At 56.6% G+C, this 55,142-nt stretch carries 64 protein-coding genes, 1 tRNA gene and 1 pseudogene (1 of these 66 running past the window's edge); 51 read left to right on the forward strand and 15 right to left on the reverse strand.

The window, feature by feature from the left end; genetic code table 11:
• Positions 1–100 precede the first annotated feature (100 nt).
• The 30 genes from rpsJ to E1180_RS04095 all read left to right on the forward strand — a co-directional run bounded on the left by rpsJ (position 101) and on the right by E1180_RS04095 (position 19,430).
• Complete coding sequence (gene rpsJ / locus E1180_RS03950; RefSeq protein WP_006936455.1) at positions 101–409, forward strand: 30S ribosomal protein S10; 309 nt, start codon at positions 101–103, stop codon at positions 407–409.
• A gap of 22 nt (positions 410–431) precedes the next feature.
• Positions 432–1,142: a 50S ribosomal protein L3 gene (gene rplC / locus E1180_RS03955; protein WP_155189786.1), complete on the forward strand. Its 711-nt coding sequence runs from the start codon at positions 432–434 to the stop codon at positions 1,140–1,142.
• Positions 1,142–1,762 (forward strand): 50S ribosomal protein L4, encoded by a 621-nt coding sequence (rplD, locus tag E1180_RS03960; RefSeq protein WP_155189787.1) that lies wholly within the window; start codon positions 1,142–1,144, stop codon positions 1,760–1,762. The genes rplC and rplD overlap by 1 nt, the downstream gene beginning before the upstream one ends.
• On the forward strand, positions 1,759–2,052 hold the full coding sequence (locus tag E1180_RS03965; protein ID WP_155189788.1) for a 50S ribosomal protein L23: 294 nt from the start codon (positions 1,759–1,761) through the stop codon (positions 2,050–2,052). Before rplD ends, E1180_RS03965 begins: the two co-directional genes overlap by 4 nt.
• Positions 2,053–2,070: 18 nt before the next feature.
• Positions 2,071–2,904 (forward strand): 50S ribosomal protein L2, encoded by an 834-nt coding sequence (gene rplB, locus E1180_RS03970; protein ID WP_155189789.1) that lies wholly within the window; start codon positions 2,071–2,073, stop codon positions 2,902–2,904.
• Between the two features lie 11 nt (positions 2,905–2,915).
• Positions 2,916–3,194, forward strand: coding sequence for a 30S ribosomal protein S19 (gene rpsS / locus E1180_RS03975; RefSeq protein WP_022998243.1), 279 nt, complete (start codon positions 2,916–2,918; stop codon positions 3,192–3,194).
• Positions 3,195–3,196: 2 nt separating this feature from the next.
• Positions 3,197–3,577, forward strand: a complete 381-nt coding sequence (gene rplV, locus E1180_RS03980) for a 50S ribosomal protein L22 (RefSeq protein WP_155189790.1) — start codon at positions 3,197–3,199, stop codon at positions 3,575–3,577.
• Positions 3,577–4,308, forward strand: coding sequence for a 30S ribosomal protein S3 (gene rpsC / locus E1180_RS03985; protein ID WP_155189791.1), 732 nt, complete (start codon positions 3,577–3,579; stop codon positions 4,306–4,308). The genes rplV and rpsC overlap by 1 nt, the downstream gene beginning before the upstream one ends.
• A 48-nt stretch (positions 4,309–4,356) precedes the next feature.
• Complete coding sequence (gene rplP, locus E1180_RS03990) at positions 4,357–4,770, forward strand: 50S ribosomal protein L16 (RefSeq protein ID WP_155189792.1); 414 nt, start codon at positions 4,357–4,359, stop codon at positions 4,768–4,770.
• A gap of 21 nt (positions 4,771–4,791) precedes the next feature.
• Positions 4,792–4,992, forward strand: coding sequence for a 50S ribosomal protein L29 (rpmC, locus tag E1180_RS03995; protein WP_155189793.1), 201 nt, complete (start codon positions 4,792–4,794; stop codon positions 4,990–4,992).
• Between the two features lie 10 nt (positions 4,993–5,002).
• Positions 5,003–5,233 carry a 30S ribosomal protein S17 gene (gene rpsQ, locus E1180_RS04000; protein WP_155189794.1) on the forward strand — a complete coding sequence of 77 codons (231 nt, stop codon included), beginning with the start codon at positions 5,003–5,005 and terminating at the stop codon, positions 5,231–5,233.
• 70 nt (positions 5,234–5,303) lie between these two features.
• Positions 5,304–5,672 (forward strand): 50S ribosomal protein L14, encoded by a 369-nt coding sequence (gene rplN / locus E1180_RS04005; protein WP_008191626.1) that lies wholly within the window; start codon positions 5,304–5,306, stop codon positions 5,670–5,672.
• On the forward strand, positions 5,672–5,989 hold the full coding sequence (gene rplX / locus E1180_RS04010; RefSeq protein ID WP_155189795.1) for a 50S ribosomal protein L24: 318 nt from the start codon (positions 5,672–5,674) through the stop codon (positions 5,987–5,989). Before rplN ends, rplX begins: the two co-directional genes overlap by 1 nt.
• The gene (rplE, locus tag E1180_RS04015) at positions 5,982–6,539 is read left to right on the forward strand and encodes a 50S ribosomal protein L5 (protein ID WP_155189796.1); all 558 of its coding nucleotides are present in this window, start codon (positions 5,982–5,984) and stop codon (positions 6,537–6,539) included. Before rplX ends, rplE begins: the two co-directional genes overlap by 8 nt.
• 21 nt (positions 6,540–6,560) lie before the next feature.
• Complete coding sequence (rpsN, locus tag E1180_RS04020; RefSeq protein WP_155189797.1) at positions 6,561–6,866, forward strand: 30S ribosomal protein S14; 306 nt, start codon at positions 6,561–6,563, stop codon at positions 6,864–6,866.
• Between the two features lie 12 nt (positions 6,867–6,878).
• Complete coding sequence (gene rpsH, locus E1180_RS04025; protein WP_155189798.1) at positions 6,879–7,277, forward strand: 30S ribosomal protein S8; 399 nt, start codon at positions 6,879–6,881, stop codon at positions 7,275–7,277.
• A gap of 40 nt (positions 7,278–7,317) precedes the next feature.
• Complete coding sequence (gene rplF, locus E1180_RS04030) at positions 7,318–7,851, forward strand: 50S ribosomal protein L6 (RefSeq protein WP_155189799.1); 534 nt, start codon at positions 7,318–7,320, stop codon at positions 7,849–7,851.
• A gap of 12 nt (positions 7,852–7,863) precedes the next feature.
• The gene (rplR, locus tag E1180_RS04035; protein WP_155189800.1) at positions 7,864–8,226 is read left to right on the forward strand and encodes a 50S ribosomal protein L18; all 363 of its coding nucleotides are present in this window, start codon (positions 7,864–7,866) and stop codon (positions 8,224–8,226) included.
• Between the two features lie 41 nt (positions 8,227–8,267).
• On the forward strand, positions 8,268–8,834 hold the full coding sequence (gene rpsE / locus E1180_RS04040; protein WP_155189801.1) for a 30S ribosomal protein S5: 567 nt from the start codon (positions 8,268–8,270) through the stop codon (positions 8,832–8,834).
• Between the two features lie 41 nt (positions 8,835–8,875).
• Positions 8,876–9,073 carry a 50S ribosomal protein L30 gene (gene rpmD, locus E1180_RS04045; protein WP_155189802.1) on the forward strand — a complete coding sequence of 66 codons (198 nt, stop codon included), beginning with the start codon at positions 8,876–8,878 and terminating at the stop codon, positions 9,071–9,073.
• 22 nt (positions 9,074–9,095) lie between these two features.
• Positions 9,096–9,563 (forward strand): 50S ribosomal protein L15, encoded by a 468-nt coding sequence (rplO, locus tag E1180_RS04050; protein WP_155189803.1) that lies wholly within the window; start codon positions 9,096–9,098, stop codon positions 9,561–9,563.
• Between the two features lie 49 nt (positions 9,564–9,612).
• Positions 9,613–10,944, forward strand: a complete 1,332-nt coding sequence (secY, locus tag E1180_RS04055; RefSeq protein WP_155189804.1) for a preprotein translocase subunit SecY — start codon at positions 9,613–9,615, stop codon at positions 10,942–10,944.
• Positions 10,941–11,537: an adenylate kinase gene (locus tag E1180_RS04060; RefSeq protein ID WP_155189805.1), complete on the forward strand. Its 597-nt coding sequence runs from the start codon at positions 10,941–10,943 to the stop codon at positions 11,535–11,537. Before secY ends, E1180_RS04060 begins: the two co-directional genes overlap by 4 nt.
• Positions 11,538–11,721: 184 nt before the next feature.
• Positions 11,722–12,090, forward strand: a complete 369-nt coding sequence (rpsM, locus tag E1180_RS04065; protein ID WP_116699726.1) for a 30S ribosomal protein S13 — start codon at positions 11,722–11,724, stop codon at positions 12,088–12,090.
• Between the two features lie 70 nt (positions 12,091–12,160).
• Positions 12,161–12,550, forward strand: coding sequence for a 30S ribosomal protein S11 (rpsK, locus tag E1180_RS04070; protein WP_006936427.1), 390 nt, complete (start codon positions 12,161–12,163; stop codon positions 12,548–12,550).
• Positions 12,551–12,637: 87 nt separating this feature from the next.
• On the forward strand, positions 12,638–13,660 hold the full coding sequence (locus E1180_RS04075; protein ID WP_283404617.1) for a DNA-directed RNA polymerase subunit alpha: 1,023 nt from the start codon (positions 12,638–12,640) through the stop codon (positions 13,658–13,660).
• A gap of 84 nt (positions 13,661–13,744) precedes the next feature.
• Entirely contained in the window at positions 13,745–14,170 is a 426-nt protein-coding gene (gene rplQ / locus E1180_RS04080) for a 50S ribosomal protein L17 (protein WP_155189807.1), read from the forward strand.
• 164 nt (positions 14,171–14,334) lie between these two features.
• Entirely contained in the window at positions 14,335–16,515 is a 2,181-nt protein-coding gene (locus E1180_RS04085) for a methyl-accepting chemotaxis protein (protein WP_208996924.1), read from the forward strand.
• A gap of 135 nt (positions 16,516–16,650) precedes the next feature.
• Positions 16,651–18,108, forward strand: a complete 1,458-nt coding sequence (locus tag E1180_RS04090; RefSeq protein WP_155189808.1) for a Do family serine endopeptidase — start codon at positions 16,651–16,653, stop codon at positions 18,106–18,108.
• A gap of 14 nt (positions 18,109–18,122) precedes the next feature.
• On the forward strand, positions 18,123–19,430 hold the full coding sequence (locus E1180_RS04095; RefSeq protein WP_482822444.1) for a replication-associated recombination protein A: 1,308 nt from the start codon (positions 18,123–18,125) through the stop codon (positions 19,428–19,430).
• 75 nt (positions 19,431–19,505) lie between these two features.
• Here E1180_RS04095 and E1180_RS04100 read toward each other — a convergent pair whose 3' ends face one another.
• Entirely contained in the window at positions 19,506–20,522 is a 1,017-nt protein-coding gene (locus tag E1180_RS04100; RefSeq protein ID WP_155189810.1) for an adenylate/guanylate cyclase domain-containing protein, read from the reverse strand.
• A 205-nt stretch (positions 20,523–20,727) separates the two neighbouring features.
• Here E1180_RS04100 and E1180_RS04105 point away from each other — a divergent pair, with 205 nt between their 5' ends.
• The 7 genes from E1180_RS04105 (at position 20,728) to E1180_RS04135 (ending at position 27,959) form a co-directional block, all read left to right on the forward strand.
• Positions 20,728–23,121: a patatin-like protein gene (locus E1180_RS04105; protein ID WP_155189811.1), complete on the forward strand. Its 2,394-nt coding sequence runs from the start codon at positions 20,728–20,730 to the stop codon at positions 23,119–23,121.
• A 94-nt stretch (positions 23,122–23,215) separates the two neighbouring features.
• Positions 23,216–24,004, forward strand: a complete 789-nt coding sequence (locus E1180_RS04110; protein ID WP_155189812.1) for a sterol desaturase family protein — start codon at positions 23,216–23,218, stop codon at positions 24,002–24,004.
• Positions 24,001–24,780, forward strand: a complete 780-nt coding sequence (locus tag E1180_RS04115) for a sterol desaturase family protein (RefSeq protein ID WP_155189813.1) — start codon at positions 24,001–24,003, stop codon at positions 24,778–24,780. The genes E1180_RS04110 and E1180_RS04115 overlap by 4 nt, the downstream gene beginning before the upstream one ends.
• A gap of 49 nt (positions 24,781–24,829) precedes the next feature.
• On the forward strand, positions 24,830–25,618 hold the full coding sequence (locus E1180_RS04120) for a sterol desaturase family protein (RefSeq protein WP_155189814.1): 789 nt from the start codon (positions 24,830–24,832) through the stop codon (positions 25,616–25,618).
• Positions 25,615–25,998, forward strand: a complete 384-nt coding sequence (gene crcB, locus E1180_RS04125; protein WP_155189815.1) for a fluoride efflux transporter CrcB — start codon at positions 25,615–25,617, stop codon at positions 25,996–25,998. The genes E1180_RS04120 and crcB overlap by 4 nt, the downstream gene beginning before the upstream one ends.
• A gap of 123 nt (positions 25,999–26,121) precedes the next feature.
• Positions 26,122–27,144, forward strand: coding sequence for an RluA family pseudouridine synthase (locus E1180_RS04130; protein WP_155189816.1), 1,023 nt, complete (start codon positions 26,122–26,124; stop codon positions 27,142–27,144).
• Positions 27,145–27,173: 29 nt separating this feature from the next.
• Positions 27,174–27,959, forward strand: a complete 786-nt coding sequence (locus E1180_RS04135) for an inositol monophosphatase family protein (protein ID WP_155189817.1) — start codon at positions 27,174–27,176, stop codon at positions 27,957–27,959.
• Here the strand turns inward: E1180_RS04135 and E1180_RS22030 are convergent.
• Both E1180_RS22030 and E1180_RS04140 read right to left on the reverse strand, forming a co-directional pair.
• A complete protein-coding gene (locus tag E1180_RS22030) occupies positions 27,956–28,126 on the reverse strand; it encodes a hypothetical protein (RefSeq protein WP_196220519.1) in 171 nt (56 codons plus the stop codon). The genes E1180_RS04135 and E1180_RS22030 overlap by 4 nt on opposite strands.
• Positions 28,127–28,260: 134 nt before the next feature.
• Positions 28,261–29,622, reverse strand: coding sequence for a DUF2778 domain-containing protein (locus E1180_RS04140; protein WP_208996925.1), 1,362 nt, complete (start codon positions 29,620–29,622; stop codon positions 28,261–28,263).
• 408 nt (positions 29,623–30,030) lie between these two features.
• Between E1180_RS04140 and E1180_RS04145 the strand changes: the two genes are divergently transcribed.
• From E1180_RS04145 to E1180_RS04155, 3 genes are all read left to right on the forward strand, one after another.
• The gene (locus tag E1180_RS04145; RefSeq protein WP_155189818.1) at positions 30,031–30,711 is read left to right on the forward strand and encodes an HAD-IA family hydrolase; all 681 of its coding nucleotides are present in this window, start codon (positions 30,031–30,033) and stop codon (positions 30,709–30,711) included.
• Positions 30,711–31,484, forward strand: a complete 774-nt coding sequence (locus E1180_RS04150) for an ATP12 family chaperone protein (RefSeq protein WP_155189819.1) — start codon at positions 30,711–30,713, stop codon at positions 31,482–31,484. Before E1180_RS04145 ends, E1180_RS04150 begins: the two co-directional genes overlap by 1 nt.
• 126 nt (positions 31,485–31,610) lie before the next feature.
• Positions 31,611–32,525, forward strand: a complete 915-nt coding sequence (locus E1180_RS04155; RefSeq protein WP_155189820.1) for a hypothetical protein — start codon at positions 31,611–31,613, stop codon at positions 32,523–32,525.
• A gap of 8 nt (positions 32,526–32,533) precedes the next feature.
• On the opposite strand, the gene mgtE (E1180_RS04160) is transcribed toward E1180_RS04155, so the two are convergent.
• From mgtE (E1180_RS04160) to E1180_RS04180, 5 genes are all read right to left on the reverse strand, one after another.
• Complete coding sequence (mgtE, locus tag E1180_RS04160) at positions 32,534–33,958, reverse strand: magnesium transporter (RefSeq protein ID WP_155189821.1); 1,425 nt, start codon at positions 33,956–33,958, stop codon at positions 32,534–32,536.
• A gap of 200 nt (positions 33,959–34,158) precedes the next feature.
• Entirely contained in the window at positions 34,159–34,890 is a 732-nt protein-coding gene (locus E1180_RS04165) for a proteasome-type protease (protein WP_155189822.1), read from the reverse strand.
• Positions 34,891–34,968: 78 nt separating this feature from the next.
• A complete protein-coding gene (locus tag E1180_RS04170) occupies positions 34,969–35,799 on the reverse strand; it encodes a transglutaminase family protein (RefSeq protein WP_155189823.1) in 831 nt (276 codons plus the stop codon).
• A 13-nt stretch (positions 35,800–35,812) separates the two neighbouring features.
• Positions 35,813–36,763: an alpha-E domain-containing protein gene (locus E1180_RS04175; protein ID WP_155189824.1), complete on the reverse strand. Its 951-nt coding sequence runs from the start codon at positions 36,761–36,763 to the stop codon at positions 35,813–35,815.
• A gap of 8 nt (positions 36,764–36,771) precedes the next feature.
• Positions 36,772–38,136, reverse strand: a complete 1,365-nt coding sequence (locus tag E1180_RS04180) for a circularly permuted type 2 ATP-grasp protein (protein ID WP_425280891.1) — start codon at positions 38,134–38,136, stop codon at positions 36,772–36,774.
• A 431-nt stretch (positions 38,137–38,567) separates the two neighbouring features.
• Here E1180_RS04180 and E1180_RS04185 point away from each other — a divergent pair, with 431 nt between their 5' ends.
• Positions 38,568–40,100, forward strand: coding sequence for an acyl-CoA carboxylase subunit beta (locus E1180_RS04185; RefSeq protein ID WP_155189826.1), 1,533 nt, complete (start codon positions 38,568–38,570; stop codon positions 40,098–40,100).
• An 18-nt stretch (positions 40,101–40,118) separates the two neighbouring features.
• Here E1180_RS04185 and E1180_RS04190 read toward each other — a convergent pair whose 3' ends face one another.
• Together E1180_RS04190 and E1180_RS04195 are read right to left on the reverse strand one after the other, a co-directional pair.
• Positions 40,119–40,430, reverse strand: coding sequence for a hypothetical protein (locus E1180_RS04190; RefSeq protein WP_155189827.1), 312 nt, complete (start codon positions 40,428–40,430; stop codon positions 40,119–40,121).
• A gap of 115 nt (positions 40,431–40,545) precedes the next feature.
• Positions 40,546–41,019, reverse strand: a complete 474-nt coding sequence (locus tag E1180_RS04195) for a hypothetical protein (RefSeq protein WP_155189828.1) — start codon at positions 41,017–41,019, stop codon at positions 40,546–40,548.
• Positions 41,020–41,225: 206 nt separating this feature from the next.
• On the opposite strand from E1180_RS04195, the gene E1180_RS04200 reads away from it, so the two are divergent.
• Complete coding sequence (locus E1180_RS04200) at positions 41,226–43,238, forward strand: acetyl-CoA carboxylase biotin carboxylase subunit (RefSeq protein ID WP_155189829.1); 2,013 nt, start codon at positions 41,226–41,228, stop codon at positions 43,236–43,238.
• 70 nt (positions 43,239–43,308) lie between these two features.
• Positions 43,309–44,871 (forward strand): ArnT family glycosyltransferase, encoded by a 1,563-nt coding sequence (locus E1180_RS04205; protein WP_155189830.1) that lies wholly within the window; start codon positions 43,309–43,311, stop codon positions 44,869–44,871.
• A 98-nt stretch (positions 44,872–44,969) separates the two neighbouring features.
• Here E1180_RS04205 and E1180_RS04210 read toward each other — a convergent pair whose 3' ends face one another.
• A complete protein-coding gene (locus E1180_RS04210; protein ID WP_196220520.1) occupies positions 44,970–45,851 on the reverse strand; it encodes an alpha/beta fold hydrolase in 882 nt (293 codons plus the stop codon).
• A 209-nt stretch (positions 45,852–46,060) separates the two neighbouring features.
• Between E1180_RS04210 and E1180_RS04215 the strand changes: the two genes are divergently transcribed.
• From E1180_RS04215 to E1180_RS04235, 5 genes and pseudogenes are all read left to right on the forward strand, one after another.
• On the forward strand, positions 46,061–46,708 hold the full coding sequence (locus E1180_RS04215; protein ID WP_155189832.1) for an HAD family hydrolase: 648 nt from the start codon (positions 46,061–46,063) through the stop codon (positions 46,706–46,708).
• 104 nt (positions 46,709–46,812) lie between these two features.
• Positions 46,813–47,100: an acylphosphatase gene (locus E1180_RS04220; protein ID WP_155189833.1), complete on the forward strand. Its 288-nt coding sequence runs from the start codon at positions 46,813–46,815 to the stop codon at positions 47,098–47,100.
• A gap of 165 nt (positions 47,101–47,265) precedes the next feature.
• Positions 47,266–48,485, forward strand: a pseudogene (locus E1180_RS04225) (NAD-dependent epimerase/dehydratase family protein).
• Between the two features lie 10 nt (positions 48,486–48,495).
• The gene (locus tag E1180_RS04230; RefSeq protein ID WP_155189834.1) at positions 48,496–49,380 is read left to right on the forward strand and encodes a glycosyltransferase; all 885 of its coding nucleotides are present in this window, start codon (positions 48,496–48,498) and stop codon (positions 49,378–49,380) included.
• A 51-nt stretch (positions 49,381–49,431) separates the two neighbouring features.
• Positions 49,432–50,328 carry an NAD-dependent epimerase/dehydratase family protein gene (locus E1180_RS04235; protein ID WP_155189835.1) on the forward strand — a complete coding sequence of 299 codons (897 nt, stop codon included), beginning with the start codon at positions 49,432–49,434 and terminating at the stop codon, positions 50,326–50,328.
• Positions 50,329–50,350: 22 nt separating this feature from the next.
• Here E1180_RS04235 and lipB read toward each other — a convergent pair whose 3' ends face one another.
• Positions 50,351–51,058, reverse strand: coding sequence for a lipoyl(octanoyl) transferase LipB (lipB, locus tag E1180_RS04240; RefSeq protein ID WP_155189836.1), 708 nt, complete (start codon positions 51,056–51,058; stop codon positions 50,351–50,353).
• A gap of 98 nt (positions 51,059–51,156) precedes the next feature.
• Between lipB and E1180_RS04245 the strand changes: the two genes are divergently transcribed.
• Both E1180_RS04245 and E1180_RS04250 read left to right on the forward strand, forming a co-directional pair.
• A complete protein-coding gene (locus tag E1180_RS04245) occupies positions 51,157–51,423 on the forward strand; it encodes a FliM/FliN family flagellar motor switch protein (protein ID WP_155189837.1) in 267 nt (88 codons plus the stop codon).
• Positions 51,424–51,565: 142 nt separating this feature from the next.
• Positions 51,566–51,652, forward strand: a tRNA-Leu gene (locus E1180_RS04250).
• Positions 51,653–51,874: 222 nt separating this feature from the next.
• On the opposite strand, the gene E1180_RS04255 is transcribed toward E1180_RS04250, so the two are convergent.
• The 3 genes from E1180_RS04255 to E1180_RS04265 all read right to left on the reverse strand — a co-directional run bounded on the left by E1180_RS04255 (position 51,875) and on the right by E1180_RS04265 (position 53,798).
• Complete coding sequence (locus E1180_RS04255) at positions 51,875–52,600, reverse strand: MOSC domain-containing protein (RefSeq protein ID WP_155189838.1); 726 nt, start codon at positions 52,598–52,600, stop codon at positions 51,875–51,877.
• Positions 52,601–52,776: 176 nt separating this feature from the next.
• Complete coding sequence (locus E1180_RS04260) at positions 52,777–53,535, reverse strand: hypothetical protein (RefSeq protein WP_155189839.1); 759 nt, start codon at positions 53,533–53,535, stop codon at positions 52,777–52,779.
• A 35-nt stretch (positions 53,536–53,570) separates the two neighbouring features.
• The gene (locus E1180_RS04265) at positions 53,571–53,798 is read right to left on the reverse strand and encodes a hypothetical protein (RefSeq protein ID WP_155189840.1); all 228 of its coding nucleotides are present in this window, start codon (positions 53,796–53,798) and stop codon (positions 53,571–53,573) included.
• A gap of 1,191 nt (positions 53,799–54,989) precedes the next feature.
• Here E1180_RS04265 and mgtE (E1180_RS04270) point away from each other — a divergent pair.
• Positions 54,990–55,142, forward strand: the 5' end (the start) of a protein-coding gene (mgtE, locus tag E1180_RS04270; RefSeq protein WP_155189841.1) for a magnesium transporter. The gene runs 1,263 nt beyond the window's last position; 153 of the gene's 1,416 nt are visible here — the first part of the coding sequence; its start codon is at positions 54,990–54,992; its stop codon lies off the right edge, out of view.

The following is a 55,142-nucleotide window of genomic DNA, read 5'->3' on the forward strand; positions in this document are numbered from 1 at the left end:
GGCGTCGTCGCATCCATCATCGAGTAATCGACAGCCGGGCCTGCCGGCACTTGAATAGGGTTTCGCGGGCAGGCCCGCAGTCAATTTGGGAACAATAACAATGAACGGTCAGAATATCCGGATCCGCCTTAAGGCGTTCGACCACCGTATTCTGGACGCCTCCACTAAGGAGATCGTCAATACGGCCAAGCGGACCGGTGCACAGGTACGGGGTCCCGTGCCGCTGCCGACGCGGATCGAGAAGTACACGGTACTTCGCGGACCGCATATCGATAAGAAAAGCCGCGATCAGTTCGAGATGCGGACGCACAAGCGTCTTCTCGACATCGTTGATCCGACGCCCCAGACGGTTGACGCGCTCATGAAGCTCGACCTGGCCGCTGGTGTCGACGTCGAGATCAAGCTCTAAGCCGGGTCGAAGGGGACACATCATGCGTTCTGGAGTGATCGCTCAGAAAGTGGGCATGACCCGCATCTACAACGATGCAGGCGAACATGTTCCGGTCACTGTACTGCGGCTGGAAAACTGCCAGGTGGTAGCCCACCGGACTGAAGAAAAGAACGGTTACACTGCGCTGCAGCTCGGCGTCGGTACCCGTAAAGTGAAAAACACGCCGAAGGCGCTGCGCGGCCATTTTGCCGTTGCGCAGGTTGAGCCGAAGCGCACTGTTGCCGAATTCCGCGTCTCTGCGGACAACCTGATCGACGTTGGCGCGGAAATCACCGCCGACCATTACGTCGAAGGCCAGTTTGTCGACGTGACCGGCACATCCATCGGTAAAGGTTTTGCCGGTGTCATGAAGCGCCACAACTTCGGTGGTGGCCGTGCATCGCACGGTAACTCGATCTCGCACCGTTCACACGGTTCTACCGGTCAATGTCAGGATCCGGGCCGCGTGTTCAAGGGCAAGAAAATGGCCGGTCACATGGGCGATACCCGCGTGACCACGCAGAACCTCAAGGTTGTGCGCACTGATGTTGAGCGTGGCCTGATCATGGTCGAGGGCTCTGTTCCAGGTGCCAAGGGCGGCTGGATCATGGTTCGCGACGCGATCAAAAAGGCGCTGCCGGAAAACGTTCCGGTTCCAGGTGCATTCAAGGCATCTGAAGCGACTGCGGCCGCCGGGAAGGAGAGTGAGTGATGGAACTCCAGGTCAAGACCCTCGAAGGCGGGGCGGCCGGTTCGATCACGGTGTCTGACGAGATCTTTGGTCTCGAGCCGCGCACCGATTTGATCCACCGTGTGGTGCGTTGGCAGCTTGCCAAGCGCCAGGCGGGTACACATAAGACGCTTGGCCGTTCGGAAATCACTGGCACCACGAAGAAATTCGTCCGCCAGAAGGGTTCCGGCGGTGCCCGTCACGGCAACAAGAAGGCTCCGCAGTTCCGCGGCGGTGGCCGTGCGTTTGGTCCGGTTGTCCGTGACCATAGCCACGACCTGCCGAAAAAGGTTCGCGTTCTCGGTCTGAAGCACGCTTTGTCTGCAAAGGCGAAGGCTGACAGCATTGTTGTTGTCGAAGATGCTAAGGCTGCCGAGGCAAAAACCAAGGCGCTCAAGGCACAGCTGACAAAGCTCGGCCTGACCAGTGCTCTGGTGATTGATGGTGCCGAAGTTGACAACAACTTCGCTCTGGCATCGCGCAACATTCCGCATCTGGACGTTCTGCCGGTTCAGGGCATCAATGTTTACGACATCCTGCAGGCCAACACGCTTGTGTTGACCAAGGCTGCGGTGTCCGCACTCGAGGAGCGCTTCAAATGAGCAACCTTCCTCACTACGACAAAATCGTTGGCCCGGTAATCACCGAAAAGTCGACGATGGCTTCAGAAGAGAACAAGGTTGTCTTCAAGGTTGCCAACGATGCAACCAAGCCGGAAATCAAGGCCGCAGTCGAAGCACTGTTTGGCGTCAAGGTAACCGCGGTGAACACGCTCGTCCGCAAGGGCAAAGTGAAGCGTTTCCGGGGCCGCCTCGGCCGCCAGTCAGACTTCAAGAAGGCCGTCGTAACGCTGCAGGAAGGTCACGGCATCGACGTGACCACCGGGCTCTAAGACGGGGACTTAAGAACAATGGCACTTAAGACATTCAATCCGACGTCCCCAGGCCGCCGTCAGCTGGTACAAGTTGACCGCTCCGGTCTGTGGAAGGGCAAGCCGGTCAAGACTTTGACCGAAGGCCTGTCCAAGTCTGGCGGCCGGAACAACACGGGCCGCCTGACGTCTCCGAACCGCGGTGGCGGTCACAAGCGGACTTACCGTCTTGTCGACTTCAAGCGTCGCAAGTGGGACGTTCCGGCGACCGTAGAACGCCTTGAATACGATCCGAACCGGACCGCATTCATTGCTCTGATCCGTTATGAAGACGGTGAGCTGAGCTACATTCTGGCGCCTCAGCGCCTTGCCGTTGGCGACACTGTCGTTGCCGGTGAGAACGTCGACGTCAAACCAGGCAACGCTGCTCCGCTGGCACGCATTCCAGTGGGCACGATCGTGCACAACATCGAGTTGAAGCCGGGCAAAGGCGCCCAGATCGCTCGCTCTGCTGGCGCGTTCGTCCAGATCGTTGGCCGCGACCAAGGCTACACCACGCTGCGCCTGATGTCTGGCGAGCAGCGCCGGGTCCTTGGTACCTGCATGGCCACTGTTGGCGCCGTATCCAACCCGGATCACGGCAACGTCAACCTCGGTAAAGCAGGCCGTTCCCGCTGGCTTGGCATCCGTCCGCATACACGCGGTGTTGCCATGAACCCGATCGACCACCCGCACGGTGGTGGTGAAGGCCGGACCTCCGGCGGTCGTCATCCGGTTACTCCTTGGGGTAAACCGACCAAAGGTAAGCGCACGCGGCGCAATAAGCAGACTGATAAGTATATCGTCCGCAGCCGCCACGCGCGTAAGAAGTAAGGGACAGGATCGTGGCACGTTCGATCTGGAAAGGTCCGTTTGTCGACGGGTATCTGCTGAAGAAGGCGGACAAGGTCCGTGAGTCTGGCCGGAACGAGGTTATCAAAACCTGGAGCCGCCGCTCTACGATCCTCCCGCAGTTCGTTGGTCTAACCTTCGGCGTCTACAACGGTCAAAAGCACGTTCCGGTGCTGGTGTCTGAAGAGATGATTGGTCACAAGTTCGGTGAGTTCTCACCGTCCCGGACCTATTACGGACACGGCGCCGACAAGAAGGCGAAGAGGAAGTAACGATGGGCAAGCCGAAGCGTGAGCGGACGCTCGCTGACAACGAGGCTCGGGCAATGACACGGATGATCCGTGTCTCCCCGCGCAAGCTTAACCTCGTTGCCGCTGCTATCCGTGGTAAAAAAGTCGGTTCCGCGATTGCGGACCTGACATTCTCCCGCAAGCGCATTGCGCAAGACGTCAAGAAGACCCTGATGTCTGCCGTTGCGAATGCGGAAAACAACCATGACCTGGATATCGACAACCTCGTGGTTGCCGAAGCTCATGTTGGCAAGGCTTTTGTCATCAAGCGGTTCCAGGCCCGCGCACGTGGCCGTGTTGGCCGGATCGAGAAGCCATTCTCGAACCTGACCATCGTCGTGCGTGAAGTTGAGGAGACTGCCTGATGGGACATAAAGTAAACCCGATCGGCATGCGCCTCGGGATCAACCGCACCTGGGACTCGCGCTGGTTTGCGAGCAAGAACGAGTACGGCAACCTTCTTCATGAAGACTTCCGCATTCGTGAGTTCCTCCTGAAGGAACTGAAGCAGGCAGCTGTTTCCAAGGTGGTTATCGAGCGCCCGCATAAAAAATGCCGCGTGTCCATTCACTCCGGCCGTCCGGGTGTGGTCATCGGTAAAAAGGGTGCTGACATCGAGCGGCTTCGCAAGAAGATCGCCGATATCACGAATTCGGAAGTGCACCTCAACATCGTTGAAGTGCGCAAGCCGGAAATCGATGCGACCCTGGTTGCCGCTTCGATCGCTCAGCAGCTGGAACGCCGTGTTGCCTTCCGCCGCGCCATGAAGCGGGCTGTTCAGTCCGCCATGCGTCTCGGCGCCCAGGGCATCCGGATCAACTGCGGCGGCCGTCTCGGTGGTGCTGAGATCGCACGTATCGAATGGTACCGCGAAGGCCGTGTGCCTCTCCACACCCTGCGGGCTGACATCGACTACGGTGTTGCCAGCGCTCACACGGCTTACGGCGTGTGTGGTGTGAAGGTCTGGATCTTCAAAGGTGAAATCCTTGAGCACGACCCAATGGCGTCTGAAAAGCGCGCCACTGCCGGCGGCGAAGGTGGAAACCAGGGTGATCGCGGCGGACGCCGGGATCGGGGCCGCGAGCGCGCAGCTTGATTTCAAGCTGCCAGCCGCTCGTAAGATAAGAAAGACGAGAGAAGAACGATGCTGCAACCGAAGCGCACAAAGTTCCGCAAGCAGCACAAGGGCCGCATCCACGGTCTGTCGAAGGGGGGCACTGACCTCAACTTCGGCGCGTTCGGTCTGAAGGCTGTTGAGCCAGAGCGCGTTACCGCGCGTCAGATCGAAGCTGCCCGCCGTGCTATGACCCGTCACATGAAACGTGCGGGCCGTGTTTGGATCCGTATCTTCCCGGACGTCCCGGTTTCCTCAAAACCGGCCGAGGTTCGCATGGGTAAAGGTAAGGGTTCTCCGGATTACTGGGCTTGCCGCGTCAAGCCGGGCCGGATCATGTTCGAAATCGATGGTGTTCCGGAAGACGTTGCTCGTGAAGCCATGCGTCTTGCCGCCGCCAAGCTGCCGATCAAATGCCGCTTCGTTCAGCGTATCGGCGAGTAGGGCAGGCGAGGAGTTAGAGCCATGAAGGCTACCGATGTACGGGCTAAGACCCTCGACGAGCTCCGCACAGAGCTCGAAGGTTTGAAGAAGGAGCAGTTCAATCTGCGTTTTCAGAAAGCCACGGGTCAGCTTGAAAACACTGCGCGTGTCCGGCAAATCCGCCGGGACATTGCGCGTATCCAGACGATCATGCGTGAAAAACGCGTGACGGCGACCGCATAAGGAAACGGACATGCCAAAGCGTATCCTGCAGGGCACTGTTGTCGGCGACGCCAATGACAAGACTGTGACGGTTAACGTGGAGCGCCGCTTCACGCACCCGCTTTTGAAGAAGACCGTGCGCCGGACCAAAAAGTACCGTGCACACGATGAAACCAACCAATACAAGGTTGGCGACACTGTTCAGATCGAAGAGTGCGCGCCAATCTCGAAAAACAAACGGTGGACTGTGGTCACTCAGTGATCACGCTTCACTTGTGTGAGCATCCGGCGCCCTCAGATGGAGCGCCGCTAGAAGAACAAGGCAGCCAGTCATGATTCAGATGCAAACAAACCTCGACGTCGCGGATAACTCCGGCGCTCGTCGTGTCATGTGCATCAAAGTGCTCGGCGGCTCCAAGCGCAAATACGCCCAGGTAGGCGACATCATTGTCGTTTCCGTTAAAGAGGCTATTCCGCGGGGCCGCGTTAAGAAGGGCGACGTGATGAAGGCTGTCGTCGTGCGCACGGCAAAGGATATCCGCCGTCCCGATGGCAGCGTGATCCGGTTCGACCGCAATGCGGCCGTGCTGGTCAATAACAACAAGGAGCCAGTCGGCACCCGTATCTTTGGTCCGGTCCCGCGTGAACTCCGTGCAAAGAACCATATGAAAATCATTTCGCTCGCGCCGGAGGTGCTCTGATGGCTGCGAAAATTAAAAAAGGCGACACGGTGGTCGTACTGACTGGCCGTGACAAGGGTAAGTCCGGCGAAGTGCTCAAGGTTCTTCGCGAAGACAACAAGGCTCTGGTTCGTGGCATCAACATGGTGCGCCGTCATCAGAAGCAGACCCAGACGCAGGAAGCTGGCATCGTGTCCAAAGAGGCTGCGATCCACATGTCCAACATCGCGCTTGCCGATCCGAAGGACGGTAAGGCGACGCGCGTCGGCTTCAAGACCCAGGACGACGGCACCAAGGTCCGTGTGGCCAAGCGCTCGGGAGATCTGATCGATGGCTGAGACCACTTACGTGCCGCGTCTTAAGACGCATTACAATGAAGTCGTGCGCAAGCAGCTTCAGGAAAAATTCCAGTACGCGAACGTCATGCAGGTTCCGCAGCTGGAAAAAATCGTCCTGAACATCGGCGTTGGCGAAGCAGTTGGCGATTCCAAGAAAGCCAAGACTGCTGCTGCTGATCTCGCTGCGATTGCTGGTCAAAAGCCGGTGATCACCACAGCCAAGAAATCCATCGCGACCTTTAAGGTCCGCGAGGGAATGCCGCTTGGTGTCAAGGTGACCCTTCGCCGCCAGCAGATGTACGAATTCATGGACCGTCTCATCACTATCGCGCTGCCGCGCGTTCGTGACTTCCGCGGGTTGAACCCGAAGAGCTTCGACGGTCGTGGCAACTACGCCATGGGCATTAAAGAACACATCGTGTTCCCGGAGATCGAGTACGACAAAGTCGACCAGATCTGGGGTATGGACGTGATCGTTTGCACCACGGCGCCGACGGATGACGAAGCGCGCGAGCTTCTGCGCGCGTTCAACTTCCCGTTCACGAAGTAACGGGCAAGGAAGGGAACGACGATGGCGAAGAAAAGCGCAATCGAGAAAAACAAGCGCCGTGAGAAGCTTGTCAAGAAATACGCTGAGAAGCGCGCTGCTCTGAAGGCAATGGCTAAAGACGACAGCCTGTCCCTGGAAGAGCGTTACAACGCACGTTTGAAGCTTGCAAAACTGCCGCGGAACTCCGCGCCGAACCGTGTTCGCAACCGCTGCGAAGTGTCCGGCCGTCCGCGTGGTTTTTACCGCAAGCTGAAAATGTCCCGTATTGCGCTTCGTGAACTGGGCTCCCTGGGTAAGATCCCGGGCCTGGTCAAGTCGAGCTGGTAAGGAGAAACTCCCATGGCACTTTCAGATCCGTTGGGGGATATGCTGACCCGGATCCGCAACGCCCAGTTGCGCCGGAAAAACAAAGTCAGCTCACCTAACTCCAAATTGCGTGCACACGTACTTGATGTGCTTGCAAAAGAAGGGTACATCCGTGGCTACACCGCGGTTGAATACGAGGGCGGTAAGTCCGAGTTGGAAATCGAACTGAAGTATTTCGACGGTGAGCCGGTCATCCGCACAATCGAGCGGGTTTCCAAGCCGGGCCGCCGCGTTTACTCGTCGGTGAAAAACATCCCGCATGTCTCCAATGGCCTGGGCGTGTCGATCATTTCGACCCCGCGCGGCGTCATGAGCGACCATCAGGCGCGGGAAGAAAACGTAGGTGGCGAGGTTCTGTGTCGCGTCTTCTGATGCGGCACTCTCGCTTTTAAACAACGACAAGGTTGGTCATATGTCTCGTATTGGCAAAAAGCCAGTCCCCGTGCCAAGCGGGGTAACGGCATCGATCGACGGTCAGATGGTTACGATCAAGGGCCCGAAAGGCGAAAAGTCTTTCGCGCTCAATGATCTTGTTCTGGCCGAAATGACAGACGATGGGATCAAGATCGATCCGCGCAACAACACCAAGCCGGCCCGCTCCATGTGGGGCATGAGCCGGACCATGGTTCAGAACCTGATCACCGGTGTGACAGAGGGCTTCAAGAAAGACCTCGCCATCACGGGTGTTGGTTACCGCGCGCAGGTCCAGGGTAAGAATCTTCAGCTGGCGCTGGGTTTCTCGCACGACGTCGTCTATCCGATCCCGGATGGCATCGATATCGCGTGCCCGAAACCAACGGAAATCAGCATTTCCGGTACCGACAAGCAACGTGTCGGTCAGGTTGCTGCTGAAATCCGCGAATTCCGCCCGCCGGAGCCCTACAAGGGCAAAGGCGTACGTTATGCAGACGAGTTCATCGTCCGCAAAGAAGGCAAGAAGAAGTAACGGACCTGGATCATGGCGAACAGCAAACAAGCTTTCGAGCGCCGCCGCGATCGCGTGCGCCGTTCGGTCAAGAAAGCCGCAGGCGGTCGTCCGCGCCTTTCTATCTTCCGCTCGTCGAAGCAGATCTACGCCCAGATCATCGACGACGCGCAGGGGCATACAATTGCCGCTGCTTCCACGATCGAAAAAGATCTCAAGGGCAGCCTGAAAACGGGCGCCGACGTGTCTGCAGCAGCAGCCGTTGGCAAGCTTGTTGCCGAGCGTGCGGTAGCCGCCGGTGTCAAGCAGGTCGTGTTCGACCGGGGCGGATACATGTATCATGGGCGCGTCAAAGCGCTTGCTGATGCAGCCCGCGAAGGTGGACTTGAATTCTGACCAGCGCCCGTTGGCGCTCTTAAGAACGGAAGACGTATAAAATGGCGAGACAAGAAAATCGCGAGCGCGAAGAGCGCGACAGCGAATTCGTCGACAAGCTCGTTCACATCAACCGCGTGGCCAAAGTGGTCAAGGGTGGCCGCCGTTTCGGTTTTGCAGCCCTCGTTGTTGTTGGTGACCAGAAGGGCCGTGTCGGCTTCGGTCATGGCAAGGCACGTGAAGTGCCGGAAGCCATCCGGAAAGCAACTGAAGCTGCAAAGCGCACGATGATCCGTGTGCCGCTTCGCGAAGGCCGGACCCTCCACCACGATGTGGAAGGCCGTCACGGCGCTGGTAAGGTTCTGCTGCGCGCAGCGCCTGCCGGTACCGGTATCATCGCGGGTGGTCCGATGCGTGCCGTCTTTGAAACGCTCGGCGTTCAAGACGTTGTGGCAAAGTCTCTCGGGACTTCCAACCCGTACAACATGGTTCGTGCAACATTCGATGCGCTGACCAGAGAAGACAGCCCGCGCTCCGTCGCTGCCCGCCGTGGCCTTAAGGTCTCAGTGCTGCAGTCCCGGCGTCGCGATAACACGGACGAGGCGGCTCCGGCTGCCGCTGAGGCTTGACCTCGGCGGCGCCAGCCACCAGCTGAATAAGGGTACGTTCCATGGCGAACACCGAAAAGACTGTTACGGTCGAACAGATCGGCAGCCCGCTGCGCCGTCCTCAGGACCAGCGCGCGACGCTCATCGGTCTCGGCCTGAACAAGATGCACCGCCGTTCCACACTGAAGGACACTCCGGAAGTGCGCGGCATGATCAATAAGGTCCAGCATCTCGTTCGTGTCGTCGAAGACGGCGCATAAGGACGGGGTGAGGAGAAAAGACATGAAGCTCAACGAACTTCGTGACAACGAAGGTGCCGTCAAGGACCGCACCCGTGTTGGCCGCGGTATCGGGTCTGGCAAGGGCAAGACCGGTGGCCGTGGTGTGAAGGGTCAGAAGTCCCGTTCCGGTGTGGCGATCAAGGGTTTTGAAGGCGGTCAAATGCCGCTTCACCGCCGCCTGCCGAAGCGTGGTTTCACGAACATCTTTGCCAACGACTACAACACTGTGTCTGTCGGCCGTGTTCAAAAAGCCATTGATGCCGGCAAGCTGAACGCTTCTGAAACCGTGACGGTTGAAGCGCTGAAAGCAGCAGGTGTGGTCAAGCGGGTCCGCGACGGTGTGCGCATCGTTGCCAACGGTGAAATCACCGCTGCAGTGACCTTTGAAGTTGCCGGTGCCTCCAAGGGCGCTGTTGCGGCTATCGAAAAAGCGGGCGGCAAGGTTGCCGTTCTGGGAGCTCAGGCTTAACAGCCTGGGCTTTACCCATTTTTTGGGCATTATCTGACCGGAGTAGGGCATGGCATCGGCCGCCGAGCAACTGGCGTCAAATCTAAATTTCTCAGCTTTCGCCAAGGCTGAAGAGCTCAAAAAGCGCATCTGGTTCACACTGGGGGCGCTTTTGGTTTATCGACTGGGCACATATATTCCGATGCCCGGTATCAACCCGGAAGCCTTCGCGCAGGCCTTCAATCAGGCACAGTCCGGTATCATCGGCATGTTCAACATGTTTGCCGGTGGTGCGGTCGAGCGCATGGCAATCTTCGCCCTCGGCATCATGCCGTACATTTCCGCTTCCATCATCATGCAGCTTATGACGACGGTTGTCCCGTCGCTTGAGCAGCTGAAGAAGGAAGGCGAGCAGGGCCGCAAGGTTATCAATCAGTACACCCGGTACGGCACCGTTGTGCTTGCCGCGTTCCAGGCGTACGGCATTGCCGTTGGTCTTGAAGGCGCCACCAATGTCGTCACCGATCCGGGCTGGTTCTTCCGGGCCTCCACGGTCATCACCCTCGTTGGCGGGACCATGTTCCTGATGTGGCTTGGTGAGCAGATCACCTCCCGCGGCATTGGTAACGGTATCTCCCTGATTATCTTTGCAGGTATTGTTGCGGGTCTCCCGGCTGCGATCGTGCAGACGCTCGAGCTTGGCCGCCAGGGAACGCTGGCAACCGGCATCATCCTCGGCATTATCTTGCTCGCGATTGTCGTGATCGGCTTTATCGTTTTCATGGAGCGTGCGCAGCGCCGGCTCTTGATCCAGTATCCGAAGCGCCAGATGGGCAACCGCATGTTCGAGGGCAACACCTCGTTCCTGCCGCTCAAGCTGAATACTGCTGGTGTTATTCCGCCGATCTTCGCATCATCCCTGCTGCTGGTTCCGGCGACGATTTCCGGTTTCAATTCCGGGGGCGGGAATGAATGGCTGACGACGATTACTGCGCTCTTGGGCCACGGCCAGCCGCTGTTCATGGTGTTCTATGCCGCCATGATCATCTTCTTCTGCTTTTTCTACACCGCGATTGTCTTCAATCCGAGTGACACTGCGGACAACTTGAAAAAGCATGGCGGTTTCATACCTGGGATTCGTCCGGGCGAGCGAACCGCGCAGTACATTGACTTTGTCCTGACCCGGATTACGGTGGTTGGTGCGCTGTATATAACCATCGTTTGTCTATTACCCGAATTCCTCATTTCGGCGACAGGCGTTCCGTTCTATTTCGGAGGGACCTCGTTGTTGATTGTCGTAAGCGTGACAATGGATACCGTTTCTCAGATCCAGGGACACTTGCTTGCGCACCAATACGAGGGACTGGTGAAAAAAGCGAAACTCAGGGGGAAACGTCGATGAGGCTTATACTGGTAGGACCGCCGGGGGCGGGGAAGGGGACACAAGCCGCACGTCTTGTCGAGAAGTACGGTATCCCTCAGCTCTCCACCGGTGACATGTTGCGCGCAGCGGTCGCTGCGAAAACGCCAGTTGGCCTTAAGGCAAAAGAAGTGATGGATTCCGGCGGGCTTGTGTCGGATGAGATTGTTGTCGGGATTATCCGGGACCGGATCGCAGAAGCGGACGCCAAGAACGGCTTTATCCTTGACGGGTTCCCGCGGACGATCGCCCAGGCGGATGCGCTTGCGGCGATGCTTGACGAGGCAAACCAGAAGGTTGATGCGGTGCTGGAGCTGCGCGTTGATCAGACAAAGCTGGTTGACCGCATCATCAAGCGCGCCAGCGATGCCAAGGCAGCCGGTCAGCAGGTCCGTAAAGACGATGACCCGGAAGTCTTCAAGCAGCGGCTCGATGCTTACAACCGCGATACGGCCGTTGTTGCGCCTTACTATGAGAAGGCAGGCCTCTTGTCAGTTATCGATGGTATGCAGGCCATTGATGACGTAACGGATTCTATCGAATCCGTGCTGCAAGGACTTGACGAGAAAGTCTAGAGCCGTTACAGGACGCGCTCTACCTGAAAGTTTGGCCGGTTCCACTCCCGTGGGACCGGCTTACTCTGTGCGGGCAGCCTTTCCGCGCATTCGTATCCGCAAGGGCCGGAACTCCACCGGACGCGGGTTATTTTAACTGCGGAAAGACCCTGATGAAGGGGCCCCGCTTAACATGGAGACCAACGTGGCACGTATTGCTGGCGTTAACATCCCGACGAACAAGCGTGTTGTCATCGCGCTTCAGTATATCCACGGCATTGGCAAGAAATTTGCCCAGGAAATCATCGAAAAGAACAACATCGATGCTGCCCGCCGTGTGAATGAGCTTTCCGACGCAGAAGTTTTGTCCATCCGCGAAACCATCGACCGCGACTACATGGTGGAAGGTGATCTTCGCCGTGACACTGCTATGAACATCAAGCGTCTCATGGACCTTGGCTGCTACCGCGGCCTGCGTCACCGCCGCGGCCTTCCGGTCCGTGGTCAGCGGACGCATACAAACGCACGTACCCGCAAGGGTCCGGCGAAACCGATCGCAGGTAAGAAGAAGTAAGATCACACCTGGATTGGTGGTGGAGCTGCCGGCACTACGGCAGTGACGAGATCAAAACAAGGATTACAGAATGGCTAAAGATACGACGCGCGTGCGTCGCCGCGAGCGCAAGAACATCTCTTCTGGCGTTGCGCATGTGAACTCCACGTTCAACAACACAATGATCACGATCACCGATGCACAAGGGAATGCGATTTCCTGGTCTTCGGCTGGCGCTCTTGGCTTTAAAGGTTCCCGGAAATCCACGCCGTATGCGGCGCAGGTTGCTGCGGAAGATGCTGCAAAGAAAGCCGCTGAACACGGCATGCGTACCCTGGAAGTGGAAGTACGCGGCCCTGGTTCAGGACGTGAATCTGCACTGCGTGCTCTGCAGGCCGCCGGTTTCCTCATCACGTCTATCCGTGACGTGACGCCGATTCCGCACAACGGCTGCCGTCCGCGCAAGCGCCGCCGCGTCTAAGGCTCTCCAGCTTTAGGTACTTGTTTCTCCAAATGGCAAGAATAGCCCAGCCTTTGAGCCGGGCGGGATAGCCGAAGGGACGAAAACGTGACCATTCAGAAAAACTGGCAAGAACTGATCAAGCCGACCAAACTCGAGATCAAGCACGGTGATGATCCGCGCTTCTTGGCAACTGTTGTTGCCGAGCCTCTTGAGCGTGGCTACGGGTTGACCCTGGGCAATGCACTGCGCCGCATCCTGCTGTCTTCCCTGCAAGGTGCTGCCGTGACCGCGGTCCAGATCGACGGCGTGCTTCATGAGTTTTCTTCCATCCCGGGCGTCCGGGAAGATGTCACCGACATCGTACTCAACATCAAGGAAATCGCCATCCGTATGGAAGGTGAAGGTCCCAAGCGCATGGTTGTGCGCAAGCAGGGCCCGGGTGTTGTGACGGCTGGCGACATTCAGACCGTAGGCGATGTGGAAGTTCTGAACCCCGACCTCGTGCTCTGCACGTTGGATGAGGGCGCAGAGATCCGCATGGAATTCACTGTCAACACTGGCAAGGGCTATCATTCGTCGGACCGGAACCGTCCGGAAGACGCGCCGATCGGCCTGATCCCGGTCGACAGCCTGTATTCCCCGGTCAAGAAAGTCTCCTACAAGGTGGAAAACACCCGTGAAGGACAGGTTCTTGATTACGACAAGCTGACCCTGACCGTCGAAACAGATGGTTCCGTCAAGCCGGATGATGCCGTGGCTTTTGCTGCTCGCATTCTGCAGGATCAGCTTTCCATCTTCGTCAATTTCGAAGAGCCGCAGCGCGAAGTCGCCGAGGACACTGTTCCGGAACTCGCGTTCAATCCGGCTCTCTTGAAGAAAGTCGACGAGTTGGAATTGTCTGTCCGGTCTGCAAACTGCCTGAAGAACGACAATATCGTGTATATTGGCGATCTCATTCAGAAGACCGAAGCGGAAATGCTGCGGACACCGAATTTCGGCCGCAAGTCGCTCAACGAGATCAAGGAAGTTCTCGCCCAGATGGGTCTCCATCTCGGCATGGAAGTCGCCAACTGGCCGCCTGAGAACATCGACGATCTCGCAAAGCGCTACGAAGACCATCAGTATTAAGGGGCGTACGCGTCCCTATCGGACCAACCGGGCAAGTGCTGACCAAACTGTACACACTGCCTGATTATTGAAAAGGAGAGGGCCATGCGCCACGGTAAATCCGGCCGCAAGCTCAATCGGACCTCTAGCCACCGTAAGGCTATGTTCGCAAACATGGCAGCGTCGCTGATCAAGCATGAGCAGATCGTGACAACCCTGCCTAAGGCTAAAGAAATGAAGCCGATCATCGACAAGCTCATCACCCTGGGCAAACGCGGTGATCTGCATGCGCGCCGTCAGGCGATCTCGCAGATCCGCGATGCGGCCATGGTGGCGAAACTGTTCGAGACCCTCGGCGAACGCTACAAAGACCGTGATGGCGGTTACTCACGCGTGCTGAAAGCCGGTTTCCGGTATGGCGACAACGCTCCGATGGCTGTCATCGAGCTGGTCGACCGGGATCCGGATGCGCGCGGTGCCGAAGACCGTGCACGCACGGAAGCAGAAGAAGCTGCTGAAGACGCAGCGTAAGTTTCTGGCTTTATCAGAAGTGATGAAGGCGGGCCTTGGGCCCGCCTTTTTCAATTTCGCCTTACGTTCGGTACGTTTCGTTTATTGCGCAAATTATCAATGATTTAACAGTCATGGGTTTAGGCTCTCTGAGGTTTCTCGCGGGGGACTTCAGGAGAATAGCTTTGACCTACCGACAATCGACACCGGCCGCCCGTAAGTGGCCGACGATCAGACTTTCCTTTTTTATTCCAGCACTTATGGTTTTTGTTACCCTGGCAGCGTGTACCGCGGTCGGGATTATCGGGTTCATTAATGGCCGCGACGGATTGCGTCAGGCAGCTGAAGCCGAGTTGGGGATGGTGATTTCGGCGCGCTCGGCGCTCCTGGATGCCCGCCTTGATGCCCTCGGGAATGATCTGGTCAACGTGTCGACTGGTGCCGGCATCAAGGAAGCCATGGTCAACCTTGCAAATGCGACCATGAACCTCGGCAATGTGCGTGAGGAGCTTCTGGAGTATTATGCGGTCTCGGAAGATCCGAGCGAGCGCGCACTGCTGACGGGTGAAGACCACAAGTCGATGTATTCCTGGCGGCATTCGGAGATTCACGGCTCGTTCCTGTCCATGTGGCGCAACGGCGGGTATGGCGATCTCTATCTGATCGATCCGAATGGTCTGATCATGTACTCGGTCACTAAAGGCGGGGAGTTTCTCTACAATGTGGATGAGATTGCCGGCGGCGAAACCGGATTGAAAACCGTCTTTGAAACTGCAAAGTCCATTGAAGAAGGTAACTTTGCGGTCAGCGAATTCGAAACCTATGCGCTTGCTGACGGTTCCCCGGCCATGTTTGCCGCAGCACCTATGTACATCAATACGTTTGGTGAGGTCTTGTTTGGCGGCGTTATCGCGGTCCGCGTGGATGCCGCCACCCTTGATGCGGTTCTGGCGGATCGTGAAAATCTGGGTGAGACCGGACAGGTTTATGCAGTCTCGGCCGACGGGCGTTTGTTGAGTAACAAGCCGCTGGCTGAGACCGAGACCGCATTGACTGAAACCAGCGAGGCCGATGTTGTTCAGGAAGCCTTGGCGGGCCGGGCTGCCGCAGCCATTGAGGCCGGACAAGACGGCGAGGCGCGTTTGATGGTCGCCGAGCCGTTTCCGTTCCAGGGGCAGAACTGGGCAATCGTTGCAGAGCGGACCGAAGCCGAGACATTTGCAAGCGTTACGGCAATGCGGAATTCGATGGTGCTCTGGTCACTGATTGCGGTCGCCGTTGCAACCGTCATCGCCATTTTCTTTTCCCGCCACATCACAAAACCACTCACCAAGCTCGTTGGGGCATTGAATGCGATCGCAGATGGGGATCTCAACGCGGAAATCCGGGCTGCGCGCCGAAACGATGAAATTGGCGATATCGGGCGTGCGGTTCTGAAGATCCGGCAAAACGCTGCAGACGATAACGACCGCCGCGCCCGGGAACAGGCAGATGAAGCCCAGCACCAGGCGTCACAGCGGCAGGATATGCTGGCAAGCCTTGCCGGTGATTTTGAAGCGACTGTCGGAACCGTTGTCGACAAGGTGGCAAAATCCGCAGCCGCACTGCGGGATTCTGCCAACAAGATGCAGACGATGACCGACACCGCCGGGACCACATCGGCAAACGCTGCGTCCATGTCCCAGGAGACATTGGCGGAAGTGGAGTCAATTGCGGCGGCTTCCGATCAGTTGTCGAGCTCCATTCAGGAAATCTCAACATTGATCGAGCGGTCGTCCGCAGTGGCTTCTGCTGCCACGAAACGCGCGGAAACCACCAACACCACCGTCAAGTCGCTTGCCGAGGCGGCAAACCGGATCGGTGAGGTCGTCACCTTGATCAGTGATATCGCGGACCAAACCAATTTGCTGGCGCTCAATGCGACCATCGAAGCCGCGCGCGCCGGGGAAGCGGGCAAAGGCTTTGCGGTTGTGGCGTCGGAGGTCAAGGATCTGGCTGCGCAGACCGGGAAGGCAACCGGGGAAATCCAGCAGCAGATCGACGCGATCCGCGGGGCCACCGATGACGCGGTCAAGGCTATCGGCGACATTCAGGATACGATTGGTGAAATCACCAATTCTGTGAGTGATGTTGCCGCTGCGGTTACGGAGCAAAGCTATGCGACACAAGGCATTGCCGAAAACACCCAGCGGGCCGCAGGCGGAACATCGAAAGTGACCGAGGATATCCGGAACGTGTCGTCCTTGTCGGATGATGCCAACCGGGCTGCTTCGAGCTTCTCCGAGGAAGCCTCCCGCATGGCGGCGGATGCCGATCATCTTGATGAAGAGGTGCGGAACTTCCTGCGCCAGGTGCGCTCCGCCTAATCGCGCTTACAGTGCAAGCCATTCAGGAGCCGCTGGTCCGCCAGCGGCTCTTTTCATTTTGCATTTGCCACGTTTCTTCCCTATCTCCGGTGTAACGCTCGGAACGCAATGAGAAACAAACAAGAGGGCTAAGGGATGCGCCGAACACACGCCGCGCTGCTGACACGTTTGAAGTGGATCGGGCTGGCCGGGCTCCTGGCGTTCGGCATCGGACCTGCTACCGCGCAGGACACACAGCCGACACCTGCGGATCTGCGTTTGGTCCCGCAATCGGATGCGCAGGTCAAATTGTCGTTCGCGCCCATCGTCAAAGATGTGGCACCGGCAGTCGTCAATGTTTACGCAAGCCGCAAGGTCGTCCGCCGGCAGCGTGTGTCCCCCTTCTTCGATGATCCCTTTTTCCGCCGGTTTTTCGGGCAGCCGGGCGGCAATATGGGCCGGCCTCAGGAGCGGGTACAATCCTCCCTCGGATCCGGGGTTATCATCTCGGAAAGCGGAACTGTGATCACCAACCACCATGTGATCAAGGATGCCGATGAGGTTCGGGTTGCGCTGAACGACCGGCGCGAGTTTGACGCGGACATTGTGCTGCTGGACGAACGCACTGATCTTGCCGTTCTGCAGATCCGTGAAGACGGGCCATTCGAGCATGTCGCATTCGCGGACTCCGACAGTCTTGCCGTTGGGGATATTGTTCTAGCCATCGGGAATCCGTTCGGGGTCGGACAGACAGTCACGCAGGGTATTGTTTCCGCACTCGCGCGCACACAGGTCGGTGTGACGGATTATCAATTCTTCATTCAAACCGATGCGGCGATCAATCCGGGCAATTCCGGCGGAGCGCTGGTGGATATGACCGGCAAGCTTGTTGGCATCAACACCGCGATTTTCTCGCGATCTGGTGGTTCCAACGGCATCGGTTTTGCCATTCCGGCTCACATGGCACGGTTTGTCGCCAGTGCGGCAGCCCAGGGCGGCAAGGTGCAGCGCCCTTGGTTGGGGGCGACCGTCCAGGCCGTGACCGCCGAGATTGCGGAGGCGCTGTCGCTTGACCGTCCGCGCGGGGTATTGATCGCGGCAGTTCACGAAGGATCTCCGGCAAAGGCAGCCGGCCTTGCGGTGAGCGATCTTGTCGTTGCAGTGGACGGAAAGGAAGTGCTCGACCCGGATTCCTTCGGCTACAGGTTCGCCACCAAGATGATTGGCGAGCGCTCCGAATTCACGGTCTACCGGGGTGGCCGACAGCAGACCATCTCCATCAACTTGCAACCAGCGCCCGAAACTGTGCCGCGGGATACGCGTGAATTGACCGATTACTCTCCTTTCGAGGGCAGCACGGTCATGAACCTGTCTCCGGCCGTATCGGAGGAAATTGGTCTTGAGGGCGTCTTTGAAGGTGTTGTGATATCCGACGTTGCACGTGGGAGCACCGCCGACCGGGTCGGGCTGCGCGAACGTGATGTTATCAGGGCGATCAATGACCGGGCTGTGGAAACGACCCGCATGCTGGAAACCATGATCCGGACCCCGCCGCGTGTCTGGCGGCTTGATATCGAGCGTGACGGCAGGATTTCCCAGATCATTTTGCGCTGAGGGGCGAGGGGAGCGTGAGCGACCTTTTTGAAGCATCGGGACTGGCTGCGTCCGCACCAAGGCCGCTGGCAGACCGAATGCGTCCGGCAAGGCTGGAGGATGTTGTCGGGCAGGACCATCTGCTCGGCCCTGAAGGCACGCTCTCACGCATGCTCAAGACCCGGACACTCGGCTCCCTGATCTTCTGGGGGCCACCGGGAACAGGCAAGACCACGATTGCCCGGCTGCTGGCAAACGAGACGGATCTCGCATTTGAACAGATTTCGGCGATTTTCTCTGGTGTTGCGGACTTGAAGAAAGTGTTCGAGGCCGCGCGTGCCCGCCGGATGGGGGGCCGCGCCACTTTGTTGTTTGTTGATGAGATCCACCGATTCAACCGGGCTCAGCAGGACAGTTTTCTTCCCGTTATGGAAGACGGTACGATCACACTGGTCGGGGCGACAACGGAAAACCCCTCTTTCGAACTGAATGCTGCCTTGTTGTCGCGGTCTCACGTAATGACGTTCCAGTCCCTGCCGCTGGAGGCAATTGGTTTGTTGCTCAAACGGGCAGAAGAAACCGAGGACCGGAAACTCCCGCTGGACGACGAAGCACGGGCCGTGCTGATGCGCATGGCAGACGGCGATGGCCGGTCGGCGCTGACCCTTGCGGAAGATGTCTGGCGTGCTTCGTTGGACGATGAAGTGTTTGATGCGGACCGTTTGCAGGAAATTGTTCAGCGCCGGGCGCCGATCTACGACAAGAGCGCGGATGGTCATTACAATCTGATTTCCGCTCTGCATAAGTCTGTGCGCGGGTCCGATCCGGATGCCGCGCTCTACTGGTTCTGCCGCATGCTGGATGGCGGAGAAGACCCGATGTATCTGGCGCGCCGGTTGATCCGCATGGCGGTCGAAGATATCGGGCTGGCCGACCCGAATGCACTGGTTCAGGCAAACGCGGCGCGCGACGCTTATCAAATGCTTGGCTCACCCGAAGGCGAACTCGCGCTGGCCCAATGCGTGATTTATCTAGCGACCGCGCCAAAATCCAACGGGGCCTATGTCGCCTACAAAGCGGCGATGCGCGATGCCAAAACCAGTGGCTCCCTGCTGCCGCCAAAGCATATCCTGAATGCGCCTACCAAATTGATGAAGCAGGAAGGGTATGGAGACGGCTACCAGTACGACCATGATGCCCCGGATGGCTTTTCCGGTCAGGATTACTTCCCGGACACTATGGGGCGGAAGACCTATTACAAGCCGCCGCAACGGGGGTTTGAACGCGAATTGCGCAAACGTCTCGAGTATTGGACGAAGCTCCGCACGGACCGGTCTTCGTGAGACGACTGATGTTATCGGAGGCGGTCCCCATATGCGCTGAAAGCCTTCTTTCGCTAGCTATGATTTTAGATGCCGTTATAGATCGGAAAATGCCGACTTGAGCGCGGAGAGCAGTTTGGTGCGCTCATCCTTGCTGAGATCTTCGGCGAGATCGGATGCAACGTCTTCCAACTGCCGCGACACCTCCAAAAGCCGTCCGTCCAGATTTCCGCCTATCACTGCCTTTTCGCGCAAGACCTCGAAGGTCGTCACCGGGTACGCAATGCCTTTGACGGTGATATCACCGTTTTCCCTGCAGACAATGTGGTTCTTGACCTGAGAATAGGTCTCGAACGAAATCAGGATAGACCCTGGATTAGAGAGCGCTTCGAGACGGGAGGCGGTGTTCACGCCGCGCCCAATGATCGTGTAGTCCAGCCGGTCCTCGCTTCCGAAGTTTCCGACCGTGCAATAATCGGTATGGATCCCCATCCGGCATTTGAGCGGCTTGGAAATGCCGGCCTCCATCCACACCATTTGCAATTCAGACATGCGCTTCTGCATCTCGATCGCCATGCGGACACAGGCAAGGGCATCCTCAGTAACACCGCGGGTGTCCGGATCGCCGAAAAAGATGAGAATGGCATCGCCAACATATTTGTCGATTGTGGCGCCATGCTTCAGCGCAATCCGCGACATCTCCGTGAGATATTGATTGAGGATCGCCGTGAGTTCCTCAGATTCAAGCCGGTCTGCTGTTTCCGTGAAATCGGCAATGTCCGAAAAGAAGACGGTCAGTTTCTTGCGGGTGGCTGTAATTTTGACCTCTTGCCGCCCCTCGAAAATGGATTGGTAGACCTGCGGAGACAGATACTTTGCCAATTGTTTCGACAGCGCTTCGAGATGAGCCGATTGGTCTGCAAGCTGGTCTTCAACGGCCTCGCCATGCTCAATCGTGGCCTCGTAAAGAAGCTTCAAGTCGTCGAGCTCCGCCCGCAAGGCTTGAATTTCATCTTCCTGTCCGGCCGGGCCGGGATCAGGCGCCTTGCTGATGCCATCGCGTGGCTGCGACGGGTCGGATTTTTTGTGTTTCTTGGCCGCGTTGTTTCCCATTTTGTCCAACAGGCTTGAGGACGTGCGCGCCTCTCCGGAATCGTTAGGCTGACGCCAGCATAGTAGCTGATTATTCCGCTGCGCTTACGGAAAAGTGTAACAAATTGTGCAAACTTCTTGGCCACGACAGCAAAAATCGTAGCTACATCATGAAGATGCGGTGGTTAAATGTCTCAGGCGCGAAGGAACGGGGTCATCGGACGCAATGAAGGAAATTGAACTGCGCTTGGCCCTGGTTCTTTATGGCGGCGTTTCGTTGGCCATCTACATGCATGGCGTGAGCCGCGAAGTCTTGAACCTTGTCCGGGCGTCCAAGGTGCGGCTTGAGCGCAAGTCGCGTGCCGGCTCCGCTCCCACCCAGCAGACTGCACAGCCTCCGGCGCAGCGCGCGTTCCAGGATCTTCTAGATTTGATGTCCAGTGCCGCGGATATTCGCGTCGTCGTGGATGCGATTGCGGGGGCCTCAGCGGGCGGTGTGAACGGCATTATGCTTGCTCGCGCGCTTGCTCATGACCTTCCATTGGACAGCCACTCCCGCATGTGGCTGGAAAATGCGGACGTTACGCGGCTTGCAAGACCGCAAAACGGCTTGTCGCGTTATCTGAAGATGTCGGTGTCGCCCGTGCTGGACCGGTTGGTGTCTTCGCGCCTCAGCAAAAAGATCGAGAGCACGGAAACGCGGGAAAAGCTCAGGCAGTTCATGCAGGCGCGCTGGTTCTCGCCTCCCTTTTCCGGCGAGCGGTTTACCGGCTGGATGCTGGATGCGTGTGAGAAGATGGACGGGGCCGGTCGCCACGGAGCGACCTTGATCCCGCGCGGCCAGACGCTCGACCTGTTTGTGACCTTGACCGATTATAATGGCATCAAGCGCAGGATTCATTTGGATGATCCGGACTATGTGGAGGAATGGGATCATCGCCGGATCCTCAACTTCCATGCCGTTCACCGGACCCAAGGGTATCTGGACAGTCAGTTCGAGCGGGAAAACATCCCGGAACTCGTCTTTGCGGCCAGAGCCACATCCTCATTTCCAGGCGCTTTTCCTCCCTCGACTGTCCCGGAAATGGAGCGCGTGCTGGCGCGGCGCAAACAAGCCTGGAAGCAGCGCGACGCGTTTTTAAGCCGTGCACTCGGGTTGAATGCTGAGACGTCCGGCACGCACTGCTTCGTCGACGGCAGCGTCGTCATGAACAAGCCATTTGCGCCTGTGATCGATGTCATCCAGGGCCGGCCCGCCGCCCGTAAGGTCGAAAGGCGCCTCATCTATGTTGATCCCGCGCCGGTAGAGCGCACGGAAAACACCCGGAATCCAACGGAGGTTCCAGGCTTTTTCCGGGTCATTCTAGCCTCGCTTGCACATATCCCGCGCAACGAGCCGATTGGCGATGATCTGAAAGAGCTTGAAGCCAACAACCGCCGCAGCCGCTGGCTTTCAAGGTTGATTGATGCTGCCGCGCCTATGGTGGATCAGGCAGTTGGCGGCTTGCTTCCAAAACGCAAGACAATCACAACTGACGTGGTTTCAGAGTGCCGCCATAAAGCCACGGTCGCAGCTTTCGAGCAGGCTGGATTCGCCTTTCTCAATTACCAGTCGCTCAAGCTCCATGCGCTTGCCGAACGCCTTGCCCGTCTTGCCTGTGATATCGGTCCGGGGGAAGACGACCGGAACAGGGAAGACAGCTACCTGAGTGCGTTTTCGGAGCATCTGACTGGACTTGCAACAGCGGGCGCCGATGTCTTGGGGCGGACCGATCCCAATGTGGTGAACGCGCTGCGCAGCCTCGACGTTGATTACCGGATCCGCCGCCTGCGGTTTGCCGTCCGGAAGTTGAATGGGTTCTATGACCATTACCGCGGCTCCGGCCTGACACCCGCTGATCCGGATGCGTTGGACCAGCTCAAAGGACTTATCTACGAACAGATCGATCACCTGAGCTGGCGCTGGAACCGCCAGTTTTACGGGTCGCGATGCCGGGCTTTGACCGAAATGCTCCGGGAGAACGGCCAAACTGAAGATGGTCAGACCGGGCCCCATATTGAGCGGTTCCTGGACGGATTGTCGAAAATGATGGGCCTTCGGGACCTTGACCGCTTGCAAGACGAGCTGTTTGCCCAGACGGCCCGTGAGCTTTTGGATAAGGACCGTCATGCCTCCCTGCTACAGTCGTATGTGGGCTTCGGGTTTTATGATCTGATCACGTTCCCCGTTCTTCAGCGAAACGACTTTGCCGAGGTCACCGAGATTCTTGTCGACCGGATCAGCCCGCGGGACGCAGAGAGCCTTTACACCGACGATTTCGATCTGAAGGGCAAGTCGCTCAACACCTTCGGTGCGTTTTTTAACAGGGCGTGGCGGGAGCATGATTACCTCTGGGGGCGGCTGAATGCGGCTGACCGGCTGGTCAGCATCGTTCTGTCCACCGCGAAGGGCGACACTCTGCCGCTGGCCAGTTTGAACCAGGCGCGGGCACGTATCTTTTTGGCCATTCTGGAAGAGGAACGGCCGCATCTTAAAGAAATCCCTGACGAAATTGAGCGTGTCGATCAATTGATCCGAAGCGTTTACCCGGACTTTGCCCATGTTCTTGAAGACGTCTGATCCGGGCCCTGCAACTTTTTGCACCGCCGAACCTTGACGCTGCGTTGCCCGGCTGGTTAGGCATTCCTGTGCTATTAAAACTCAGGCGATGCGAATGCTAGACTGGCTGTCACACTATACCGGTACCGGGATCTGGGCTTTTGCCGCCCTGTTCTGCATGCTGTATGCGGTGAGTATCACGGTGTTGTTTGCCACCGGTCTCACCATGACAGCCCTCAACAAACGCCACCCCGACCGCAAGATCCAGAAACGGGCGCCGACCCATGATGCTCTCAGGGACATCAAGTCGTCGATGGTTCAGCTCTCCATCACCAGCACCTGTCTAGCAATCGGGCTCTACGCGCAAATGCGCGGCTGGACCTTGTTTGATCCCTTTGGGTTGAGCTGGTGGTCTGTTCCGGTGTTTTTTGTGCTGTCGCTGGTGCTCCATGACACGTGGTTCTATTGGGGGCACCGGATCCTTCACACCAAGATGTTCTACAGGTTCCACAAGCCGCATCACATGACGATCACGCCGACGGTTTGGTCGAACGATGCCGGGTCCAGTGTCGACACGCTATTTGCCCATTCCTACTACGCCTTGGTTCTGTTCGTCGTGCCGATGCCGCCGCTGGTTTTCCTCGGGCACCGTTTGTTCGACCAGGTGTCCGCGGCGATCGGTCATTGCGGATACGAGCATTTTGCGGCCCCGTCCGCCAGAAAGCCATGGCCGCTGTTGTGCACGCTCTATCACGATCAGCACCACCAGTATTTCGTCTATAACTACGCCAATTACTTTTCCTTCTGGGACCGGCTATGCGGCACGATCCACCCGACCTACGATGGCAAGGTCGAGGGCTTTGAGCAGCTTTATGCCGGCCAGAAGCAGGATGCGGCCGAATGACCCTGGTCCTCGATTATCTTCTTGTTCTCGGCGCCATTTATGCAGCCATGCTGGCTGTTTACTTCGGCACAGGCTTTACTCTGATTGCGATCAACCGGCGGCACCCGGAGCGGCGCATCCAGAAACACCGGGATGGCATGAAACGCCAGCGCGAGGAGATCCTGGCGTCGCTGAAGGCCCTCTTCACGTCCTCTGTGCTGCTGTCCGGCGGGTATTTCGCGCAGACCCAAGGATGGGTACTGTTCCCGCCGGTGGACTTGAGCTGGTGGTCCTTCCCGCTGATGTTTGCGGTGTGCTTTGTGCTGTTTGATGCCTGGTTTTACTGGGGGCACCGAATTCTGCATTTGCCGGCACTTTATAAGTTCCATGTGCCGCATCACCGGTCAATCGCACCGACTGTCTGGAGCAATGACAGTTCGACAACGGTTGATACCCTGATCGAGCACTCCTTTTATTTCGTGGTCTGGTTCGTCCTTCCAGTGCCTGCGCTCAGCGTGTTCGCCCTGCGGCTGTTCGACCAGATTTCAGGGATGGTCGGTCATTCGGGGTTTGAGTATTTCGCGTCCAAGTCGTCGCGCTATCCATCGCCGCTGATTTGCACGACGTTCCATGATCTGCATCATTCGCAGTTTCACTATAATTACGGTAACTTCTTTTCGTTCTGGGACCGGGTTTGCGGAACCGTTCATCCAAAATACGATCAATTGGTGCGTTCCATGGAAGAAACCGGAGAAGTTCCGGACACGGAAGATACCAAAGTGAAAGCAACCGGGTGAGCCCGCACGCTCCGTGTCAGCCAACCGACAAACTGGACATTCTTAGCTCATGCTCGAACAGGCGCTGACAGTCTTCTTGGAGTTTCTGCCGATCTACGCGGCAGTCTACGCGGTCAATGTATTCCTGTATTTCGCGACGGGGTGGGTGCTGGTAAAAATTCAAAACCGCCATCCGGAGCGCCGCATCCAGCCGCACCGGCGCGGTGAAAAACGCATGTGGAAGGAAATCCGGGCGAGCGTCTGGTCCTTGACCGTGACAGCAGGTTGCCTTGCCGGGGGCATACTCTTGTCCCTAAAGGGCTGGACCTTTGTTGCACCACTCGAACTCTCCTGGTGGTCGGTGATCCTGATGTTCGTCATCTCGATCATTGCATTCGACACATGGTTTTACTGGGCGCACCGCTTCATGCATACGAAGCTGATGTACCGGTTTCATGCCGAACATCACAGATCGGTTGCCCCAACCGTGTGGAGCACCTATTCGGACGATCTGGTCGATGCTTTCGTGATGCAGAGCTACTATCTATGGGCGGTCCTGATCCTGCCGATCCCGGTCGAAGTCTTGATCCTTCACCGGCTTTGGGACCACTTCAACGGGACCATCGGGCATTCCGGTTTCGAGTTTTACGCATCGCCGCTCTCCCGGATGCCATCACCGATGGTTTGCGTGACCTTTCACGACCAGCATCACTCGCGTTTCAGATATAATTTCGCAAACTTCTTTTCCTTCTGGGACCGGGTGTGCGGGACGATTGATCCGAAATACGATGGTCAGGTAAAAGTGTTTGAAACGATGGGGCAGGAGCAAGGCGCCAAGAAAACGGCCCCGGGCGAATGAAGCACCTGCTTCTGGTCATGGTGGGGGGCGGCCTTGGAGCCGGTGCGCGTCACCTGGTCTCGCTCATGACGTTGCGGATGTTCGGTCCCGGTTTTCCCGCCGGCACGCTCTCGGTCAATGTCATCGGCTCACTTGTTATGGGGCTGTTCATTGGCTGGCTTGTTAAGCACGAGGCGGCGGGCCTGCAGGACGTCCGGTATTTTTTCGCAACCGGTGTGCTTGGCGGCTTCACCACTTTTTCGGCTTTTTCACTGGACACGTCCGTATTGTGGGAACGCGGTGACACACATCTCGCCCTGATTTACGTGCTGGCGTCGGTGTGCCTGTCGATCGCGGCCGTGTTTGCGGGTCTCGCCCTTATGCGGCATGCCTATTCTTAACGGTGCCTCTTTCTTTTCGGCCGGATACAGCCTATACGCAGCGGAACTATTTTGGGGGCCGCAATGAGTATCCGGTTCCCGGCACGCGCAGTCGTTTCATACTGCAGCTGAACGAGATCAGACATGTCCGCGATTGAACAAAAAACAGTGGCCGCCGATGAGGCGGGCATGCGCCTCGACCGTTGGTTCAAGGCACATTATCCAGGCCTTGGCTTCGGCCGCCTGCAAAAACTCCTGCGCACCGGGCAGGTGCGGGTGGATGGCAAGCGCGCGGAAAGCAACACACGGATCGCAAAAGGGCAGGTGATCCGCATTCCGCCCTTGGGTGTCGAGCTGCCTGCGGACGACAAGAAGAACGCAAAACCGAAATCGACCAAGCTCATCGCCGATGACCGCAAGGCCATCGAAGACATGATGCTGTATGAAGACAATCAGGTCATGGTGCTGAACAAGCCGGCTGGCCTTGCGGTTCAAGGCGGCTCCGGGCTCAAGCGCCATCTCGATGGCATGCTGGAGGCATTCGCCGACAAGAAAGGCCAGAAACCGCGCCTTGTTCACCGGCTTGACCGTGAAACATCGGGGATCATCCTGGTTGCCCGGACCCGGCAGGCGGCGCAGGAGCTCACCAAGGCCTTCCGCCATCGCAACACGCGCAAGATCTACTGGACAATCCTTGCAGGTGTTCCCAAACCGCATCAGGGCCGGATTTCAACGTTCCTGGCACGGGATGAAGGCGAAGAGCGCATGCAAATCGTCCGGCAGGGCGGGGCGGATGATGCCCAACATGCGGTGTCGCTTTACTCGGTCTTTGAAAAATCCGGCCAGAAGCTGTCCTGGGTGACCATGAAGCCGGTTACCGGACGGACGCACCAGCTCCGCGCGCACGCAGCCCATATCGGACATCCGATCATTGGCGACGACAAATACTTCAATATCGAGAACTGGGAATTGCCGGGCGGCATACAAAACCGCTTGCACCTCCTGGCCCGGCGGATTGTCATTCCGCATCCGTCCGGGAACGGCATGATTGATGTGTCGGCGCCTCTCCCGCCGCACATGCAGCAGACCTGGAACCTTCTGGGTTTCGATGCATCCGACTATGACCCTGAGGCTGATGATCCGGATGAAAACATCATCAAGCGGTAAGCGATCTCCGCATCTATTTGAGCTTGGAAATGATTGAACGGTTGACCAAGTTCGCTCAGACGGCAAACCTGCTGGCCGATGCGGCTGGCGAGATCGTGCGGGCGGCCTGGTTTGGTCAGGGAGCCGTTTCGTACAAGGAAGACCGTTCGGCCCTGACCGAGGCGGACACAAATGTCGAACGCCAACTCCGCAAGCTAATCGCAGAACACCATCCCGATCACGGCATCTTAGGCGAAGAGTTTGGCGAACAATCGATCGGAAACGAGTATGTGTGGGTATTGGACCCCATCGATGGCACCCGTCAATTCGGAGCAAGATTGCTCAATTTCGGCGTTTTGATTGCCCTTTGCTACAAGGGCACGCCTGTTCTCGGTGTCATTGATCACCCGCTGGGGCATTTCCGTTACTGCGGGATCATTGGACTTGGCACGACCTTGAATGGCAAACCCCTCACGAGCCGCAGAAATTTATCCCTGGACCATGCAGTCCTGGCGCTTGCGAACCCAAATTCGTTCAGCGGTGAGAGCCGCAGGGGCTTTGATGCCCTCAACGGCAGGGGCGTTATGACGGGATTTGATGGCGGCTGTCTGGCCTATGGCGCATTGGCCCGCGGGATGGTGGACGTTTGTTTGAACGGCCCAGATCTTGAACCATTCGATATATGCGCATTGGTCCCGGTTGTCGCGGGGGCGGGCGGGTGCATTACGGATTGGAGCGGTGCACCCCTGTCGTTGTCTTCGCGAGGGGCAATTGTGGCTTCAGGCTGCCCGGATCTTCACGAAGACGTCCTGGCCCGGCTCAAAATCCAGGTTTAAATGCCCTGGAACAGGGCTGTCACGATGACCGAAGCCAGTGTGACGGCAACGACGCCTGCCGCCAGCTTCCAGGCGTCCGACCTTTTCTTCAAGCCCGGCCAGCCGAGCGGTTTGATCACTTGGATCGCCGCGACCAGGATCAGAAATAAAGCGATGATTTTGGTCAAGGAAGGCTCCGGGTCGGGGTTAGAGCATCGGGTGTTTGTCAGAAACGCCCGAAGATGCTCGACCGCTCAACACCCGATCAGCGGGCGATTGAATGCCCAACCCATACCCAATCGGCCTTCCGACAACAAGAGTGCTACCGCGAAGCGTATTTGCGCTCGTTGTACATCGCCACATATTTGGGCAGTGCGCTCATGTTGGGCACGACAATCATCGTCTCGACCTTGCCCTTTTTGAACGCGTTCAGAAACTTGTTGTAATGGGTAAAGGCGACGCATCCATGTGAGCCCTTGCTGTTGCGCAGCAGAGGCGAGTGGGCCAGCATGCCGTCCCGCCCGCGCATGGCCGCAACATCGTAGGGGAGCATCCTGATCGCTTCGACCCCATGGAAGCGCCGCTCGCGCATCCGCAGTTTGTAGACATTCGGCGGTGTCGGACCGAGGTTTTTCACGTAGGCATACTTCGGATTGTTCATGCGGTGGCCAATACCGGAATTTGCCTTGAGTTTGCTGCCATCCGGCATGTGGACCGTAGACGCGCTGATATCGTAAATCGCGACTTTGTTGTTTGGCCCAAGTCCCCTCGGGCCGGAAAACAGCTTTCCAATGCCGCTGAAGACACCCCTCTCTTCTTTTTCCGGAAGTCCCGGATTGGCATAGGATAGAACGGTTCCCTGTGATTGCCGCGGCTCGGATTGAGCTGGTTTGCTGATCGCGCCCGGTTTGGTGCGTACAAGCGGTCTTGGACGCAGATCCGGCACCGGAATGAGGTCTGGGGTCGCAGCTGCAATTTCAAGGCTTGGCTGTTGCGGGGTCTCTAGCTGCGGCGCAACACTTTCTATGACGGCCTGCGGTCCGGCGGTTACGTCCAACGGGACGCGGATGGGAGCGGCTGCCGGAGCGGCATTACCCGGCAGCGCTGCCAGCGTGACGGGAGCTGCTCCGGAAATCGAAGTGTCCTGAGGTGTGACGCCTTGTGCTGGTTCATCCGAATCCGAAGGACGGGTCTGAACGGCTGCCAAGGCAAGCTGGGCCGCCTCCTGCTCACGTTTCAAGGCTACTGCCTGTGCCGCTTGGAGGTTTCTAGCGAGCTTAAGACGGGCCAAACCTTCCGCGAGACCACGGCTTGCCGCCAATTTTTCCTGTTCGGACGGTCCGGTGGGTAATTTGGCAAGATCTGTAGGGGCGCTGGACGGAACTGCCTCCGGCTGCACTTGTGCAAGCTCGGCTGCGGCCTTTGCCGCGGCGCTTTGCGCATCTGGTTGGGACTGTTCCGGCTCCGTGGCAGGCAGTTTTGGCGTCGCCAGTCTCACAATTGCCGGTGTCTGCTGGGTGTGTCCGGCGTGCGTTTCGGGCAGGCCGGAGCTCATGAACCCGACGGTCATGGTTACGGCTGCAAACAGGGCGGAGGCCCCGGTTACACTCAAGCCGGCTGCGAACAGACTTGCCCGTGCGGTCGACCGGGGCGTCACCCCGGCTGGCTGCTTTTGTTTCTTCATAAAGACAAAACGGTCCTGTTGCCCGCAGCTGTCATGGCTGCGTGTCGGTTACGCGCAGTATCTGGCGGCAAACTTGCCCCAAACGTTCGTGCCCACCCAAGATTTGCAGAATGACCGTTTATGGTAACCAGAGGGTTTACGACGGTGTTCTACGTCCTGTGATGTGGCGTAAATCACCTTAAAGAGGCTAAATTCGGGCGCCCGTTGCAAAGCACGGATATCCAAAGATGCAAGCTTGTTCTCAAGGTTAATGTGGATGACGGCGGCAAGTTCTGCCGGAGCGGAAAAAATTGGCTCTGTGAAAATATCAATAGGGTCCGGCGCTGATGGCCTCTCCTCCGCTTGACCGGACAGTCAAAACCCGGCACATGCGGGGCATCAGCAACCAGCGCGCGGGCAAGGCAGTTCATGTATCTGATCATATTCGATGTCGATGGCACTCTGGTCGACAGCCAGGATACGATTTTCCATGGCCTCACGGTTGGTTTTGACGCCGTAGGCTTGCTGATGCCGGATCGGAAAACGGCGCTCTCCATTGTCGGCCTCTCCCTTGAAGAGGCCTTTCTCAATCTTGTCGGTCCTAAGCACGCCGATAAGGTACCTGTCATGGCCGAGGCTTACCGGCAGTCAAAGGTCGCGCGCCGGATGTCCGGCGAGGACAGGGATCCGCTCTACCCGGGTGCCAAAGAGGCAATTGAACGTCTTCATGCCATGGACGATGTCTTGCTCGGCATTGCCACAGGCAAGGCGCGGCGCGGCGTGAACCATGTACTGGATTGCCATGACCTGCATGGCCGGTTCATGACGATACAAACAGCTGACACATCGCCTTCCAAACCGCATCCCGACATGGTGCTGCGCGCCATGGCAGAGGCCGGTGTGGACCCTCACCGGACTGCCGTTATAGGCGATACGGGATTTGACATGGCAATGGCCAAGTCTGCAGGGGCGCATGCGGTCGGTGTCACCTGGGGATACCATGAGCGTGCCCGTCTGGAAGAAGGCGGCGCAGACCGGATTGTTGATCAATTCCATCAGCTCGATGCTGCGCTTGATCAACTTCTAATTAACGACAAGGAAACAGTCTGATGCGTGATTTTCTTGAGACTTTGCATGAGGACGCTGCAAAGGACCCGGAGCAGCGCGCCAGGGAACTTTCCAAGCGCGAATTGCCCAAGCGGTTCTACAAGCAGGCCGTCGCGGTTGCCATGGACGGCGGGCATGCCGTTCATCTGGATGGCCGTCCGGTCAAGACGCCGGCAAGGGCAACGCTTCTGCTGCCAAACGAGGTTCTGGGCATGGCGGTCGCCGCCGAATGGGAGGCGCAGGAGAAGGAAGTAAATCCCGCAGCCATGCCGTTGACGCGGATCGCCAATTCCGCGCAAGACGCTGTCTCGGTCCGGTTCGACGAGGTGGCTGATGATGTGACCAAGTTTGCCGGAAATGATGCGCTTTGCTACCGGGCGGACGAACCGGAGAGCCTTGTTGAGGCGCAGCGCCAGACGTGGGATCCGGTTGTCGAATGGGCGGGCGATCTTCTTGGAGGCCGGTTTGTGCTCATCGAAGGCATCATGCACAAGCCGCAGCCGGAGGCGCTTCTTTCGGCCTGCCGGGTCCGGATTTCAAACGAAAGCCCTTTGCGGCTGGCCGCCTTGCACACGGTCACCAGCCTCACCGGGTCGGCACTGCTTGCGCTTGCCCTGAAAGAAGGCCGGCTGGATGCAGACACAGTCTGGTCGGCAGCGCATGTGGAAGAGGATTTCAACATTGAGCGGTGGGGCAAAGACGCCGAGGCGCAACAGATCCGCACCTACAAGCGCAAGGAATTCGACGCGGCAGCATTCATCTTGAGAAACGGTTGATGGCTGTTAAGGGGACTAACCCCGTGTTTCATTTTTACAACAGGTCTTAATAAATTATTAACTGTCGCTTACCTTAGGTGACGCTTCCTGCATTATGCATCTTTGAATAGAAATTTGGAGGGGCAAATGCGGAATACGGCGGTATTGTTATGCGTGGTTTTTGGAAGCTGCTCACATCATCCCTTGGTTGAAGATGTTACAATCGACTCTTTTCAGATTATGCAAAAAATTAGATGTGAGACAGTGGACGCACTGGAAGACATCATTGTTCAGCAATTGAAAACCGGTGGTGCCGATGAAATTGCCTTGGCACAGAGAATTGAGAGAAACGAAGTAGAAGTAGCAGATATCTCGATTGGATCGCTGCCAAGAAACCTTCAGGGTGCATGGAAAGCCTACGAAGATACGGTGCTTGCATTTGCATTCAGGTTTTTTGTCCAGGAGACAAACGGTGCAAACGGGGAACTGAAATTTTCATTTCCATTTACCGATGGCACTCTCGGCCTGACAATTGGAACAGAAAACGGTCTTCAGCGCATCGGTGAGCGGAAGTTCACGATTGCGGAAACAGTTAGCGAACTCAGCAACGAAGTCGACTGTTCGGACACCAGCAAAAAACAAGGCGGCAATATCTTTTATCCGATTTCAGGTGAAATCGGGATGTATGAAGTTCTGAATACGTTTTTCAACATCAGCCGCAGCGTAACTACTGTAAATGCCTATACCGATAGGATCGAGTTTACGACCACGATAAGTGGCAGCGTTTCGCCTTCGATTGAACTCAGCAGAGCGGACCTGACAAATGCCAGCGCCAAGGTATCGGCGGGACGCGTAGATACGCATCAGCTCTTGTTCACTGTCGACGTGGACGATGGGAAAAGCTTTCAGGTTATCAATCGCGAACAGATTTTGCGCCTTCCGTCTCCGAGCCGTGCATCAACGGAAAACAGAAAGGCGCGGGCAATACGCACACTCGAGCAGGAACAGTTCCTGATAAACAATGATGAGGTTAAAAACATCATCTTGAGCAATCCTCAGTAAAGGTTTGCTCATCCCAGATAGAATGTTGTTGCCATCAGGAAGAAGATCAGAACACCCAGAACATCGTTCGACGAGGTGATGAAGACGCCGATGGCCATGGCCGGGTCTATGCCGATCTTGTCCAGAATAATGGGAATGGTCGCGCCGACCATGGCAGCCAAAGTGGTCACGCAGAGGAGCGAGAGAGAAGTCGCGATTGCCAGGCGGACCGGCTCTTCCAGGGGAATGAACATCGAGGCGCCGAGCACCAGGCCGCCAAGGATCGTGCCGGCAATGGCACCGTTAAACAGCGCGGCGATTAATTCCTTGAAGAGCCGGAAAAAGATATCGCCCGACCATAGCGCGCCTGTGGCAATCCCTTGAACAGCAACGGCAGAGGCTTGCAGGCCGGCATTGCCAGCCATTGACATGGTTACGGGAATGAAGGCTGCGAGGATCGCTGCCTCCGCCAACTGATCTTCATAAGAGCCGACGACGGTTGCTGCGACACTCGCGCCGACCAGGCCCGCCAAGAGCCAGGGCAAGCGTCCGCGTACAATCCGGAACACCGTGTCGTCCGAACGTGCTTCGGCGGACACACCGCTCATGAGCAGCATGTCTTCATTGGCTTCATCCGATGCGATGCGGGTGAGCTGTTTCGGGGTGATCCGTCCGACAAGATGGCCATCCGGGCTGATGACCGGCACTGTGCGCATGTCCCGCTTTCTGGCAAGGCGCAGCACTTCCTCCTGGTCCATATCAGCGGAAACCGCAATCACGTCACGGTTCATGAAATCGCGAAGGGGAGCGTCTTTCGGCGCCAGAAGCAGCTTGCCGACTTCCACGGTTCCGGTCAGCTTTCCATCGGCGTCAGTGACATAAACGGTGAAGATCTTCCGGATCCGGTCTGCTTCGGCGCGCATCTGGCTAACGGCTTCCCCGGCCGTGCAGTCCTCGCGCAAGGCGACAAACTTGCGTGCCATTACGCGGCCGGCCGTGTCATCGGCATAGGTTCCGCGTGATCCGATGTCCTCCACGTCGGGCAAGCGTGCAATCAACTCCTCAGCGACATCGTCCGGAAACTCGTTCAGGATCTCGACCGCATCCTCCGGGTCGACCCCGGCCAGAATGTCGCGGAACTGTTCCAGCGTTGATTCTTCCATCAAGATGGAGCGGAACTCGGGACGCAGTTCGGCAATCACCTTGATAGACGGATTGGCAGGCAGCCATTTGAACAGCTTTCGGGCCTGTTTCAGGCGCAGCCGGGTTAGCAACTGCATGACATCGACCGGGTCCCAGCGTTTCAGAAGATCCACCAATTCCTGGCGTTTGCCGGCCTTGATCAAATCGCGGATGGACCGCAGGGCCTCATCGTTGGAGGCAAGTGGCTCCTGCGCCGGCTCGCGGGTCCAGGTCAAGGTTTCATCGGCGAGGGCGGCACTGGATTGGTTCATGAGACGTGGGCTCCTGAAAGGCCGGACCGCTTCGAGATCAGCGGGCAGTAAATCGGGACCGACTTGCCGCCCAAAGCTGGTCGATTATTGACTGGCCGAGCATCATTTGGCGTTTCGGACTAAACGCCCGATGCTCTAATTGAAATATATGTCATTCCGCTGAACCCGGAACGGGTCATCAAGCGAATAGAGGCAGCGGTTCAAACGTCAAACTCATCCAGGTCCGCGAAGGCTTCCCGCAATTTATCCGACCAGCCGCGAGACAGCTTTTGGAAATAGGGATCGTCCTGATCGATCCGGACCTGCCGTTCGGTAGAGAAACTGTCTGTGTTATAAAGCAGCATGTCGATCGGCATTCCGACCGACAGGTTGGATCGCAAGGTGGAGTCAAACGACAACAGAACCAGCTTCGCCGCCTCGCCAAGGCGCATGTCGGATCGTGTCACACGATCGAGTATGGGTTTGCCGTACTTGTGTTCGCCAATCTGCAGAAACGGTGTATCGGACGAGACTTCAATGAAATTGCCGGCGGCGTAAACCTGAAACAACCTCGGTTCTTCGCCCTTGATCTGGCCGCCCAGAATGAAGGTGACGAAGAAGTTTTCGGCACTGGCTGCCAGGGCTTCGCCGTCAATTGTTTTCACTTCGCGCACAGCGCTGCCAACCAAGCGGGCGACCTGGAACATGGTTTTGGCGGTCATAACCGTCACCCGGTCACTCTCACCAGAGGTGATATGTTCGCTGATGAGCGACACGACGGCCTGGGTAACCGCCAGGTTTCCTGAAGACAGCAATGTGATGACCCGCTCGCCGGGCTCTTCCCAAACGTGCAGTTTTTTGAATGTCGAAATGTTGTCAACACCGGCGTTGGTCCGGGTGTCGGACGCAAACAGCAGTCCGCGGTCCAGTTTTAATCCGACGCAATAGGTCATCTAACAGCCCCTGAGATGCATTCCGGCGGATGCCGGCGCCCACCAGTGAACTCCAGCCTCGCGACCAACCGATGACAGCTACTGCTGCTGCTGCTGTTGCAGTGCAGCCTGAACGACATCGACCTCGACCTGAAGGTTCTCTTCCAGGCCGCCAAACCGGATTCCCCTGATTGGAGCAGCGGAACGCGAATCCAGGCCGGTCGTCAAGCGGATATAGCGGTCAGTCGGGCACATTGCGTTGGAAATGTCGAAACCAGTCCATCCGAGACCGTCGATCAGAACCTCAGCCCAGGCGTGATGGGCTTCAGACTCCTGCTCATCCTCCAGCAAAAGATAGCCTGAAACATAGCGCGCAGGCACGCCGATGGACCGTGCGGCTGCAATAAAGATATGCGTATGATCTTGACAAACGCCTTCGCCAGCGGCGAGGGCGGCTGTTGCGGTGGCATGGGTTTCGGTCACGCCAACCTTGTAGTCTACCTTGTCCCGGATGGCATGCATCAAGGCATGAAAGCCTGCGATCTTGTCGTGAGTGTCAGCATGGGCTGCGAGTTTGCGAATGGCCTGGTTGGCATGAGTGAGGGGCGTCACGCGCGTGTAGAGCCGCGCTGGAACGCCGGTGCCGTTTTCATGTCCGAGAACACCGCTGGTATCGTTGGTGTCAACAACGCCATGGGCCGTAATCTCGACCTCTTCGATAAGATCGCCGCTGCCACCGGACACCATATGCACCCGGTTGCCGAAAGCGTCCTGATAGGTCGTGGCCCGTTCTATGCCCGGGGTAACAATTGTCCACTCGATAACCGATTGCGCTGGACCATCGACTGGTGTCAGCCGCAATTGTTGCATGGCATTTGCCAGGGGAGTGTCATAGCGGTAACGGGTTGTGTGACGAATGGATAATCGCATGCAGCACCTGAATTTACGCGAAATTGTAGTCTTCGCAGAGCATGTGGGCGAATTGGTTGTTGCGGCCCGTGAAGTCGGTGAGAAACTCGTGAAGACCTTGCTGGTAGATCTCACGCATCTCCATCTTGGAAAGGTCGGCGCAAATCTCCTTTGCCAGCTCAAGGCTCGGTTCGCTTGCCCCGTATATTGTGGCAAGATCATCGGCCGTATCAGCAATCCAATCATAGCAGTGTGATAATGAGCGCGGCATTTCCGTCCTGAGGATCAAAAACTCGGCGATATTGAAGGCTTTCAAACGGGCATCCGGATAAGCGAAACGGTAGCTGCGGCGCCCGGAAAGCGCTCTTAGGATTGCCGACCATTGGTACCGGTCAAGATTTCCGTCATCGACCACATCACTGTCGGGCAGTAGGACCCAATATTGAGTGTTCAATATACGGGCAGTGTTGTCGGCCCTTTCAACGAAATTACCCATCTGGCTGAAGCAATAGCCGTCATTCCGCAGGACGGTGTTCAACAATGCGCCGCGAAAAAGATGGGCCCTCTGATTGACCCAGGCAAGGAAATCCGGCAACCGGTCCGGCGTCACCGATTGAGGGGTGTGCTCACAGAAGTCGATCCATGTTGTGTTGATCGCTTCCCACAGTTCCGCCGTCAAGCTCGTGCGCACAGCGCGCGCGTTATTGCGGGCCAGCTCCAGGCTGTTGCGCACACTCGAAGGATTGTCCTTTGAGAACACCATGTAATTTGTAAGGTTGCGGGTGTTGAGTTCCTCATACTTCTGCCTGAAACCGTCCAGGCAGCCAGAGCAGGACAGTGCGAATTGCCAATGCGTGCCGTCGGCCTGCCCCGTGTGGGACATGATCGCCCCTCGATAGCCAACTTCCAGGAGGCGGGCGACGTTTTGAGCCCTTTCATGATACCGGGACATCCAAAACAATGAAGATGCAGTTCTTCCAAGCATAATCAGCCTTAATCCTCGAGCACCCAAGTGTCTTTTGTTCCGCCGCCCTGGCTGGAATTCACAACCAGCGAGCCTTTCTTGAGCGCCACGCGAGTGAGCCCTCCGGGGGTGATGCGCACCTGGTCACCAATCAGCACGAACGGCCGCAGATCGACGTGGCGGGGTGCAATCCCGGAGGCGACATGGGTCGGGCATGCAGACAAGGCCAGCGTCGGCTGGGCGATGTAGTTGCTCGGATTTGCTTCCAGAATTTTCTTGAACTCGGCGATTTCCCGTTTTGAGGCCGTGGGGCCGATCAGCATGCCGTAGCCGCCCGATCCGTGGACTTCCTTGACCACGATGTCTTCGAGATTATCGAGAACGTAAGCCAGATCATCGGTCCGGGAGCAGTTCCAGGTCGGCACGTTGTTCAAGATTGGCTTTTGGCCGGTATAGAACTCGATGATGTCCGGAACATAGGCATAGATCGCCTTGTCATCGGCAATACCGGTTCCAGGCGCATTGCAGATCGTCACGTTTCCTGCCCGGTAGGCATCGAACAGTCCCGGCACCCCAAGCATGCTGTCGGGATTGAAGGTAAGGGGATCCAGGAACGCGTCGTCAATGCGCCGGTAGATCACGTCGACCTGTTTGGGCTCGCGTGTCGTGCGCATGAACACCTTGCCGGAATCGACGAACAGATCCGGCCCCTCAACCAGCTCGACGCCCATGGAATCGGCGAGAAACGCATGTTCGAAATAGGCAGAGTTGTAGATGCCGGGCGTCATCACAACGATGGTCTGGTCAGACTTCGCCGGATCGGGTGTCACACTCTCCAGCGTCTGGCGGAGCAGTTCCGGGTACTGTTCGACAGCTGCGACTCGGTGAGTCTGAAAGAGCTCTGGAAACAGCCGCATCATCGTTTCGCGGTTCTCCATCATGTAGGAGACGCCGGAGGGGGTGCGGGTATTGTCTTCCAGCACGTAAAATTCGTCTGCCGACACCCGTACCAGATCAGTCCCGATGATGTGGGAATAGACTTTGCGCGCCGGAGTGAAGCCGACCATTTCCGGAAGGAACGCTTCGTTCTGCAGGATCAAATTCGCCGGGATCCGGCCAGCCCGCAATATCTCCTGCCGGTGATAAATGTCGTGCAGAAAAGCGTTGAGAGCCCGGACCCTTTGATCGATCCCTGCCGATAAGCGACGCCATTCGCTTGCTGAAATGATCCGTGGGATCGGATCGAACGGAATAAGGCGTTCGGTCGCTTCTTCCGCGCCATAAACGGCGAAAGTGATCCCGAGGCGCCGGAAGACCGTTTCCGCGTCCCGGCTTTTTTTGGTCAGGAAATTTGAGGGTTTGTCCTCAAGCCATTGGGAAAGCCTCGCATACATTTCCCGTGGTGCGCCGTTTTCGTCCAACATCTCGTTGAAGAAGGTACGCGTGTCTGACATTGCCCCCCCATTCTGCTTACCTTTTCTATCGATGCAAACATGGCAGGAGCTGAAAAACAACCCAAGGTCAATCTATTGGCGGTCCTCGCCAAAAAAATAGGCAATTTAGCCCCTAGATGTTTTGTTGCTAGAATTGGCTTGGCCGCAGCGTTGGCAGGATGCGGATCGCGCTGTCTTAACCGCTTTGTGTGCGGTGCTTCAACGGCCGTTGTGATCGGCGCGGGGCCATATGTTCAAAATCCCGGCACTGAAATGTAGTCCTATTTAACGGGGCAGGGCGCAGCGGCTCGGCATGCGTTCACCCTTGTGCTGACTTTCAGGATCCGCGCCTGCATGCTACCAGCACTAGAGAATATGTTTGGGAGGACCTTATGAAGGACGTTCTGGCCGAGTTGGAGCGCCGCCGGGAAACAGCGCGGCTTGGGGGCGGTCAACGCCGTATCGACGCACAGCATTCCAAAGGCAAGCTGACGGCACGCGAGCGCATCGAAGTGCTACTGGACGAGGGTTCTTTCGAAGAGTTCGACATGTTCAAGAAACACCGGTGCACCGACTTCGGCATGGATGAGCAGCATATTCCAGGTGACGGCGTCGTCACCGGCTGGGGAACCGTCAATGGCCGCACGGTCTATGTCTTTTCCAAGGACTTCACGGTTTTCGGCGGATCGCTTTCGGAGGCGCACGCGGAGAAAATCGTAAAACTGCAGGATATTGCGCTTCAGAACCGGGCGCCTGTCATCGGGTTGTTCGATGCGGGCGGTGCCAGAATTCAAGAAGGTGTCGCCGCGCTGGGCGGGTATGGCGAAGTCTTTACCCGGAACGTTCTGGCCTCGGGCGTCATTCCGCAAATTTCATTGATCATGGGCCCATGTGCGGGCGGCGATGTTTATTCGCCAGCCATGACCGATTTCATCTTCATGGTTCGCGATACCTCCTATATGTTCGTCACCGGTCCCGACGTTGTGAAAACGGTGACGAACGAAACGGTTACCGCCGAAGAACTTGGTGGTGCGTCGATCCACACCACAAAGTCATCCATTGCCGATGGCTCGTTTGAAAACGACGTCGAGGCGCTTCAGGAAATGCGCCGTCTGATCGACTTCCTGCCGATGAACAATCAGGCCGATATTCCGGAACTGACGCATTACGACGATCCGGAGCGTATCGACAACAGCCTGGACACGCTGATCCCGGATAATCCGAACAAGCCCTATGACATGATGGAGCTTGTCCTGAAAACCGTTGATGAGGGCAGTTTCTTCGAGATCCAGGGCCGGTTCGCCAAAAACATCATCACCGGTTTCGGACGCATTGAAGGCCGCACCGTCGGGGTGGTTGCGAACCAGCCGATGGTGCTGGCCGGTGTTTTGGACTCTGATGCCAGCCGGAAAGCCGCCCGGTTTGTCCGGTTTTGCGACTGCTTCAACATTCCGATTGTCACGCTTGTTGATGTTCCGGGCTTTCTTCCAGGCACCGCACAGGAATATGGCGGCCTGATCAAGCATGGCGCCAAGCTATTGTTTGCCTTTACCGAGGCAACAGTGCCGAAGGTTACCGTGATTACGCGCAAGGCCTATGGCGGTGCCTATGACGTGATGAGTTCCAAGCATATCCGCGGGGACATCAACTATGCCTGGCCAAGCGCGGAAATCGCCGTCATGGGCTCCAAAGGCGCGGTTGAAATCCTGTACCGGTCGGAACTTGGTGATCCGGAAATGATCCAGCGCCGCACCAAGGACTACGAAGACCGGTTTGCGAATCCCTTCGTCGCTGCCGAACGCGGCTATATCGATGATGTTATCATGCCGCACTCGACCCGCCGGCGGGTTGCCAAGGCCCTTGCATTGTTGCGTTCCAAGAAGGTCGAGACCCCTTGGAAAAAGCACGACAACATTCCCCTTTGAATGGGGCAGCGGGAGGGGTTAATCCCTCCCGAAAGGTCCAAAGGGAAACAGCGGTTCGCGGCATTCATAGGCCACCGGGCATTTTTTGACGTCACGGGTCGGACCGTATTGCGTGAAAAGCATCTCGCGCGAATCGCAATATCTGAGGTTCGAGACGAACTTCGAATAGGTGTATTGGCCTGTTGTGAACACGACCGCGCCGTGCTGACGGACCATCTCCTGAGCCGCAGCGCACGACATCTGTCGCAGATCGGGCCGGGCGGCAGCCGCTGACAAAGCTATGGCGGATGCACATGCCAGAGTGGTCAGAAAAAGAGCGGGTTTTCTCATGGGTGCCTTCCAAGCATTGAAACAATCACTTGGCTAATATTGCGCACAGTTTGCGGCAGCGCTGTGATTGGCGGCACATCAAAATGGATGATACGTGACGCGGCGGCATATAGGTTTAGCCGGATTGGTTCTTTTCCCAATCGGTCGGGCAAACGGGCCCGGGCAAGATCTCTTTGGCGCCCTTCAATGAAAAGCCCGCATATCGTTCATCGTGAAATTTGACCGCCATTGCCGTTGCAGATCTGAGCCGATGCCAGACATATCCAAAACTGTCGGCACAGGTGGCGCAGCCGCTGTCGATATATCCCTGATCATTGACCGGCAATTCTAGAATCTCGTTGTCCAGGATCAGCTTCAACCGGGTGTTGGGCGTGGGTTTGCGCCCCTCGATTTCAATATGGAAAACCGTTCCGTTGACTGCGCGCTGCGGATGGCACCACACCACGAAGTTGGAGCCCACATTGTTGGTGGTCCAATAGCGGGTGAAGCCGTCAATCTCTCCGCGGTTCCATTTCAGAATGGTTTCCGCCTGAGCAGATATCGGCAAAAACACGGCCGCATATACCAAAAACGCGATCGCCAACTTCATTTAAGTCTCCTGAACACTAGGCATTTCCTACAGGCAGCGAGTTAAAAATCGTCTAATTACATCAAATACGATGTTTTACCGGGAGTTGTGGTGCTTCGGGCTGTCCCGGCGCTCAGCCTTTGCGAGGGTCATCCATTGGATAAGTTGCGTGTGTCCGGTCCCCGGCCTAATACTCTGGGCTGAGGTGATTAGTTGGGTGGAGATAAATGTTCAAAAAAATCCTTGTCGCCAACCGGGGGGAAATCGCGTGCCGGGTCATCAAAACGGCAAAGCGAATGGGGATCCAGACGGTCGCGGTCTATTCCGACGCGGACCAGGATGCGCTTCATGTCGAAATGGCTGATGAAGCGGTTCATATCGGGCCTGCAGCAGCTGCGAGCTCCTATCTGATTGCCGAAAAGATCATTGCCGCCTGCAAGGAAACCGGGGCGGAAGCTGTGCATCCGGGCTACGGGTTTCTCTCCGAACGGGCCAGCTTTCCAAAAGCGCTTGCGGCTGAGGGGATTGTCTGGATCGGTCCCAACCCGCGCGCGATCGAGGCCATGGGCGACAAGATCGAATCCAAGAAATTCGCCAATGAAGCCAAGGTGAGCACGGTTCCAGGGCATCTCGGAGTGATCGAGACGCCGGACCAAGCCGTAGAGATCGCGGAAGACATTGGTTATCCGGTCATGATCAAGGCGTCGGCCGGCGGCGGCGGCAAGGGCATGCGCATTGCCTGGAACGCAGATGAGGTGAGGGATGGTTACACGCGATCGAAGTCAGAGGCGGCCTCCTCTTTCGGTGATGACCGCGTATTCATTGAGAAGTTCATCGAAAATCCCCGGCATATCGAAATACAGGTCCTTGGCGACAAGCACGGCAATGCGATCTACCTTGGAGAGCGTGAATGCTCCATCCAAAGGCGCAACCAAAAGGTTATCGAAGAGGCTCCGTCCCCGCTTCTTGATGAGGATACCCGCCGCAAGATGGGCGAACAGGCTGTCGCTCTTGCCAAGGCGGTAGACTACGACAGTGCCGGAACGGTGGAATTCGTTGCCGGGCAGGACAAGAGCTTCTTTTTCCTGGAGATGAATACCCGCTTGCAGGTGGAACATCCGGTCACCGAGCTCATAACCGGGGTCGACCTGGTCGAGCAGATGATCCGCGTTGCCTATGGCGAGAAGCTCCAGATGACGCAGGCTGATGTGAAGCTGAACGGCTGGTCCGTTGAAAGCCGCATCTATGCCGAAGACCCTTACCGGAACTTTCTTCCATCCATCGGCCGGTTGGTGCGGTATCAGCCACCGGAGGAAATGGCGTCTGGTGATGTCACCATTCGCAATGATACCGGCGTCGTGGAAGGATCGGAAATTTCGATGTTCTACGACCCGATGATTTCCAAACTGATCACCCACGCGCCAACACGGGAAGCCGCCATTGAAGCCATGAGCCAGGCGCTCGACGGCTATTATGTCGACGGTATTCAACACAATGTTCCGTTCCTGACCGCGCTCATGAACCATCCGCGCTGGCGGTCTGGGGAGCTGTCGACTAGCTTTATCGCCGACGAGTATCCGGACGGTTTCTTGCCGCCTGAGCCTGACGCCGGTGCCCATGCAACCCTTGCAGCTGTTGCCCTGTCGATGGGCGCCATCGAGCGGGAACGTCTTGACCATCTGCCCGGACGTTTGCGTGCGCATGGCGGCGACATACGTGAAGACTGGGTGGTGAAGCTCGACAAGAGCTATGTCCCGATCCGTCTTGCTGCCGGCTATCCCGGGACACCGATTGAAATTGATGTGGCACTCGGGGACGGCCCTATCCTGAACGTGGAGTCCGACTGGGCGCCGGGCGATAGCCTGTGGACGGGTAAGGTCGGCGACGACAACGTAACGGTTCAGGTCCGGCCGCTGACCGGTGGATACAGGCTGGATTGGCAGGGATACTCGGTTGTTGCGAAAGTGATGACGCCGAGAATTGCCGAGCTGGACCAATTGATGCCGGAGAAGCTGCCGCCGGATACATCCAAGATGCTGCTGTGCCCGATGCCTGGACTTGTGGTGTCCATCGCGGTCGAAGAAGGCCAGGAGATCAAGGCAGGCGAACAGCTTGCCGTTGTCGAAGCGATGAAAATGGAAAACGTGCTGCGCGCAGATCGCGACTGTACCGTTTCCGCCATCAAGGCCGCACCTGGCGACAGTTTGGCTGTCGACGCTGTGATAATGGAGTTTTCATAGAGCGGTTTGTCACATTTGCAGAGACATAGTAATGGTTGTGGTATCAGAACACCATTGATTGCAGGGCTCCATGCCTTTGGATATCGCTGAGCAGGCTGGGTCAGCTGCCGCGCCCCCAAGTGCTGTAGGTTACAAAGACTTCCTTGTGTTGGGCTTCTTGATTCTTCTTGTTGCCCTAACGCAGGTTGGCACACTTAATGCAGAAGTGTTGGACTGGGATGAGAGTTCCTTTGCACTTATGGCCCAAAGTGTATCCAGAGGAAATCTGCCATTTGTCGAGTTGTTTGATTTAAAGCCACCTGTGATGTTCTTTGCACTTGGTGCATGGATAACGTTATTCGGTGAAAGTCTGCTTGCAATCCGGCTATTTGGCGACCTTTGCCTGATTGTAATCGTCGTGTTCACCTACGGGACAGCAAGACGCCTCGTTTCTCCGGTCTATGCCGGTGTAGGTGCATTGCTTCTGGTTGTGTTGAGTGGATCATTTTTCGCCCAGCACACGCAAACCGAGCATCTTGCGATGGCCTTCTTAATGCCGGCCATATGGTTGCTCACTGGTAATAGGCCTGGTTTGTTCGCCTGCGTGCTTGCTGGCGCTCTCGTCGCTCTGGCGGTCCTAACACGTTCCAATCTGGCTCTTGTTCCGATAGCCATTGGACTTGTTCTGTTACTTGATATTCGAGCCAAGTCGCTTTCAGAAGTTGCGGCGAAACTTGCTTCTTATTGTCTTGGTGGTTTGTGCGTCCTGGGTCTGATCGTGGCCACGTATTGGGTGGGCGATGAACTGCCAACTCTGAAGTTGGCATTGATTGATGTGCCTTTGGCGTACTCGGGCCGTTCGGACGGTTCAGTCCTTAATACAATCCGGTTGCACGCAGTGTTCTGGGGCGGACGTATTTTGCATGATCCGCTTGTTTACGTTCCTGCAACGCTGCTTTTGGGAGGCATCACGCTTCTAGTCGCGCTTAAACCAATGAAGTTTATCCGGCTTGGCGAGCGCGCACCCAAGGTGATTCCGGTTGTTATTGCTGTGCTAGTGGCAATTGGAGTTTTGTTGGTGCTTGGTGGGGTAGCGTATCCGCACTACTGGAATCAATTGCTACCACTGTTCGGGGTACTGTTGGCGTGTGCATGCGCGCTAGTGAGACATTTTCGGATCGCGGTTTTGAGCGTAGGCACAGCATGCCTCGTGATGGTACTCGCAGTCGTGTCGCAAAAGTTGCCATCTGCGATTAGCGCCTTTCACAATTGGAAAGATGGTTCGTTCGACTACCCGATTTTAAAAGTTGCAAAAGCCATAGAAGCTGATTCAGAAGGTCCCCACAGTGTGTGGGCCTTAAACTACCATCTTGTTCACTTTTACCTAGGTGCACCGCTTCTCTCTAGAGGCCTAACCCATCCTGCGAATATATTTCCACCAAGCAGTATACACGATGCATTGTCCCTTGGTGGATACATTGACCGGGATGAGATCGGGCGCGTGATGGAGGCACAACCCAAGTATCTGGTTGTAAAGGACCTGCCGCCTTGGTACGCAAGTAAGAGTGATGGTGAAAGGTTGGTCCGCTGGGTGCAGGAAAACTACGTTCCCGTTGTCCAATACGAGGATGTAAAACTATATAAGCGCCGTTGACTGCTTCGGGTTTGTTTTCGAAAACGCGAGAAGCCGCGCCCATAAGACTGTTGAACGCCAAAGTTTCCCTCGACGTTCAACCAGCATAAATTGAATGCCTATTCAGCCCTTGCGATCATTGCTTCCAGGATCGGGTTGAACTTTTCAGGGTACTCCCAGAACATCATGTGCCCGCCAAAAACATGGACATCGCTGTTCGGCGTATGGGTGGCCAGATATGGCTCCGCGATGTCCGCCCAGTGTTCGGCCACGACAAAGACCGACGGCATCTTGGCATCAACCTCCTTGGCAATGTCCATATAGTTGCTGAAATTTCCCGATGCCCAGTAGGCGGCGGCGATCCAGGGGGGCGAATTGGTCGACTGGCCGACAATCCAGCGGGAGAGCTCTGGCGTGTACTCCTGGTCGATCATGAGTTCGTCGGCATACCAGTTGACGATGTCCCGGTGGCCTTGTGCAGTTTGCACAGCGTTATAAAGACCGGCGATGTCTTCAATACTGCCCTCGGTCCAGTCTCCTTCACCCGCGGTCATCGGCGTTGGCGAAAGATCGATGCACATATGTGCGGCGGCTGCCTCGGCTGACTTCAATTTGATGTATTCCCACGTGGCGAGGCAGCCGAATGACCACCCGACCAGAACCGGTTTTTCCGCCTCCAGATGCTCCAGCAGCTTCACCAGATCGGCTCCCTGCTGGGCGTAGGTGTTGCCCTCCAGTGTAACTGTTGAACGACCGTGACTGCGCGGGTCGAAGGTTATGACTTTATGGGTATTTGAAAACACATCGATCTGGTTTTCGAAGACTTCGGTGGTAAAGGTCCAGCCAGGCACGAACACCACCGGTTTCCCGGTTCCGTGAACCTCGTAATAAAGATCAACGCCCGGTTCGACTTCAAAATAGGCGCCGCCTGCGAATGCCGTGCCGCCGAGCAATATCGACAATATCCCCGCTGCGGGGATTTTTAGAAGATCATACGTCATGGACTTCTCCAATATGTCAGGAAAAGCTCCGGAGCCATGCACGCGCATTATAGGAAAAAATACAACCTATGCGAGTCTTTTTTGGGGTTTTGAAAAAATCCAGCATGTAATTCAATAGGTTGTATGGCGGTTGCAACCGCTCCTTGGAGTGTCCTCTCATGTGTGTTAGGCGTGCAAAATCACTTGTTTGCACTGGATGGCGCCTGACGATGTACACGACTGTTTTGTTCGACCTGGATGGGACTTTGACCGACCCATTCGAGGGGATTACGCGCTCGATCCAGCATGCCTTGAACAAAATGGGGGCGGAGGTGCCTCCAGCCGAAGACCTGCGCTGGTGTATCGGTCCGCCATTGTGGGACAGTTTCGAAGTCTTGATTGGAACGCAGGACCGGGACCTGCTCGATCAGGCGGTCGGTTACTACCGGGAACGCTACACGGTGACCGGTCTTTATGAGAACACGTTGATCGAGGGAATTCCGAAGCTTCTCAATGAGTTGGCCGGGACCAGCACAAACCTGTTTGTCTGCACGTCGAAACCGCATGCTTATGCGGGAAAAATCGTGGATCACTTTGGACTGAGCGGGCATTTTCAGAAGATCTATGGATCCGAGCTGGACGGCACACGGTCTGCGAAGGCCGATTTGATCGCGCATATTGTAAAAGAAGAAGGAATTGCTGCTGAAAATGCCGTCATGATCGGTGACCGCAAGCATGATTTGATCGGGGCAAATGCCAATGAAATGGCAGGGATCGGTGTTCTTTGGGGATATGGGGATAGTAAGGAGCTGTCAGAGGAAAAGCCGGTTTTCATAGCGCAGCATCCAGAAGACATCGCCCGATATCTCTTGGGGTAGGCGTAGATGACCGGAGGGGACGCATGTACTAAAATTCGCCACACCGCTTTTGCATGGCTCTCGCGATGATCTAAGGTTTCTCAGACACAACAGGAGACGATGCGATGACCACAGATCCGCTCGCTGTTCACATCCAGATAGAAGGGCGTGTTCAAGGCGTTGGATACCGGGCCTGGTGTGCGGACGAGGCTAAGGCGCGGGATCTGTCCGGCTGGGTGCGCAATCTTGCATCGGGGGGCGTCGAAGCGGTTTTCTGCGGTCCGGCCGATGATGTCACCGATATGCTGGATGTGATTTGGCACGGTCCGCGGTTTGCCCGCGTGACGGGCGTGAAGGAGTTTGATCGGCCACCGCCGATAACCGGACCGTTTCAGGTGCGCGACAGCGCCTGAGCCGGAACGATGGCTGGAGGCACCTCCGAAATCCACTTTATTAGGTGTATCAATTTTGCCCGCGAACATTGAATTGTCATGTAAATATCGCAATGATCATTTTCCTAATATGAATCAATCATTGCCGCTGGCGGGCCGCCGGTAGCACAATCCGGGAGACTGCTGGTGAAAATTGCGATTTTGGGTGGTGACGGTTTCGTCGGTTGGCCAACGTCCCTGCATTTGTCGGATCAAGGGCATGAGGTTCATATCATCGACAATTTGAGCCGTCGTTGGATTGATGCCGAACTCGGCGTTCAATCATTGACACCGATGGATTCCATCCAGGAGCGGACCCGGATATGGAAGCAGGAAACCGGCAATTCGATCCGGTTTCATCTGATCGACATTGCAGCAGAGTACGAGGTGTTTAAGGGATGGCTGGCTGAACACAGGCCGGATGCCATCATTCACTTTGCCGAGCAGCGCGCAGCGCCTTATTCGATGAAGTCCGACAGCCACAAGAATTACACGGTCAACAACAACACAAACGCAACGCATCACCTGCTGAATGCGATGGTTGCGCTTGATCTGGATGCCCACCTTATTCACTTGGGCACAATGGGTGTCTACGGGTATTCAAATGTGGGAGCGGCCATTCCCGAGGGCTATCTCAGTGTCGATGTGAAGACCCTGTCTGGCGAAAAGGCGGAACAGGAAATCCTGTATCCGGCCAATCCCGGGTCGATCTATCACATGACCAAGTGTCTCGATCAGCTTCTGTTCCAGTTTTACGCCAAGAATGACAGCCTGCGGATTACCGATCTGCATCAGGGAATTGTCTGGGGCACGCACACGGAGCAGACACGGCGGCACAAGCAGCTGATCAACCGCTTTGACTATGATGGCGATTACGGGACCGTTTTGAACCGCTTCCTCATTCAGGCAGCTGTCGACTATCCGCTGACCGTTCACGGCACTGGCGGGCAGACCCGGGCTTTCATTCATATTCAAGATTCGGTGCGGTGCATCGAACTCGCCTTGCAGAACCCGCCCAAGATGGGCGACCGCGTCAAGGTGTATAACCAGATGACCGAGACCCACCGGGTCAAGGATCTGGCGGAGCTGATCTCCAGGCTTACCGGCGCAAAGGTTGCCTATCTTCCCAACCCGCGCAAAGAGGCCGCGGAAAATGACCTTGTGGTTGAAAACAAGCAGTTCCTTGAGCTCGGCCTGAACCCGATTACCCTGGAGAGGGCTTGTTGAGCGAGGTGGTCGATGTCGCCAAGACCTACGCATACCGGATCGACAAGAGCCGGATTCCGGCTGTCTCAGCATGGACCAAAGAAATTGCCGCAGATGTGGAGCATGACCCCGAGCATCCGCGCTTGAAGTCGGTCTCCTAAGGGCGCGCTCATGTCCGGAAGTCCTGTCTTTGACCGTCCGGCGCAAAGCCGGACGGCGTATGTCACTCTGGTTACCAACCAGGATTATCTCATGGGCGCCTCCGCGTTGCTGCGCTCGTTACGGCAGACGCAGACAACGGCGGATCTCGTGGTGCTGGCAACGCCCGGCGTCGCGGCTGGTGACCTGCCGGAATTGGCGTCCGCCGGTGCCCGCATTGCAAAATGTGAACGGCTCGCCACCTCTGCACAGTTCAACGAACGGCATGAACGGGGCCGTTTGCACAAGGCTGCTCCCTTCACGAAAGGCGGAAAGCCTGTTTTTCACACGCCGCTTGATAACTTCGTCAAGCTGCGCCTGTGGCAACTGACCGAGTATGATAAAGTTGTCTTTATTGACGCCGATGCACTCGTCCTGAAGAACTGCGACCGGCTCTTTGACTATCCGGAATTCTGTGCCGCGCCGAATGTCTATGAAGGGCTTGGGGATTTTCACAGGCTCAACAGCGGCGTTTTTACAGCTACTCCGAGTGAGGCTACCTTTGCCGATATGATGCAGCGGCTGGATGAGCCGGACGTCTTCTGGCGGCGGACTGACCAGACTTTCCTTGAAACCTATTTTCCCGATTGGCACGGGCTGCCGGTCTTTTACAACATGCTGCAATATGTGTGGTTTAATCTTCCGGGCCTGTGGGATTGGGATCAGATCCACATTCTGCACTACCAGTATGAAAAACCGTGGCAAACCGGTCATGACAAGGCAGATCGCTTGCGTCCGCTCATCGAATTGTGGCAGGCCTGCTATGCGGGTGAAAACCTTGCCGATGTTCTTCGCCAGATGCCAAAGCCGCCTCTGGCTGGTGTGACGGGCGAGGCCAACGCATCTTCACGCGGGTAAGACGTTTGTCCCGCTTGCCAGTGTTATGCGAGGAGTGGACCGAACGATCCGATGGCCCAGATTGCCGTGACCGGCGCGACCGGACAAATTGGCCGCTTTCTTTGCGCACGCCTTCACCAGGATGGTCATGAACTGACTTTTCTGGGACGCAGCCGTCCGGAATTTGCCAAGGCCGGTGATACGTTTCAGGAATGGCATTTGTCGGATACCAGTGTCCGGCTTCGCGGCGCTGAAGCGCTCGTCCATTGCGCTCTGGCGCATCAACCCGGCAAGTACCGGGGCGGGGAGGGCGATGATCCGCACGGTTTCATAGATCTGAATGTGGACGGCACGCTCGCGCTCTTTAAGGCCGCTCGGGATGCCGGCGTCCGGCATACCGTGTTCCTGTCAAGCCGGGCGGTCTATACGCCCGTGGCCGATTGGGCCATCTTGAAAGAGGCTGCGGACACCAACCCCGATACGCTTTACGGTCAGGTGAAGCTGGCGGGCGAGCAAGCGCTCGCCATGACGTGTGAAACAAGTGACATGGCGGGAACTGCCTTGCGCGTCACAGGTGTCTATGGGTGCCCGCCGGGCATGTCTACGCACAAATGGTCGGAGCTGTTCGAAGCCTTTGAAAGGGGCGCTGCCATTTCCCCGCGCGTTGGTACGGAGGTCCATGGGGATGATCTTGCATCAGCGCTGGCGCTCGTTCTCGATAATCCGGTAAAGCAGGATGACCAGCCAATCAGCATTTACAACGTTTCCGACGTGATTGTGGACCGGCAGGACCTTCTGTCAGCCTACGCAAAGAAAACCGGCATTGAGATGGCCCTGCCGCCCCGCGCGCCGGGGCCGGTCGGGGTGTTGAGCCCGGCCAAACTGGCAGGTCTTGGATGGGTGCCGGGCGGCAAGGAGCGCCTGCAGCAATTCGTACAATCCTTGCCCGTGCTCTCACGAACCGGTTGAACAATGAGGTGCTTAAGTGCCGCTAAGCTGACGTTGTCGGGCCGAATATCTTTTCAAACTCCGCCCGAAGAACGCTGTCGTTTTCTGCCATGGTGACCGGAATGCCGAGGTCGACAAGGCTTGTCACGCCATGCTCGGTGACGCCGCAGGGCACGATGCCGGAAAAGTGGTCGAGATCGGGTTCCACATTGAAACTGATGCCATGGAAGGTGACCCACTTGCGCACCCGGATGCCGATTGCAGCGATCTTGTCTTCGGCCGTTGCCCCGCGGTCCGGCCGCCTGACCCAGACCCCAACGCGGTCTTCCCGGCGCTCGCCCCGGATGTGATAATGCCAGAGGGTATTGATGAGCCAGGCTTCCATGGCGGAAACGAAGGCACGGATATCCGGCTGTCTGCGTTTCAGATCGAGCATGACATAGGCGACCCGCTGACCGGGGCCATGATAGGTGTGCTGGCCCCCACGGCCGGTGCGATAGACCGGGAAGCGGTCCGGGGCGATCAAGTCAGAATCATCCGCACTTGTTCCGGCCGTATAAAGCGGGGGATGTTCCAACAGCCAGACCTGCTCATTTTTCGTGCCGTCGATGATTCCTTCCACATGTGCCGTCATTTCCGCGACGGCTTCCTCATAACCGACAAGTGTGTCCGTCACGACCCATTCCACGGGCTGATCATTGGATTTGGGCAGAAAACTGAAGGTGAGGGCGTCGCGATCGGCAGGTGACATGTGGATGACAGATCTTTGGTTTTTGAGCTGGCAGGCCGGGCCGTGATATGGTTAAGCGATGGCGTTTGTTGCGCCCTATGTAAGGATACATTGTTCCGATGGCCACCTTTGATGACATCAAGGTCGATATTTCCGTTGTGCTGGGCGAGAACGAAATGCCGGTTCACCAGTTGCTGCGCATGGGCCGCGGTGCGGTGATTGATCTTGATGTGTCCGAAGATGATGACGTTCGCATCTATGCGAACAACACGCTGGTCGCCAAGGGGCAGGTGGTTCTTCTGGGCGAGCGGATCGGCATATCAATCACGGAGGTCTTGATGCGGCCGCCGGAAATCCGGCCGATGCGCACCGACGGGCCGCTTTAAAGAGCGCCGGGAAGAGCATCTGGATGGGGCAGTTGCTGAAAAATGACGGCCTTGTGAATTATTGCGAAATGAGCCCTTGCGCCCCTAAAAGCCTTTTGCTACATGGAGCGCCTCGACGCTGAAGAGCGCGGGGAACGACTAAGCGGTCGTGGCGGAATTGGTAGACGCGCAGCGTTGAGGTCGCTGTGGGCTAACCCCCGTGGAAGTTCGAGTCTTCTCGACCGCACCATCGATCACACTACCAAGTGATTGAAAACAAAAGCGTCCTTCGGGGCGCTTTTTTTGTTTTTGCTGAGGGTTTGTCCATTTCAGCGGGATTTCCCTTTAGGTGGTTCGCAACACTTTATGTGCAGCAGCTATCCGCTTGCTGTTTCATTTGAGCTCACCGCCTCCGGCCCAGATTTCAAAGCACCGGACGTTTTTTCAGACGCTTAAAGCGGATCGAACGGACTCAAAAGCCATAGTCTTTGGTTCCGTCATTGAATGTGCCTGAGGAAATGCTGGCTGACTGTCCGGCTTGAACTGTGCCTGGTTTCAGAACCGCGGCGTAAACGCCGAAATCGAGATCAAACGCCTTGGAAACCTGCCGCAGCACCAGCGGTGCTTTGGGCAGGTCACCTTGTTCCATCGTGACCATGACACAGCGCTCGGTCTTATGCGTGATTTTCAGATGCGTCCCGCCGATGGAAAGGACCCGTCCAATGAGCGTATCGGAGGTCATGTGGGCCGGGGCGTCGAGAACAAGGTTCGGCCGGAACCGCCGGGCGTCTATGTCCATTTCAGGCAGCAATGCCTGCAATTTCGCCAGCTCCGAAGACAGCACGATGTGGATCGCGCCATCGTCAAAATGGGTTTCCCGGTTTTCCCGAACAATAGTGACTGCCTGGCCGAGATAGCCGGAGAGGCGCTGCGGCAAGTCAATGTCGTCGATGCCGTGAGCCGATCCGTCTGGAAAGCGGATTGATACGGCGCCGTCCCGGGTTTCGGCGCTGAGGGACAACAGCCCTTCGATTTTCTGGAATCGGCTTGTCGATTTGCCACTGCCGAGTTTGCCATTTGCATCCAGGACAGCGTATTGCCGGTCTCCCGAAATGCCTCGGGCCTCGACAAATGCGTGATCCAAAGCCTCGCCTTGCAGAGACTTGACCGGGTAACGCCACAGGGCCTGGAGTTTCATGTCATGAAGCCTCTGGTTTGTTGTTAATCTCTGCCCGGTTTGGCGAACACAAGTTCTCGCTGCTTCAGACGGTAAAATCCCGGTTTCACATCAGGTTGGAGGCGAAACCGGTGGCGCCTTTGAGGAGGGGAGCAACAGAAGGTCATTTCGCTTTCGCCGTCAATCACCCCGTAAGATTATTGCCTGTACGGCCGCCCGTTACCGTATTCTGCGCGATGGGCTTCTGCTTGAAAGCCATGTGTTGCTGTTTGGACCATGGAGGCTGGCTGCGGGCGCAGATATCCATCGAATAGAAATCTGACAGTGGCGGCGGTCCAGGCCAGGACAGGCAGGCGCATGCGCATCTGCAAATCCGCAAGCTCTTTGTCCGCCCGCGCCAATTCCGCAAGTTGCCGGCGGTTATAGCGGCCGACAGGATTGCCGAGGCCCGGGATTCGTGTCGAGAGGCGCGCAATGCCGGGGGCTTCTGCCCAATAGTCTGTGACAGGATCCATGGGACGCAAACCCGCCTCATCTGACCAGACTTCGACGAATGTAATTTCGCCGGCGTCGTTAAATGTGAATTCCTCGTAGATCGGAACATGGTCGCCCGCCCATTTGAAGTGAAACGTGACGCGGCACCGGCTGAAGGGCTGGGTCTTGAAGGCCTCGCAGGTCCGGTCCACCACTTCTGTTGGAAAGAAAATCAAAATCTTGTCGAGCGCCATCCAATGGTCTTTGTGCCCCGTCAAATAGAGCCAAGGCGGCCATTCCCAACGCAGAACGTAAGGCGCGTAACGCGGTTTGGATGTCCGTGAAGCGTAACTGTCGAGCGTGTCGAAATACCTGTAGCCCTCGGCCTTGTAATACTCTGCCGTAAACTGTGGCTCCAGGTCGGTGGAGTATAAAACCCTTTCCCCAGTGGGGTGGGCCGCCGGAGCGGCGGTAGACATCATAAACCAGAGACGAGCGGCAAATCCGGTTGCAGTGATTAAGAGTGTTTCTCCTTGTCGTTAATTTTAAGCTTCGACTGCTGTTTCTCGTGTTGTGTATGCTGGCCCTGCAAAATCAAAAAAAGCTCAACTGCGAGGTTCTTCTTTTGCTTGGCGATGAGCGCCGAAAACGCGCCGTCTACAAAATTAACCAGCGCGTCACTAAGACTAATAGGGTGACCTTCACTCAGCGGTCTATCACCAACATAGTAAATCGTGTCTGACATCACATCACATTTGAGATTGCAAGCATAATGCAAAACATAATAAATATTCCCGCAAGAATATAATTCGCTTTAGCTGTTTTCCTGAATATCTGAACCATTATATCTGGTGTTTCCGGATTAAGCACATCGGGAATTGCGAGGCCCCTAAAATTTACAGTGTGATATTTTCTTTCTGGATCAATTTTCCGAAACAAATAAGACCTATAATGAACTATAAGAAGGCTATAAACCTGCCATATTATTATGTAGGCAAATAACAGGTCTTCAATCACATACATTGGAAACCGCGTTCAGTCTGTTACTTGTTCACTCGACGTATATCGAGCTCGATCACACTGGTAGGAACATCCAGAAAAGCATTTATAAAACGCCTCAAAATGCAGAATCATCATAGTTTGTCGAGGGGCTTTACGTCAGCATGCTTTGGCCCAATCTGCACCCAAAGGATGTAAACAATATACTTCTATTTCAACGAGAAAATCATTCGGCACTCGACTGATCAAGATTTTGTTAGCCAACCCCCATTGTTGAAACGTGTTTGGCAGATGAAGGGTTGACGTAGAGACTGGAAGAGGATTGTCCCCACTCAGCGGTCGGATACCAGATTCCGATTACACTGCATAATCCGGGTGGCAACTCCAGCCCGTCACAAAGATAGAATGGACCTAGGACATTAGGTGAAGATGGTCTCGCAAAGTTTCAGACATGGTGACACGCTCTGTAGCCCATTTTTCCCGGAATGCCCTTTGTTGTCTCAGGGGTCTTGAAACCATGCGGTTATCCATTCCCGCCGGACTGTTATTTATGCTGCTGGGACTGGCCGGTCCCACGAACGGCCTGGAGCTGGGCACTTTGCCCGCCAAAACGTGTCAGCAGCTCTGGTACATGGAGCAGGAAGTCCTGGTGGAAGGGCGTGTGTGCCTGCAAACGGAACGGGCAAAACGGGCTTTCAGGTCCGCGCCGCCCTGCATTTCGGCTGAAGAAAGAATACTGCCCGCTGAACTGAAAAAGGACCTTCTTGCTATCCGGCAGGCTGCCGCAAACAAAACCTGCTTTCGGAACTGACGGACAGGCAGCCTTTTGTTGGTGCCCGCTTTTTCAGGTGGCGCTTTTGGTTGCCAGACGATAGTTCTGAGGCAGACGTAATGGGCGGCGCGGGCGCGTTTGCCGGGACTTAAGGACGGAGGGCGGATGAGCGAAGCTGCTGAGCTGGAGATCATGGCCCCGGAAGCTGCGGCCATTCCCGTCCGGGACGAGGACGAACGTCTGAATCGCGCGTTCATTGAAGCGATCGAAGCAGCAATTGCCGACGAAGATCAGCCCAAGCTAAGTGAGCTGGCCGCA

The sequence above is a fragment of the Roseibium denhamense genome (assembly GCF_009711415.1).
GTDB classification, from domain to species: Bacteria; Pseudomonadota; Alphaproteobacteria; order Rhizobiales; family Stappiaceae; genus Roseibium; species Roseibium denhamense.

Excerpts from the sequence above, each read along its gene's own strand:
- rpsJ (WP_006936455.1), top strand. The coding sequence starts at position 101 with ATGAACGGTCAGAATATCCGGATCCGCCTTAAGGCGTTCGACCACCGT.
- rplC (WP_155189786.1), top strand. The coding sequence starts at position 432 with ATGCGTTCTGGAGTGATCGCTCAGAAAGTGGGCATGACCCGCATCTAC.
- rplD (WP_155189787.1), top strand. The coding sequence starts at position 1,142 with ATGGAACTCCAGGTCAAGACCCTCGAAGGCGGGGCGGCCGGTTCGATC.
- E1180_RS03965 (WP_155189788.1), top strand. The coding sequence starts at position 1,759 with ATGAGCAACCTTCCTCACTACGACAAAATCGTTGGCCCGGTAATCACC.
- rplB (WP_155189789.1), top strand. The coding sequence starts at position 2,071 with ATGGCACTTAAGACATTCAATCCGACGTCCCCAGGCCGCCGTCAGCTG.
- rplV (WP_155189790.1), top strand. The coding sequence starts at position 3,197 with ATGGGCAAGCCGAAGCGTGAGCGGACGCTCGCTGACAACGAGGCTCGG.
- rpsC (WP_155189791.1), top strand. The coding sequence starts at position 3,577 with ATGGGACATAAAGTAAACCCGATCGGCATGCGCCTCGGGATCAACCGC.
- rplP (WP_155189792.1), top strand. The coding sequence starts at position 4,357 with ATGCTGCAACCGAAGCGCACAAAGTTCCGCAAGCAGCACAAGGGCCGC.
- rpmC (WP_155189793.1), top strand. The coding sequence starts at position 4,792 with ATGAAGGCTACCGATGTACGGGCTAAGACCCTCGACGAGCTCCGCACA.
- rpsQ (WP_155189794.1), top strand. The coding sequence starts at position 5,003 with ATGCCAAAGCGTATCCTGCAGGGCACTGTTGTCGGCGACGCCAATGAC.
- rplN (WP_008191626.1), top strand. The coding sequence starts at position 5,304 with ATGATTCAGATGCAAACAAACCTCGACGTCGCGGATAACTCCGGCGCT.
- rplX (WP_155189795.1), top strand. The coding sequence starts at position 5,672 with ATGGCTGCGAAAATTAAAAAAGGCGACACGGTGGTCGTACTGACTGGC.
- rplE (WP_155189796.1), top strand. The coding sequence starts at position 5,982 with ATGGCTGAGACCACTTACGTGCCGCGTCTTAAGACGCATTACAATGAA.
- rpsN (WP_155189797.1), top strand. The coding sequence starts at position 6,561 with ATGGCGAAGAAAAGCGCAATCGAGAAAAACAAGCGCCGTGAGAAGCTT.
- rpsH (WP_155189798.1), top strand. The coding sequence starts at position 6,879 with ATGGCACTTTCAGATCCGTTGGGGGATATGCTGACCCGGATCCGCAAC.
- rplF (WP_155189799.1), top strand. The coding sequence starts at position 7,318 with ATGTCTCGTATTGGCAAAAAGCCAGTCCCCGTGCCAAGCGGGGTAACG.
- rplR (WP_155189800.1), top strand. The coding sequence starts at position 7,864 with ATGGCGAACAGCAAACAAGCTTTCGAGCGCCGCCGCGATCGCGTGCGC.
- rpsE (WP_155189801.1), top strand. The coding sequence starts at position 8,268 with ATGGCGAGACAAGAAAATCGCGAGCGCGAAGAGCGCGACAGCGAATTC.
- rpmD (WP_155189802.1), top strand. The coding sequence starts at position 8,876 with ATGGCGAACACCGAAAAGACTGTTACGGTCGAACAGATCGGCAGCCCG.
- rplO (WP_155189803.1), top strand. The coding sequence starts at position 9,096 with ATGAAGCTCAACGAACTTCGTGACAACGAAGGTGCCGTCAAGGACCGC.
- secY (WP_155189804.1), top strand. The coding sequence starts at position 9,613 with ATGGCATCGGCCGCCGAGCAACTGGCGTCAAATCTAAATTTCTCAGCT.
- E1180_RS04060 (WP_155189805.1), top strand. The coding sequence starts at position 10,941 with ATGAGGCTTATACTGGTAGGACCGCCGGGGGCGGGGAAGGGGACACAA.
- rpsK (WP_006936427.1), top strand. The coding sequence starts at position 12,161 with ATGGCTAAAGATACGACGCGCGTGCGTCGCCGCGAGCGCAAGAACATC.
- rplQ (WP_155189807.1), top strand. The coding sequence starts at position 13,745 with ATGCGCCACGGTAAATCCGGCCGCAAGCTCAATCGGACCTCTAGCCAC.
- E1180_RS04090 (WP_155189808.1), top strand. The coding sequence starts at position 16,651 with ATGCGCCGAACACACGCCGCGCTGCTGACACGTTTGAAGTGGATCGGG.
- E1180_RS04100 (WP_155189810.1), bottom strand. The coding sequence starts at position 20,522 with ATGGGAAACAACGCGGCCAAGAAACACAAAAAATCCGACCCGTCGCAG.
- E1180_RS04105 (WP_155189811.1), top strand. The coding sequence starts at position 20,728 with ATGAAGGAAATTGAACTGCGCTTGGCCCTGGTTCTTTATGGCGGCGTT.
- E1180_RS04110 (WP_155189812.1), top strand. The coding sequence starts at position 23,216 with ATGCTAGACTGGCTGTCACACTATACCGGTACCGGGATCTGGGCTTTT.
- E1180_RS04115 (WP_155189813.1), top strand. The coding sequence starts at position 24,001 with ATGACCCTGGTCCTCGATTATCTTCTTGTTCTCGGCGCCATTTATGCA.
- E1180_RS04120 (WP_155189814.1), top strand. The coding sequence starts at position 24,830 with ATGCTCGAACAGGCGCTGACAGTCTTCTTGGAGTTTCTGCCGATCTAC.
- crcB (WP_155189815.1), top strand. The coding sequence starts at position 25,615 with ATGAAGCACCTGCTTCTGGTCATGGTGGGGGGCGGCCTTGGAGCCGGT.
- E1180_RS04130 (WP_155189816.1), top strand. The coding sequence starts at position 26,122 with ATGTCCGCGATTGAACAAAAAACAGTGGCCGCCGATGAGGCGGGCATG.
- E1180_RS04135 (WP_155189817.1), top strand. The coding sequence starts at position 27,174 with ATGATTGAACGGTTGACCAAGTTCGCTCAGACGGCAAACCTGCTGGCC.
- E1180_RS04140 (WP_208996925.1), bottom strand. The coding sequence starts at position 29,622 with ATGAAGAAACAAAAGCAGCCAGCCGGGGTGACGCCCCGGTCGACCGCA.
- E1180_RS04145 (WP_155189818.1), top strand. The coding sequence starts at position 30,031 with ATGTATCTGATCATATTCGATGTCGATGGCACTCTGGTCGACAGCCAG.
- E1180_RS04150 (WP_155189819.1), top strand. The coding sequence starts at position 30,711 with ATGCGTGATTTTCTTGAGACTTTGCATGAGGACGCTGCAAAGGACCCG.
- E1180_RS04155 (WP_155189820.1), top strand. The coding sequence starts at position 31,611 with ATGCGGAATACGGCGGTATTGTTATGCGTGGTTTTTGGAAGCTGCTCA.
- mgtE (WP_155189821.1), bottom strand. The coding sequence starts at position 33,958 with ATGAACCAATCCAGTGCCGCCCTCGCCGATGAAACCTTGACCTGGACC.
- E1180_RS04165 (WP_155189822.1), bottom strand. The coding sequence starts at position 34,890 with ATGACCTATTGCGTCGGATTAAAACTGGACCGCGGACTGCTGTTTGCG.
- E1180_RS04170 (WP_155189823.1), bottom strand. The coding sequence starts at position 35,799 with ATGCGATTATCCATTCGTCACACAACCCGTTACCGCTATGACACTCCC.
- E1180_RS04175 (WP_155189824.1), bottom strand. The coding sequence starts at position 36,763 with ATGCTTGGAAGAACTGCATCTTCATTGTTTTGGATGTCCCGGTATCAT.
- E1180_RS04180 (WP_425280891.1), bottom strand. The coding sequence starts at position 38,136 with ATGTATGCGAGGCTTTCCCAATGGCTTGAGGACAAACCCTCAAATTTC.
- E1180_RS04185 (WP_155189826.1), top strand. The coding sequence starts at position 38,568 with ATGAAGGACGTTCTGGCCGAGTTGGAGCGCCGCCGGGAAACAGCGCGG.
- E1180_RS04190 (WP_155189827.1), bottom strand. The coding sequence starts at position 40,430 with ATGAGAAAACCCGCTCTTTTTCTGACCACTCTGGCATGTGCATCCGCC.
- E1180_RS04195 (WP_155189828.1), bottom strand. The coding sequence starts at position 41,019 with ATGAAGTTGGCGATCGCGTTTTTGGTATATGCGGCCGTGTTTTTGCCG.
- E1180_RS04200 (WP_155189829.1), top strand. The coding sequence starts at position 41,226 with ATGTTCAAAAAAATCCTTGTCGCCAACCGGGGGGAAATCGCGTGCCGG.
- E1180_RS04205 (WP_155189830.1), top strand. The coding sequence starts at position 43,309 with ATGCCTTTGGATATCGCTGAGCAGGCTGGGTCAGCTGCCGCGCCCCCA.
- E1180_RS04210 (WP_196220520.1), bottom strand. The coding sequence starts at position 45,851 with ATGACGTATGATCTTCTAAAAATCCCCGCAGCGGGGATATTGTCGATA.
- E1180_RS04215 (WP_155189832.1), top strand. The coding sequence starts at position 46,061 with ATGTACACGACTGTTTTGTTCGACCTGGATGGGACTTTGACCGACCCA.
- E1180_RS04220 (WP_155189833.1), top strand. The coding sequence starts at position 46,813 with ATGACCACAGATCCGCTCGCTGTTCACATCCAGATAGAAGGGCGTGTT.
- E1180_RS04230 (WP_155189834.1), top strand. The coding sequence starts at position 48,496 with ATGTCCGGAAGTCCTGTCTTTGACCGTCCGGCGCAAAGCCGGACGGCG.
- E1180_RS04235 (WP_155189835.1), top strand. The coding sequence starts at position 49,432 with ATGGCCCAGATTGCCGTGACCGGCGCGACCGGACAAATTGGCCGCTTT.
- lipB (WP_155189836.1), bottom strand. The coding sequence starts at position 51,058 with ATGTCACCTGCCGATCGCGACGCCCTCACCTTCAGTTTTCTGCCCAAA.
- E1180_RS04245 (WP_155189837.1), top strand. The coding sequence starts at position 51,157 with ATGGCCACCTTTGATGACATCAAGGTCGATATTTCCGTTGTGCTGGGC.
- E1180_RS04255 (WP_155189838.1), bottom strand. The coding sequence starts at position 52,600 with ATGAAACTCCAGGCCCTGTGGCGTTACCCGGTCAAGTCTCTGCAAGGC.
- E1180_RS04260 (WP_155189839.1), bottom strand. The coding sequence starts at position 53,535 with ATGATGTCTACCGCCGCTCCGGCGGCCCACCCCACTGGGGAAAGGGTT.
- E1180_RS04265 (WP_155189840.1), bottom strand. The coding sequence starts at position 53,798 with ATGTCAGACACGATTTACTATGTTGGTGATAGACCGCTGAGTGAAGGT.